At 43.9% G+C, this 57,671-nt stretch carries 41 protein-coding genes (1 of these 41 running past the window's edge); 35 read left to right on the top strand and 6 right to left on the bottom strand.

Annotated elements, in window-relative coordinates; genetic code table 11:
- Positions 1-129, bottom strand: partial view of a CoA pyrophosphatase gene (locus WA381_RS15520; protein WP_014949526.1) — the 5' portion only. It extends 444 nt beyond the left edge of the window; only the first 129 of its 573 coding nucleotides appear in the window; it begins with the start codon at positions 127-129; the stop codon falls past the left edge of the window.
- Between the two features lie 62 nt (positions 130-191).
- Entirely contained in the window at positions 192-1,631 is a 1,440-nt protein-coding gene (pabB, locus tag WA381_RS15515) for an aminodeoxychorismate synthase component I (RefSeq protein WP_156086442.1), read from the bottom strand.
- Between the two features lie 268 nt (positions 1,632-1,899).
- Between pabB and WA381_RS15510 the strand changes: the two genes are divergently transcribed.
- Positions 1,900-3,429, top strand: a complete 1,530-nt coding sequence (locus tag WA381_RS15510; RefSeq protein WP_014949528.1) for a fumarate hydratase — start codon at positions 1,900-1,902, stop codon at positions 3,427-3,429.
- 233 nt (positions 3,430-3,662) lie between these two features.
- Positions 3,663-4,952 carry a DNA recombination protein RmuC gene (gene rmuC, locus WA381_RS15505; protein WP_156078364.1) on the top strand — a complete coding sequence of 430 codons (1,290 nt, stop codon included), beginning with the start codon at positions 3,663-3,665 and terminating at the stop codon, positions 4,950-4,952.
- A gap of 42 nt (positions 4,953-4,994) precedes the next feature.
- Here rmuC and WA381_RS15500 read toward each other — a convergent pair whose 3' ends face one another.
- Positions 4,995-8,963, bottom strand: coding sequence for a S8 family serine peptidase (locus WA381_RS15500; RefSeq protein ID WP_061485897.1), 3,969 nt, complete (start codon positions 8,961-8,963; stop codon positions 4,995-4,997).
- A 501-nt stretch (positions 8,964-9,464) separates the two neighbouring features.
- Here WA381_RS15500 and WA381_RS15495 point away from each other — a divergent pair.
- From WA381_RS15495 to rmf, 28 genes are all read left to right on the top strand, one after another.
- Positions 9,465-10,652, top strand: coding sequence for a thiamine pyrophosphate-dependent dehydrogenase E1 component subunit alpha (locus tag WA381_RS15495; RefSeq protein ID WP_014976583.1), 1,188 nt, complete (start codon positions 9,465-9,467; stop codon positions 10,650-10,652).
- On the top strand, positions 10,652-11,629 hold the full coding sequence (locus WA381_RS15490) for an alpha-ketoacid dehydrogenase subunit beta (protein ID WP_061485898.1): 978 nt from the start codon (positions 10,652-10,654) through the stop codon (positions 11,627-11,629). The genes WA381_RS15495 and WA381_RS15490 overlap by 1 nt, the downstream gene beginning before the upstream one ends.
- A gap of 16 nt (positions 11,630-11,645) precedes the next feature.
- Complete coding sequence (locus WA381_RS15485; RefSeq protein WP_156086443.1) at positions 11,646-13,346, top strand: dihydrolipoyllysine-residue acetyltransferase; 1,701 nt, start codon at positions 11,646-11,648, stop codon at positions 13,344-13,346.
- Between the two features lie 147 nt (positions 13,347-13,493).
- Positions 13,494-14,372: a 23S rRNA (adenine(2030)-N(6))-methyltransferase RlmJ gene (locus WA381_RS15480; RefSeq protein ID WP_156086444.1), complete on the top strand. Its 879-nt coding sequence runs from the start codon at positions 13,494-13,496 to the stop codon at positions 14,370-14,372.
- A gap of 83 nt (positions 14,373-14,455) precedes the next feature.
- Entirely contained in the window at positions 14,456-16,336 is a 1,881-nt protein-coding gene (locus WA381_RS15475) for a protein kinase domain-containing protein (RefSeq protein ID WP_014979333.1), read from the top strand.
- Positions 16,329-17,189, top strand: a complete 861-nt coding sequence (gene tesB, locus WA381_RS15470; RefSeq protein WP_014949536.1) for an acyl-CoA thioesterase II — start codon at positions 16,329-16,331, stop codon at positions 17,187-17,189. Before WA381_RS15475 ends, tesB begins: the two co-directional genes overlap by 8 nt.
- Before the next feature lie 10 nt (positions 17,190-17,199).
- Positions 17,200-17,724: a gamma carbonic anhydrase family protein gene (locus WA381_RS15465; RefSeq protein ID WP_156086445.1), complete on the top strand. Its 525-nt coding sequence runs from the start codon at positions 17,200-17,202 to the stop codon at positions 17,722-17,724.
- 517 nt (positions 17,725-18,241) lie between these two features.
- Entirely contained in the window at positions 18,242-19,363 is a 1,122-nt protein-coding gene (locus WA381_RS15460) for a pyridoxal-phosphate-dependent aminotransferase family protein (RefSeq protein ID WP_041449846.1), read from the top strand.
- A 391-nt stretch (positions 19,364-19,754) separates the two neighbouring features.
- Positions 19,755-20,486, top strand: a complete 732-nt coding sequence (locus WA381_RS15455) for an SIMPL domain-containing protein (RefSeq protein ID WP_014979336.1) — start codon at positions 19,755-19,757, stop codon at positions 20,484-20,486.
- Between the two features lie 12 nt (positions 20,487-20,498).
- On the top strand, positions 20,499-20,954 hold the full coding sequence (locus tag WA381_RS15450) for a GAF domain-containing protein (RefSeq protein WP_014949540.1): 456 nt from the start codon (positions 20,499-20,501) through the stop codon (positions 20,952-20,954).
- A 2-nt stretch (positions 20,955-20,956) separates the two neighbouring features.
- A complete protein-coding gene (locus WA381_RS15445) occupies positions 20,957-21,247 on the top strand; it encodes a hypothetical protein (RefSeq protein WP_014949541.1) in 291 nt (96 codons plus the stop codon).
- A gap of 16 nt (positions 21,248-21,263) precedes the next feature.
- Complete coding sequence (proQ, locus tag WA381_RS15440; RefSeq protein WP_014949542.1) at positions 21,264-21,932, top strand: RNA chaperone ProQ; 669 nt, start codon at positions 21,264-21,266, stop codon at positions 21,930-21,932.
- A gap of 3 nt (positions 21,933-21,935) precedes the next feature.
- Positions 21,936-23,978 carry a carboxy terminal-processing peptidase gene (gene prc, locus WA381_RS15435; protein WP_014949543.1) on the top strand — a complete coding sequence of 681 codons (2,043 nt, stop codon included), beginning with the start codon at positions 21,936-21,938 and terminating at the stop codon, positions 23,976-23,978.
- Between the two features lie 82 nt (positions 23,979-24,060).
- Positions 24,061-25,395 carry a sodium-dependent transporter gene (locus WA381_RS15430; RefSeq protein WP_014949544.1) on the top strand — a complete coding sequence of 445 codons (1,335 nt, stop codon included), beginning with the start codon at positions 24,061-24,063 and terminating at the stop codon, positions 25,393-25,395.
- Between the two features lie 72 nt (positions 25,396-25,467).
- On the top strand, positions 25,468-26,943 hold the full coding sequence (gene nhaC, locus WA381_RS15425) for a Na+/H+ antiporter NhaC (RefSeq protein WP_014979337.1): 1,476 nt from the start codon (positions 25,468-25,470) through the stop codon (positions 26,941-26,943).
- A 47-nt stretch (positions 26,944-26,990) separates the two neighbouring features.
- Entirely contained in the window at positions 26,991-29,600 is a 2,610-nt protein-coding gene (gene pepN / locus WA381_RS15420) for an aminopeptidase N (RefSeq protein ID WP_156086446.1), read from the top strand.
- Positions 29,587-29,829: a DUF2835 family protein gene (locus tag WA381_RS15415; protein WP_044556800.1), complete on the top strand. Its 243-nt coding sequence runs from the start codon at positions 29,587-29,589 to the stop codon at positions 29,827-29,829. Before pepN ends, WA381_RS15415 begins: the two co-directional genes overlap by 14 nt.
- 336 nt (positions 29,830-30,165) lie before the next feature.
- On the top strand, positions 30,166-32,226 hold the full coding sequence (locus WA381_RS15410; protein ID WP_156086447.1) for a DUF1302 domain-containing protein: 2,061 nt from the start codon (positions 30,166-30,168) through the stop codon (positions 32,224-32,226).
- An 11-nt stretch (positions 32,227-32,237) separates the two neighbouring features.
- Complete coding sequence (locus WA381_RS15405; protein ID WP_014949549.1) at positions 32,238-33,605, top strand: DUF1329 domain-containing protein; 1,368 nt, start codon at positions 32,238-32,240, stop codon at positions 33,603-33,605.
- A 79-nt stretch (positions 33,606-33,684) separates the two neighbouring features.
- Positions 33,685-34,731: a WD40/YVTN/BNR-like repeat-containing protein gene (locus tag WA381_RS15400; protein WP_014976597.1), complete on the top strand. Its 1,047-nt coding sequence runs from the start codon at positions 33,685-33,687 to the stop codon at positions 34,729-34,731.
- Positions 34,732-34,746: 15 nt separating this feature from the next.
- The gene (locus WA381_RS15395; protein WP_061485905.1) at positions 34,747-37,065 is read left to right on the top strand and encodes an efflux RND transporter permease subunit; all 2,319 of its coding nucleotides are present in this window, start codon (positions 34,747-34,749) and stop codon (positions 37,063-37,065) included.
- Positions 37,066-37,261: 196 nt separating this feature from the next.
- Positions 37,262-42,100, top strand: coding sequence for an NAD-glutamate dehydrogenase (locus WA381_RS15390; protein ID WP_014979341.1), 4,839 nt, complete (start codon positions 37,262-37,264; stop codon positions 42,098-42,100).
- A gap of 166 nt (positions 42,101-42,266) precedes the next feature.
- A complete protein-coding gene (pyrD, locus tag WA381_RS15385; RefSeq protein WP_014949553.1) occupies positions 42,267-43,274 on the top strand; it encodes a quinone-dependent dihydroorotate dehydrogenase in 1,008 nt (335 codons plus the stop codon).
- Between the two features lie 67 nt (positions 43,275-43,341).
- Positions 43,342-45,438, top strand: coding sequence for a bifunctional 23S rRNA (guanine(2069)-N(7))-methyltransferase RlmK/23S rRNA (guanine(2445)-N(2))-methyltransferase RlmL (rlmKL, locus tag WA381_RS15380; RefSeq protein WP_156078374.1), 2,097 nt, complete (start codon positions 43,342-43,344; stop codon positions 45,436-45,438).
- A complete protein-coding gene (locus WA381_RS15375; RefSeq protein WP_061485908.1) occupies positions 45,435-45,668 on the top strand; it encodes a glutaredoxin family protein in 234 nt (77 codons plus the stop codon). The genes rlmKL and WA381_RS15375 overlap by 4 nt, the downstream gene beginning before the upstream one ends.
- Positions 45,665-47,605: an ATP-binding cassette ATPase Uup gene (uup, locus tag WA381_RS15370; protein WP_014949556.1), complete on the top strand. Its 1,941-nt coding sequence runs from the start codon at positions 45,665-45,667 to the stop codon at positions 47,603-47,605. The genes WA381_RS15375 and uup overlap by 4 nt, the downstream gene beginning before the upstream one ends.
- A 12-nt stretch (positions 47,606-47,617) precedes the next feature.
- On the top strand, positions 47,618-49,375 hold the full coding sequence (locus WA381_RS15365; RefSeq protein WP_156078375.1) for a DUF3466 family protein: 1,758 nt from the start codon (positions 47,618-47,620) through the stop codon (positions 49,373-49,375).
- Between the two features lie 302 nt (positions 49,376-49,677).
- Positions 49,678-49,854, top strand: coding sequence for a ribosome modulation factor (gene rmf, locus WA381_RS15360; RefSeq protein WP_014949558.1), 177 nt, complete (start codon positions 49,678-49,680; stop codon positions 49,852-49,854).
- A 101-nt stretch (positions 49,855-49,955) separates the two neighbouring features.
- Here rmf and fabA read toward each other — a convergent pair whose 3' ends face one another.
- Positions 49,956-50,474, bottom strand: coding sequence for a bifunctional 3-hydroxydecanoyl-ACP dehydratase/trans-2-decenoyl-ACP isomerase (gene fabA, locus WA381_RS15355; protein WP_014998413.1), 519 nt, complete (start codon positions 50,472-50,474; stop codon positions 49,956-49,958).
- Positions 50,475-50,684: 210 nt separating this feature from the next.
- On the opposite strand from fabA, the gene WA381_RS15350 reads away from it, so the two are divergent.
- Positions 50,685-50,972: a hypothetical protein gene (locus tag WA381_RS15350; protein WP_014998414.1), complete on the top strand. Its 288-nt coding sequence runs from the start codon at positions 50,685-50,687 to the stop codon at positions 50,970-50,972.
- Between the two features lie 2 nt (positions 50,973-50,974).
- On the opposite strand, the gene WA381_RS15345 is transcribed toward WA381_RS15350, so the two are convergent.
- Positions 50,975-52,609 carry a cryptochrome/deoxyribodipyrimidine photo-lyase family protein gene (locus WA381_RS15345; RefSeq protein WP_156086448.1) on the bottom strand — a complete coding sequence of 545 codons (1,635 nt, stop codon included), beginning with the start codon at positions 52,607-52,609 and terminating at the stop codon, positions 50,975-50,977.
- A 12-nt stretch (positions 52,610-52,621) separates the two neighbouring features.
- The gene (locus WA381_RS15340; protein WP_156078377.1) at positions 52,622-53,929 is read right to left on the bottom strand and encodes a DASH family cryptochrome; all 1,308 of its coding nucleotides are present in this window, start codon (positions 53,927-53,929) and stop codon (positions 52,622-52,624) included.
- A 111-nt stretch (positions 53,930-54,040) separates the two neighbouring features.
- Here WA381_RS15340 and WA381_RS15335 point away from each other — a divergent pair, with 111 nt between their 5' ends.
- The 4 genes from WA381_RS15335 (at position 54,041) to WA381_RS15320 (ending at position 57,633) form a co-directional block, all read left to right on the top strand.
- Positions 54,041-55,465 carry a cryptochrome/photolyase family protein gene (locus WA381_RS15335; protein ID WP_156086449.1) on the top strand — a complete coding sequence of 475 codons (1,425 nt, stop codon included), beginning with the start codon at positions 54,041-54,043 and terminating at the stop codon, positions 55,463-55,465.
- Positions 55,466-55,468: 3 nt separating this feature from the next.
- Positions 55,469-57,007 carry a cryptochrome/photolyase family protein gene (locus tag WA381_RS15330; protein WP_156078379.1) on the top strand — a complete coding sequence of 513 codons (1,539 nt, stop codon included), beginning with the start codon at positions 55,469-55,471 and terminating at the stop codon, positions 57,005-57,007.
- Positions 56,994-57,140, top strand: coding sequence for a DUF2256 domain-containing protein (locus WA381_RS15325; RefSeq protein ID WP_014998419.1), 147 nt, complete (start codon positions 56,994-56,996; stop codon positions 57,138-57,140). The genes WA381_RS15330 and WA381_RS15325 overlap by 14 nt, the downstream gene beginning before the upstream one ends.
- A 133-nt stretch (positions 57,141-57,273) precedes the next feature.
- Complete coding sequence (locus WA381_RS15320; RefSeq protein WP_231506478.1) at positions 57,274-57,633, top strand: DUF2254 family protein; 360 nt, start codon at positions 57,274-57,276, stop codon at positions 57,631-57,633.
- The last annotated feature ends 38 nt before the right edge of the window (positions 57,634-57,671 follow it).

The following is a 57,671-nucleotide window of genomic DNA, read 5'->3' as shown; positions in this document are numbered from 1 at the left end:
CGAATTGCCATAATCTATCAGGGGGATAAGTACAGCCGCAGGGCGTCCTGTTTTTCGCAACGGAAAATCTGGCTCGGTGTGAGGCTGCCTTAAGTGGTGAAACTGTGATAGAAATTCGTTCTTTGTCATAGATATTTGTTTACAACCTATATGCTTACCTTTGTGCTAGCACATTACATACAAATACTGTGCTATTGGTTAATTGATTCAAGTACTGGCAGTATTCTAGACACTTTATCTAGGGTTTCTTGATATTCTTCGCTAGAAACAGAATCTAGCACAATACCACCACCGGCCCAGCAATGTAATCGACGGTTCTCTGCCAATACGGTTCTAATACAAATACTTGAATCCATGTCTTCACGAAAACCCATATAGAACACGCTGCCACAGTAGATATTCCGGCGGTGTGGCTCTAGCTCATCGATAACTTCCATCGCACGGATTTTCGGTGCTCCAGTTATTGACCCCCCAGGAAATGCTGATGCCAGAAGCGATAAAGGCGAAGAAGATTCATTTAATTCACCAGTTACCGTACTTACTAAATGGTGCACAGCCTGATAACTTTCAAGAGCAAAGAGTGCAGGTACGTTCACCGAGTGAGGTTTGCAGTGCTTTGAAATATCGTTGCGCAGCAGATCTACAATCATGAGATTTTCTGCACGGTCTTTTTCTGCTGAGAGCAAGCTCTGAGCACTAGCGGCATCTTCTTCTTTGTCTTCAAATCGCGGGCGTGTACCCTTTATCGGTTTTGTTTCTACAACCCCATCTTTAACGCGTAGAAAGCGTTCTGGTGAAATGGAAGCAATACAGCCTTGGGGAAGGTTATAAAAAGCTGAAAATGGCGCTTGATTTTGATTGCGTAGCTCACAATATGCTTGCCACATATTCCCTTCAAACGCCGCGCTAAAACGTTGCGCCATATTTACTTGGTAGCAATCACCGGCACGCAAATAGGCGTGTATTTTATCCAAACAAGCTTCGTATTCCGTTTTAGACAAATTTGATTCGAACCGCGACGTTAACTTGAAATTTGGCTCAGGTGTTTCGTCGTTGAACGAAGAAAAAAACTGAGTCAGCGGTTGACTGTCAACGGAGCAATAATAGATATAACCTGTTTTTGTATCTTCAATAAGTGAACGAAGATAAAGGCCAACCGCGAAATCAGGGGTTTCGTAGTCATCTTTGGCGATGCTTGGCATGGTTTCATAAAAGCGCCCAGTATCATAGCCTGCCATACCAGCCACACCGATAATAAAAGGGAGGTGCGCTGTATTTACACTGGCATGTATCTCCACATTTGAAACGCGCGCATGTAAGTGTGATTGCACCGCTTCAAAGGGGGTCAATGTCAATTGCTGACGCTTTGAAGTGTTTAGTTCGATGAGTTGAACCTTATCACCTTTTGCTTCGATAACTGCGGAAGGTGAAAATGCCATAATATTGAAGCGTCCTTCACTTTTCGACGAACCGGAAGTATCTAGTAAAAGGGAATATGGGTGTGTAGAGACTCGCTTAAAAAGTGCATTGAAAACGGCTGTGATCTCGTCACAATTTAGCGCTAATTTATCGGCTAATTCCTCTGCAGTGAAACGGGAAACATGAACGTGAATAGTATCTGCGTGTGACATAGGTGTTTTCTGTACTTCTTTTTATCGTGGGCGTTTGGTGCTTGAATTAAGCACAAACTTCCTTCTATTTTTAACTGGCGTTAACAAATAAGGGCTAATAACCGATCACATTAGGCTGCTTTTTCAGATATCCCTTCAGCATAGTTTTTAAAAATGACTGGAATTAGCCACAAGCACATGGTTTTACATGGTGCGTTGTCTTCAGATGCGCTAGTATACGCTTTTTTAGCTAGCTAAGACCACGAAAGCCAAATAAAAAGAGGATGTCATGACCGTTATCCGTCAACAAGACTTCATTGACAGCATTGAAGATGCCCTGCAATTTATTTCTTATTATCACCCGCTCGATTACGTTAAAGCCGTAGAAGAAGCCTATAAAAAGGAAAAGAGCCAAGCCGCGAAAGACGCGATGGCGCAAATTCTTATCAACTCACGCATGTCTGCAGAGGGTAAACGCCCTTTGTGTCAAGACACGGGGATCGTAACCTGTTTTGTTAAAGTTGGTATGGGTGTGACATGGGATAAAACTGACATGACCGTTCAAGAAATGGTTGATGAAGGTACACGTCGTGCATACCTTAATCCAGACAATCCACTTCGCGCCTCTATCGTTGCTGACCCTGCCGGTGCGCGCAAAAACACCAAAGACAATACGCCATCTGTTGTGCATATCGACATGGTAGCGGGTGAAAAGATCGAAGTGATGATCGCGGCTAAAGGCGGCGGTTCTGAAAACAAGTCTAAAATGGTAATGCTTAACCCAAGCGATGATATTGCTGACTGGGTAGTAAAAACTTTGCCGACGATGGGGGCAGGCTGGTGCCCTCCAGGAATGCTGGGAATAGGTATTGGCGGTACGGCTGAAAAAGCAGCGGTACTTGCAAAAGAAAGCCTTATGGACCCAGTAGACATCCAAGAGCTTATAGAGCGCGGCCCGCAAACTACCGATGAAAAACTTCGCTTAGAAATTTTTGACCGCGTAAATAAGTTGGGTATCGGTGCACAAGGCCTAGGTGGTTTAACGACCGTTGTTGACGTTAAGATTAAGTCGCTACCTACTCACGCTGCGTCAAAACCTGTAGCAATGATCCCTAACTGTGCGGCGACTCGTCACGCACATTTTTATCTAGATGGTTCGGGTCCAGCGGAGCTTACGCCACCTAAATTAGAAGATTGGCCAGAAGTAACTTGGGAAGTGAGCGAAAACACTCGCCGCGTTAACCTTGATGAAGTAACAAAAGAAGATATCCAAGAGTGGAAAGTAGGCGAAACGGTACTGCTGTCAGGTAAGATGCTTACCGGTCGTGATGCTGCTCACAAGCGCATTCAAACCATGATGGAAAATGGTGAAGGTTTACCAGAGGGCGTTGATCTAACTAACCGCTTTATCTATTACGTTGGTCCTGTTGACGCTGTAGGTGACGAAGTGGTTGGTCCGGCTGGCCCGACAACGGCTACCCGTATGGATAAGTTCACTGACATGATGCTAGAGAAAACAGGCCTTATTGGCATGATTGGAAAGGCAGAGCGTGGTCCAGCAACCGTTGATTCAATTGCTAAACACAAAGCGGTTTATCTAATGGCAGTTGGAGGTGCAGCGTACCTTGTATCTAAAGCCATTAAGAAATCTCGTGTCGTAGCATTCGAGGACTTAGGTATGGAAGCAATTTACGAGTTCGACGTAGAAGACATGCCAGTAACCGTTGCAGTAGACAGTACGGGGGCCAATGCTCACAAAAATGGTCCGGCCATTTGGAAAGCAAAAATTGAAGAGCTTGATGCCTCGCTATCTAAATAGAGAGGAAGACAAAACTTAAGGTGAGCCGTTCTGCTTAAGAAAGCTAATTAGGTTTTTCATCACAGTATAAAAAACGGGTGCAATAGCACCCGTTTTGATTTGTGTAGTTTCATTTTTTCAAAGGATTACGTGCTAGACGTTTTGCCCCAATTTCATTTTAAATTTATACCAGTTGGTATATTTATCTGATTTTGTTTATAGTGCTGTACAAAATAACAGTATGAACGTGCACTATGTTAATTAACCTTATTTCTAGCGAGCCCATTTCCTTTCTTATAGCCTTCGTAAGTGTGTGTGCTTTTTCACTTTATTCATTTATTCGAGGCCAGGCGAATGCCACCAAGATAGCGCAGCTTTCGCAAATCAATGAGCAGCTACAAAATGATTTGAATAGCGAGCGTATTGCTATTGCCAAGCTTCAAGCACAAAACGAAGCGCACCAAGCAAGAATTCAGGCGCTTCATGCTGCGCATGAAGATAAGCTTGCGTCTATGAATGCATCTGAACAACGTCTGCATACGCAATTCGAAAATCTAGCAAATCGCATATTCGAAGAAAAGCAACAGCGTTACACGCAACAAACAAAACACAATATAGAAGCTGTTTTGGCGCCATTCAAAAACGAGTTAGATGGTTTTAAACGTCAAATCTCAGAACAACACATACGTGAGGGGCAGGAGCGAGCCTCACTTAAAACAGAGATTCTAAGTTTAAAGGCTCTCAACCAGAAAATTACGGAAGAAGCTGCAGCGCTGACCAATGCACTAAAAGGTGACAATAAAAAGCAAGGAAACTGGGGCGAAGTAGTGCTTGAGCGGATACTCAAAGAATCTGGTTTACGCGAGGGTCATGAATTTGAAACACAAATGTCAGCAACATCAGAGAACGGCAAGCGATTTCAACCAGATGTCGTGGTGCATTTGCCAAATGATAAAGATGTGATCATAGATTCAAAAGTAAGTTTGGCGGCCTATGAAAGGTATTACAACTGTGATGATGAAGCTGAGAAAGCGCAATTTTTAAGTCAACATGTGGCTTCTATAAAAGGGCACATCAAAGGCTTAGGCGCGAAGGACTACCAAACGCTGAAAGGCATAAAGACACTGGATTATGTGTTACTTTTCATTCCCATTGAGCCTGCATTTCTGATTGCTGTCGAAGAAGAACCAGATTTAGTCACAATGGCACTTAATCACAATATCATGTTGGTTAGCCCAACTAATTTACTGGTTGCACTGCGTACTATTAATAACATTTGGCAGTATGAGTACCAAAATCAAAACGCACAGCTTATTGCGGAACAAGCAGCAAAGCTTTATGACAAGTTCGTTGGGTTTGTGACGGATATGGAAAAAGTAGGTAAGTCGATGGATACCGCTCACGCAAACTACGAACAAGCAATGAATAAGTTAACCAGTGGAAGAGGGAACTTGGTAAGGCAAATAGAAAAGTTTAGAGAACTTGGCGTACAACCCAGTAAGCGAATGTCTCAGCACTTACAGCAACTTTCTCAAGACGATTAAAAAAGGCCGCAATTGCGGCCTTTTTTCTCTTATCAAAAAACGTTATGAACGTTTCATGCGTCTACGTAGGTAAACTGCTGGAGCAAGAAGCAATGCAATCCAGCCCATTGAACCACCAGACTTATCGTTAACGCGAATAGTCACGCTTTCTGTAGTAGTTTCAATACCATCTGAAGCCGTTACTTGAACCGTTACACGGTTAGACTGTTCGTTACTAGGCGCTGTATCAGTGAACGAAGTGCGCTCTACACCGTTAATGGTGATAGTCACGTCGTCTCCGTCTGCGTCAGTTGCAGAAGCAGTTACAGTGTAAGACTGACCTTCATCAACGCTAGTTGGAGCAGATATTGAAATAACTGGAGCATCTTGCACACCTGCAACCGCTACAGTTACTGTGCCTTCACCAACAATTTCACCTTCAACTGGCTCTTCGTTTTCATCAATTGTACCTTCAACACGAACGGTGTATGTAAATGAATCTTCACCGAAGAAGTCAGTATTTGGTGCATACGTTACTGTTCCATCATCATTTACAGTTACTGTGCCATTTGCTGGCTCACCAGAAATTACAACTGTTGATGGATCAAGAGGCGCTTTATCAATAGTGATAGGCGTAAACGTACGGAACTCACCAGACAGAGAGTCCATGGTGAATTTATTGATGATTGTGCTGTCCATTTCGTTAGCAAGAATGTTAGCCGTTACCGACGCATCTTCGTTAACTGACAACATGTCGTCCATATACTCACTAGATGGAACAACAGTACCTGCGTAACTGATAGTAACTTCGTCACCCGCATTAGCAGTTAGTACAAATTCGTCACCTTCAACTGGAAGGGTACCTTGAAGGCCCGCAGATGTTAGTGCAGCGTATGTTGTACCAACGCTACCTGAAATGTTTTCGGCACCAACTACCGTTGCGTAAACAGGTGAGTCCATTGGACCATATACAAAGTTTACGTTGCCTGTTTCGTACTCAAACCACAACTGGAAGTTAAAGCTTGTGCCATCTTCATTCCAAATTTGAGCGTTTTCCCACTCAACAACAAAGTGACCTGTTGTAAGGCTTACTGCGTAGATATTACCAGCGCCTGCACCGCCACCCGCAAGGTCAAAATCAGTCCAATAAGGTGCGACAATATTGTTTGGCTCACTTAGGCTTGGCAATACTTCTGCAAACGGTGTAGTAATGTTGCCAGAGCTTGTACCTAAAGATACAAAACCATTAGATGAAATCTGCATGGTTGTGTATTCGCTACCTAAGTAAGTGATAGTGCGAGGTAGGCTTACTTCAATTGAAGCGTCATCACACGAACCAGAGCACTCTAGCGGCGCAACACCAATAGATGCCATTGGTACGTAACGGTCAAGTCCAAAACCTTCAAGTATGTCACCAATAGTAGTATCTGCGTTCATCGAGAAAGAAGCAGTGTTAAGTGCGCCTTCCCAATATACGGTACCTGAGTCAGCGTCATAGCTTACTGGCTCTTGGTTTCCGTTTTTAACAGCAGAAATTGTAGAAGGGTTAATCGCATATTTGTGGTCAATTTCACCCGTGATGCTGATCATACCAGTTACGTCAGTGTTAGTAGCAAACGCTTCGGTTACTACCAATTCACCTTCAGCTGCTACTTGCGTGCTTACATCGCTATCAAACAATGATGGTTCATCACTGCTAATAGGATAGATAGCTACTGGGATGAAGTAATCGGTTGTTGTGTCGTCAGTGTCTGCCCAATTAATACCACCGAAAGACCATGACCCTGTAGACGCTGTTGTTACATCTACTGCTACCATAATTTCAGCTGAAGCACCTGCTGCAAGGGTTGCCATTTGAGGTGTAACGGTTGCAGAAATAGCTGAGTCATTAAACATTGCTGTAGCATCGACTGTAACTTCTTCATCGCTGGTGTTTGTTACAGTGATAGACATTTCGCAGTTCAGGTAGCAGTTACCGTCTACTAAGCTTAAATCGCTATAAGTTAGCTCTACCGTTGTTGCACGAGGAAGATCTAAACGACCTGCACCCATGTCAAAGTTGTCTGCTGCGGTAGACGCATCTTCTTTCAAAATATCGCGAATTGAAGAAGTAACAAGCGCACTCTTTATCTGCTGTGCAGTCCAATCAGGATGCATTTGCTTAAGAAGTGCAGCTGCACCAGCTACGTGTGGCGATGCCATTGAAGTACCGTTCTTGAACGAGAAGTTCTGGTCTTCGTGTCCTGGTGCATCCGGTGATTCGCCAGAGAAGATGCGAGTACCAGGAGCAGCAATATTAGGCTTAAGGAACGTCGGGTCGCCGTTAGGACCGCGAGAGCTGCTTTCATTCATGATGTCAGCAAGGCTGTCTGAAACAACGCGAACAATATCGCTACCGATAGTTACATTTAGCGACTCTTCAGTAGTTTCAGCTAGGTTAGCAAGCGCTAAACCTGGTGTAGCAGGAAGCATAAGTGATGGAATTGTTTGAGCTTCACTTAAGCCGCCCATTAATATTGGCGCTTCACCGCGTCCATCAACGTTATGAATAAGAACAGCAGTTGCTCCCGCTGCCTCTGCGTTCTCAATTTTAGTCACGAAACCACACGTACCACGGCTGATAAGCGCAATTGCACCATCGAACGCGCCCGCAGCAAATGCATCACAACCTTCAACGTTTGCCGCATCTACTTCGCCTGCATAAACAACAGGTGCAGTAATTGGGCTATCAAATACAATGGCAGGGTTGCCGACTGAGTAAAGTGCCGGAATAGAACCTAAAGTGGTATCGCCTTCAACGGTCACCTCGTTTGCGAACAAACGACCTGTTGTTGTATTTGCGACCGTTATTACGTCTTCTGAACAACCAGGACAGCCAATAGTGCCAGCACCCGGACCATCGTTACCCGCTGCAAAAACGGTAACAACGCCCGCATCGTGCATGGCTTCAAGTACGTCTTCATATACTGAGCCGTTAGGGTTTCCACCTGCACCGCCACCCCACGAGTTATTTACAATGTCAGCACCATCTGTAAGCGCAGCTTCAAGCATAGAAAGCAGCATTGAAGAAGCACCGCTAGAAGAAGCAGGGTTAGCTGGTGTGGCATACAAACCTTTGTAAACCATTAGATAAGCAGCTGGCGCAACACCAGAGATTTCAGCTTCTGCGCCATCGCGCTCTGCCATTACCCCGTAATTACCTACTGCTGTACCTGCTACGTGCGTACCGTGTCCATTGAATCCTAGCGGGCTCTCGTATTCTTCTTCAACAACAGAGAAGCCTTCTACGATGTCTGCTGCGCGAGCAACAATCAGTTTATTGTTACAAAAATCAGGAACTTCTGAACAGTAGTCGTCAGTAGGAAGTGTCGCAGCATCAGGTGCTGTAAAATTTTCACCACTGAATAAAGGGTTTTCTGGACGAATACCACTATCGATGATCGCTACTTTCACGCCTGCACCGGCGCTTTCCTTGCCGCCGAACTGTTCCCACGTTTGAACTGCACCGATCAGATCCAAACTAGCGTCCATTTGGGCATGGTGTACTAAGTCTGGGTATACCGCTTTTACCGTTGAAAGGCTGGAAAGCTTATCAAGTGCACTCTTTGAAACGATACCCGCAAAACCATTAAATGCTGCTGTGTAAGACATGTCAGCTTTGAATGACTTATCGAATGACTTGATAGACTGGATAACCGATTGCTGTTGAGCTTCAAGGAAAGATTGATATTCCTTCGCTGCATTTGACTTGAAATTTACCTTTTGACCTTTGTGGGCAGCCATGCTGCTTACACTTGGATTTACTGCGCTGAATTGCGCCATAGGCACGTCAGTAAGTTGTACGATAACACGTACGCTATCACTATCCGCTTGGATTGCATTTGCAAGAATATTCTTTTTGTCGAAGGATGCTTCGATGGCGTTACGTTGTTCAACGCTGTGGCCAGATAATTGATTTGATATTGCTAGTGCACCAAAGGCTGAGCCTGTTAATGCGGTAGCAATAACCGTACTAAGGATTGTTTTTTTCATAATTATTCTCGTGTGAATAGTTCCCTGGAGCCCAACGATTTTTTTGTTTGCTTAAAAGGTCATTCGCCTTTTTTAAAACGCAACTTATCGCTGTGACTATCTATTACTAGCACACTTTTTTTCTTTTTGTAACGTGTGTTTCTGCAATACACAATTTACACATTTTGTTACATTTAACGACGATTAGTCGTTGCATAGATAACTTCCTTTTTTCATTGAAGTTCTAAGCAGTAGATTATTGGATATATAAGCGTTTGAAACGTTAGAAACTCTATTACTGGATGTGAATGAGAAATGATTGTCCTACTCGGTTTTCATATTTTTTACATGGGGTTTACGTTTTTAGGACGAATATCCTTTTCATTTAGACTAATTGAGTATGTCTATTTCACCCATTTGAAAAAATGCCAATGAATAAGTAGGACGCTCCTGCATTTTCTCAACTAGCATATTGTTATCACTATAAGTCGCTATTAACCCTCATATTTAAGGGGAACAAACGTGAAAGACAGAAATCATTTGGCCGAAGTAAAAACAACAAATAAGGTCGAAATTATTACTAAAGGGGTTGTTGATATCCCAATGCTGCAAATCCTTTCTGCCGAAGGTGAACTCATTGAAAAAGCAGTTGAACCTGACCTCAGCAAAGAAGAAGCATTAAAAATATTTAATACCATGCATTACATTCGAGTATTGGATGAACGTATGGTGGGTGCACAGCGCCAAGGTCGTATTAGTTTTTACTTGGCAAGCACGGGTGAAGAAGCGGCGTCAGTTGCAAGTGCAGCAGCACTCTCAGACGACGACATGATCATGTCTCAGTACCGTGAGCAAGGCGCATTAGCCTACCGCGGATACACCACAGAACAATTCATGAACCAAATGTTTAGCAATAAAGACGATCCTAACAAAGGACGTCAAATGCCTATCCATTATGGTGACAAGCCACTTAACTTCATGACGATATCTTCACCACTAGGCACACAGATCCCTCAAGCATCTGGTTACGCCTATGGTCAAAAAATGTCGGGTAAAGATGTGGTTACTATCTGTTACTTCGGGGAAGGTGCAGCGTCTGAAGGAGACTTCCACGCAGGGTTAAATATGGCCGCTGTTTTAAACTGCCCAGTTATCTTCTTTTGCCGAAATAATGGCTACGCCATTTCAACACCAGCAGAAGAGCAATTCGCGGGTGACGGCATTGCTTCGCGTGGCTTAGGTTACGGTATTAAAACTATCCGTGTTGATGGTAACGATGTGTTAGCCATTTATGCAGCTACTAAAGAAGCCCGTCGTATCGCCATTGAAGAAAAGTGTCCTGTACTTATTGAAGCCATGACTTATCGCTTAGCGGCGCACTCCACGTCAGACGACCCAACAGGCTATCGCTCTCGTGAAGAAGAAGATAAGTGGCGTGCAAAAGACCCTATCGCTCGTATGGCGAAATGGTTAGAAAGCAAAGGCTGGTTTGACGAGGCTGAGAACCAAAAGCGCGTCGATAAAGCAAGACAAGACGTTTTAGCAGCAATGAAGAGTTGTGAAAAGACTGACGTATGTGCCATTGAAGACATTGTCGAAGATGTATACGACACAGCACCTTGGCACTTAAAAGAACAACTCAGTGAATTGAAAGCGCATATTAAGAAGTACCCTAAGATGTACCCTAAAACAGCAGGGAGAGTAAAATAATGGCTAAGATGAATCTACTTCAAGCAATTAATAATGCACTCATCACAGCCATGACCGAAGATGAGAAAGTAATGGTCTTTGGTGAAGACGTGGGCCATTTTGGTGGCGTGTTCCGTGCAACCAGTCACCTTCAAGAAAAATTTGGTAAGGCGCGTTGCTTTAACACGCCGCTTACTGAACAAGGCATTATTGGCTTCGCGAACGGCTTGGCCTCACAAGGCTCTGTACCTATTGCTGAAATTCAATTTGGTGATTACATTTTCCCTGCATTCGATCAAATTGTGAATGAGACGGCTAAATGGCGCTACCGTTCAGGCGGTCAGTTCGATGTGGGTACGCTAACAATTCGTACACCTTATGGTGGCGGTATCGCAGGCGGCCACTACCACAGTCAATCACCAGAGGCATTCTTCGCTCACTGCCCAGGGTTAAAGATTGTTATCCCTCGTGACCCTTATCAGGCAAAAGGTTTGTTGCTTGCGTCAATTCGCGATAAAAACCCTGTATTGTTTATGGAGCCTAAACGCCTTTACCGCGCTTCGGTATCGGAAGTGCCTGAAGAAGATTACGAACTGCCATTAGGTAAGGCAGATATTGTTCAAGAAGGTACCGATATCACGTTACTAGGGTGGGGCGCGCAAATAGAAATTCTGCAAAAAGCCGCAGAAATGGCTCTTGAAGATGGTGTGTCGTGTGAAATTATCGATTTACGCAGCATATTACCGTGGGACGTTGAAACGGTTATGCAATCTGTAATGAAAACAGGTCGCTTATTGATAAACCACGAAGCACCGCTAACGGGTGGCTTTGCGAGTGAAATCGCAGCGAGCATTCAGGAACGTTGTTTCTTATATCTTGAAGCGCCTATTGCGAGAGTGTGTGGTTTAGACACGCCGTATCCTTTGGCGCACGAAAAAGAATATATGCCAGATGAAACAAAGACGTACGAAGCCATAAAACGTACGCTTCACTACTAAGCCGGGGGACGATGAAATGACAATTGAATTTATCTTACCGGACATTGGTGAAGGTATAGTTGAATGCGAACTTCTGGAATGGTTAGTTTCTGAAGGTGAGCATATAGAAGAAGATCAACCTGTCGCGGAAGTAATGACCGACAAGGCTACCGTGCAAATTCCTGCAATGCATGCGGGTGTGGTTAATAAACTGCATTACGCGGTAGGCGATATTGCTAAAGTGCACGCACCGTTATTCTCTATGACGCCAGATGATGCCGACGCTAACTCAGATACACAAGAAGACGCGCAAGCGGAAGTAAAAGACAATGCGTCTGAAACAGCGACAGCGAATGACAGTGCTTCTTCAAGCGCTTCAAACGGCAAACACATTGAAGACTTTATTCTACCAGATATTGGTGAGGGTATAGTTGAATGTGAGATTGTGAAATGGAATGTAGCTGAAGGCGATGAAATAGAAGAAGACCAAGCCGTTGTAGAAGTGATGACCGATAAAGCAGTGGTAGAAATACCTGCTAAAAACGCGGGCACAGTGCATCGTCTTTATTACGCGCAAGGTGATATAGCGAAAGTGCATAGTGCATTGTTTGCGCTAGAAGTTGCCGGTGAAGTCACAACCACTAGCGGTACTAATGACGATTCACCATCGGCAAACAACAATGCTTCAAGCGTTGCATCTCAAAGTTCAGTGAACACGCAAACAAACGGTTCAAGTCAGCAATCAGCGCAAGTTGCTCCTTCAAAGTTCAGCGACGGCGAATACGAGCCACCTATTGCTATAGAAGGTAAGGTGTTGGCTAGCCCCGCGGTAAGACGTGTTGCAAGAGAAAAGAATATCGACCTTTCTTCTGTGGAAGGTTCGGGTAAAAAGGGGCGGATCCTTAAGTCTGACGTGTTGAATCTACAACATTCGAATGTTGACACGTCGTCTCAAAATTCGACATCTTCTGCGCCAAGCTCATCTAACGCAGAAAAAGGTGATTCGAATAGCACAAGCACTGTGCTTAAAGGCAGCGTTAGAACAGAAAAAGTACGCGGTATTCAGGCAGCGATGGCGAAGCAAATGTCGGCTTCGGTCTATACTATCCCGCACTTCACAGTCAGTGACGAGTTGGTAATGGACAACCTGATGTCGCTTCGCAAGCTGCTTAAACCTGAATTTGAAGCGAAGAACGTAAAACTCAGCTTTATGCCGTTTTTCGTTAAAGCAATGTCGTTGGCACTTAATGAGTTCCCTGTCATTAACAGTCAGCTTAACGAAGACGCCACTGAGATAAGCTACTTCGCAGATCACAATATTGGTTTTGCAGTAGACTCTAAAATTGGTTTGCTTGTACCCAATATTAAGCGTGTTCAAGACCTATCTCTGTTAGATATTGCTGTTCAAATGCAGGATATTATCGAACAAGCCAGAGCGGGCCGCGTGGCTGGCGAGCACCTTAAAGGCGGTACGATTAGTATCTCTAATATCGGTGCGATAGGCGGTATTACCGCAACGCCAGTAATCAATAAGCCAGAGGCTGCTATTGTTGCTCTTGGTAAAACGCAGAAACTTCCACGCTTTGACGATGAAGGGAATGTTAGCGCGCAAAATATCATGGCGGTTAATTGGTCTGGTGACCACCGTATTATTGATGGTGCGACGATGGTGCGATTCAATAATCTATGGATGAGTTACCTAACTCAGCCAGAAAAAATGTTGATGCACCTTAAGTGATATCATTCAAAGCAATTTGATTTGCAGTAACAATATTTTAAAAGGGCCAATAGCAAAACTATTGGCCCTTTTTTGATTTGTATACCTCAAAGCGCGTTAACGTTATTATAGAGCACTATAAACAAACGAAAATTTTACTGAGGTTTTGTGCTTAGTTATCAACATGCCTTTCATGCGGGCAACCACGCTGATGTCATCAAACATCTTTGTTGGATTGGCGTTATCAACGCATTAAAGAAAAAAGATAAACCTTTTACGCTTTTCGACACCCACGCAGGCGCGGGTGCGTACGATCTAACCGATGCCATGTCGTCAAAAAATAAAGAGTACGAGACAGGTATATCTCGTTTGCTTATAGATGATAAAGGCGTTCAGGACTTGCCAAATTTGTTGGCCGACTATTTATCGTTGTGTGAACCGTTTTTAGCAAAACAACAATATCCGGGCTCACCGGCAATAAGCGCAAAAGCGAAAAGGGATGGTGATAATTTACACCTAATGGAACTTCATCCGGCGGAATTCGATAAACTAGACAACAACGTATCCCGTTTACGTACCCTTAATAGCCACGTACACAAACGAGACGGATATGAAGGGCTTCGTGCACTCACGCCACCTAAACCCAATCGCGGTGCTATTTTAATCGACCCTCCTTATGAGCGCGTGAATGAATATAGCGACCTTGTTAAGGGTGTGGAACAGGTATTTAAACGCTGGCAGCAGGCACAAATCGTAGTGTGGTATCCACTACTTTCAGAGAGGGCTGGCGCCAAAAGTGGTGCAAGTGAAACTATGAGCGAGAAGCTTGCAGCATTAGGTAAACCCTGTTTTAAAGCAGAAATATGCGTGGAAGAAAATACCGCTGATGCCGGAATGTATGGTTCTGGCGTATTCGTTTTGAACCCGCCTTGGCAGCTAGATACTAATTTAAAAAGCGCGTTAGAAAGCGTTGTTGGTATGCTAGGTGAAAATGAAGCAGGTTATCACGCTACAGCGCATGTTACCTGGATAAACGAAGATAATTGATTGCTGTGCAGTTTAACAATGGTAGTCGTATTGTTGCTGATTAATCTGTTTCAAAAAGTCACTAAAAGTGTGAAGTAAAAAATATGTCGCAACTCAAAGGCCTAAAACATTTCTATATACCTGATGAGCAGTCGATATATTTGCTATCCCATGCGGATGCGAAAAAACTAAAAGACTGGGTAAACCTTTGCATTTCACAGTTAGAAGGGTTGGGTTACAGTGACATCGAACTTTTAGGTAAAGGGGCCTTTGGTTTTGCGTTTGCAGGGAACGCGCCAAGCGGTGAATCACGGGTATTTAAGTTTTCGCGAATAACGTTGCCGCAGCATGTGCAAGATAGACTAGAGGAGGAAGCATTTATGCTTTCTCACGTTAATCATGAGTTTGTGCCACGGTTTATTGAATATCAACAAATACGCAAACAATCCATCTTAGTTATGGGGCGCGCACCTGGCGAAGACCTAGAAAAGGTCAGCTTGAAAACAGGCCCACTTTCGCCCCGTATTATCGTCAAAATTGCAGTGCAGGTCGGCGAACTTTTATCCAGTTTTCGCCAATACAGTGAAAATGGAGAAATTAAACCCATTGTGCACGGAGACATAAAGCCCTCGAATCTGGTTTGGGATGCCGAAAATGAATCGGTTGGATTGATTGATTGGGGCTCTTCAGTGTTCGCACAGACTGACATCACTGGGCAATATGTGGGTAACAATGTAATGGATTTAATGTCGGGTGAACTGCATCAAACTAATGCTCGACTTGGCGATGTTTATTTTATTGGCGAGGAGCAGCTTAATGGCGCACTCTCCAGCCCCCGCTTCGATGAACAAGGCTTGGCCAGTACATTATATGCATTGGCATCAGGGCAATCGTGTCGTTACGGAAGCAAGGTTATTACACCTTCATCCCTTGGTCTTCCTAAAATGCTTGCTAATATCCTTGAGCACATGCTCAGTGAAGATCCAGAAAAGAGAAGACAAGGCGGAGATTACCTGTTTAATCATCTCCACGTTTTGAAGAATATGGTTTTCACTCAAGACAAGCCAACACAATATACTCCGTTAATCCCTACATGGCTGGCCCACACTCAGAACCGTGCTGATATTGAAACCGTTGTTTACAGCTCTCGAAAATCTTACCTACGCCAACAGGCAAGACTGTCTGACTCGTTAGATGAAAAAGACGTAGAGGAACTTCGTTATATAGACGATGCGCAATTTGACCGCTACTACAAAAACTATTTACAGGGCATGGGGGATACCGAAAAAGCATTTGTTTCTGCAATAAGCAGACTAGGCCGTTACCCTGTAGTTGGCGGTATGGCTGTGCGCTGGGAGCCAGAAGGTATATATGTCGATTCAAGCTTGAATTTATATGATGAATCAATGAAAGCAGCGTTTGATTTAGCAGTGAATAATGTCATTAATTTAGCAAGGGCTATTCACAAGCCCGCGGTGTTCAAATGTTGTATGTTCAACGCCAAAAACACGCTACACATTGAACGCGAAAGTGAAGATGAAGACTTTAAACCAGCAGGCGGTATGTTTATTCCCTACGAACTATCACGGGTTTCTGCACAAAAAGATGAAAGCCGTACTCACTCATATTTCGAAGATGGCGATGATCCGGACGAACTATTAAAGCTGCCTCAGGAGATTATCGATACCATCGTTCAACTTAATACAATACATCACACGGGTTGTATTATATTTGAAGCATTACCGCGGCATTTGAAAATTCACAACTATTACACGTTGCTTGATCACAGCCAAGAAGAGCGCTTCCACGCATTATTAGCGCAACTCGTTCAGCAAATTCCCAAAATAAAAGGGCTAGGCATTTCAGGGTTTATGAAGTTACCCTATAAAGATACGCGCTTTTTCGAGCATAAAGCAAAATTGCCTGAAAAGTACTACCCGCGAAACCCAAAAGCAGTAATTGAAGAGAAAGTACAACATGTCTGAGATTAAACTATCGTCACTTTTTGAACTCGAAACAGTGGAAGCTGGCATCTATCGAGGTCAAAGCTGGGATTTAGGCTTCCGCGCCTTGTTTGGTGGACAAGTTTTGGGGCAAGCGTTAGCAGCTGCATACGAAACAGTGGAGGCTGGTAGAGTCGCACACTCATTCCACACTTATTTTTTACTACCAGGCGATGCTAAAAAGCCTGTAGTTTACGATGTTGAAGTAGTGCGAGACGGCAGAAGTTTCTCTGCTAGACGGGTTAAAGCCATTCAGGATGGTAGAAATATTTTCTACATGACAGCGTCTTTTCAGGTTCCTCAAGATGGCATGGAGCATCAAAACCCAACAATGCCAGATGTGCCTGCGCCGGAAGATGTGCAGTCTGACATTGAATTCTATGAAGCTAACTTCAATAAAATTGCACGGCCTATGCAAGAAGCGTTGAGCTATCATAAACCTGTAGATATCCGCACGGTAGATGCAGCTAACTCTTACCAGTCAGCGAAACGCGAACCGACGCGTTATATTTGGTTAAAAGCAAGAGACACAATGAATGCATCACTGACTGTTCATCAAGCTGCGCTTGCTTACGCGTCAGATTATCACTTTCTCAGTACGTCGCTTCAACCACACGGTGTTGCGGTAACCGATAAATCACTTCGAATCGCAACTATAGACCATGCTATGTGGTTCCACCGCCCAATCAATATGAACGAATGGTTATTGTATGCAATGGAGAGTCCTTTTAGCGGAGGCTCTAGAGGTTTGGTACGCGGACAAATATTTAACCAAAATGGTGAACTTGTTGCGTCAACCATGCAAGAAGGATTAATGAGAAAAGTAGACGAATAGGGAGAGGGTAATGCGCTACAAATTAGGTTCTACATCACCGCTTGTTGATGAAAGTACGTTTATAGCGCCAGGCGCACATGTTATTGGTAATGTTGAACTCAAAGTGGGTTCAAGCGTTTGGTTCAATGCGGTTATACGCGGCGATATGGACAAGATAACCGTTGGTGAAAATACGAATATCCAAGATGGCAGCGTATTACACACCGATGCAGGTATTCCTTTAGTGCTAGGTGAAGGGGTAACAGTAGGACATAAAGTCATGCTTCACGGCTGTGAGATTGGTGACTATTCCTTGATAGGAATTAACGCTGTCGTATTAAACGGTGCAAAAATTGGAAAGTACTGCATCATTGGCGCAAACGCTTTGATAACGGAAAACATGGAAATTCCAGATTACAGTTTAGTAGTTGGAGCGCCTGGTAAAGTCATTAGAACATTTGATGAGAAGATCGAACCCAAACTAAAAGCGTCCGCTGAACATTACGTAGATAACGCCAAAACATATAGGTCATCATTACAGCCAGTTGATAGCTGAAACTAAGACTGGGCTGTTCGTGATATTTTAAATCCCCATAAAAAATGCCCAGAACAAACGTTCCGGGCCTAGGGGAATGGCTCATTGCTGAGCCGTGCGCTAACTTTTACAGGGAGAGTTTAAATAAAATCTTTTAAACGGACAATGAGTATAGAATACATTTGTTTAAATTATAAACAATTTTTGTGTGAATTTTATCTTACACTCTCTACGTCGATTAAATTGTAGAACTTATACGTTAGTAATCAATGGACTAAATACTGGTCGGATGTGATGCTTTTTGAGCAAAAAGTGTACAGTTTATATCCACATGTTGCACACATTTTATCCACGTGATGAAGCGTTGTTAATGTATACCCTTGTTAAATATATAGACATACTTTCATTCATGTAAGTTATGTTGAAAACAGACGGTTGTACCATGCCATTATCCTTGTAGTATGACGTCAACGTTCATGCTAAATATGCGTGATACTGACTCTAAAAACAGGCTCTTACATTAATACGAGGATGGATTATGCAATCATTTTCTACTTTTATTCCCCCTGAACGGACTTTGATGGGTCCAGGACCATCCGATGTTAACCCCAGAATTTTAAACGCCATGGCGAGACCCACCCTGGGCCATCTCGATCCATTATTCATTGAGTTAATGGACCAAACCAAGCAGCTTTTACAGTATGCGTTTAAAACTGAGAATGCACTTACTATGCCTATTTCTGCTCCGGGCTCAGCAGGAATGGAGGCATGTTTTGTTAATCTTGTAGAACCAGGCGATAAGGTACTCGTGTGTATTAACGGCGTATTTGGCAATCGAATGGTCGAAAACGTAGAGCGTTGTGGTGGTGAGGCTATTACCGTCAACAATACATGGGGCGAGCAAACTGACCTTAATGTGGTAGAAGACACCCTTAAAGCCAATCCGGATATTAAGATCCTTGCCTTTGTTCACGCAGAAACATCTACGGGCGTACGCAATGAAGCCAAAGCGCTTTGCGAGCTGGCTAAAAAGTATGATTGTCTTAGCATTGTTGATGCAGTTACCTCTCTTGGAGGTATCGAGTTAGATGTTGACGGTTGGAGCATTGACGCTATTTATTCAGGTTCACAGAAGTGTTTGAGTTGCGTGCCGGGTATCTCTCCTGTTTCATTTAGTGAAAGAGCAGTTAACGTTATTCAAAACCGAGAAACGAAAGTGCAAAGCTGGTTTCTAGACATGAACTTGATTGTTGGTTATTGGGGGCAGGGCGCCAAGCGTGCCTACCACCATACCGCACCTGTCAACAGTATGTACGCTATGTACGAAGCACTTCTGATTTTAAAAGAAGAAGGCTTAGAAAATGCGTGGCAGCGTCATGCTTTGGGTCATGAAAAACTTGCGCAGGGTCTAAGTGAACTTGGGTTAGAGCTAACGGTAGACAGTGCTTATCGTTTGCCTCAATTAAATGTAGTTAAAATTCCAGACGGCGTAGACGATGCTGCCGTTCGCAAGCAATTGCTTGAAGATTTTAATTTAGAAATCGGCGCCGGTTTAGGCGATCATGCCGGTAAAGTATGGCGAATTGGTCTTATGGGATATGCATGTAAACCCCGTAATATCGATCACTGCCTTGCTGCGTTGCGCACTGTGCTTAAGTAAAACGCTTAGCGCCTTTTAATCTTTTCGGTCAACACGTTCAGCGAGATGCTTAGCTGAACGGTTGGCTTTTAATCATTTAGCATATAAAACCCATCTAACATCGCGCTTTGATATCAGTTTGCATAGATCATTACCCACTCAGTGAGATTTAAAATCTTCGTAATCACGCCGTGTTACCGCAGGTATAGTGGCACTACATCAAGTTGACTGGTATTACTTATCCATTTTTTGGTCTTGCCTCATAAAAAGTACATCTCGGCGAAGTTATATCTCTTCTCGTCTCAGTTCAGTGCTAAGATTTCGTTTATTGCGTATATTCATAAACTATTCAGTTTTAAATATTTATCCTTTAGGTAACGTAATTAAAAGGCACCATAAAAAAGGAATCTCTATGAAAATGATCACGCGTACTAATACTTATTCGACAGCTAAAAGTGTAGTTAAAAAAGCATTGTTAGCATCATCATTTATTGCCTTATCTGCACCTATGGTTTCCGCACAGGCCGCACAAGAAGCGGTTATAAATGTGCAAGGCGTAGGAGCGGTAGAAGTGACACCAAACGCTTATTCAGTCACACTCGTTGTTGAAGAAGAAGGTAATACAGTAGGTAAACTGAACACTCAGCTTGATTCGGACCTCCGCTCTATTGTTAAGTTCTTGCTTAATCAAGGTATAGATGAAAAGCACATTCAGAGTATGCAAGTACGCTTACAACCTCGCTATATCAATACGCCTCAAGGCCGTCAGCAAGAAGGTTTCACGTTGTCACGAGATATCACCGTCACATCTACTGACCTTGAAACTTATGACAAAGTATTAGATGGCGTGCTTAAACGAGGTGTTGATCGCATACAACAATTCAACTTTATTTCAGTTGGTGAAGGCGATGCCTATCAAAAAGCACTTATCTCTGCGGTAAAAGACGCAAAGCAACGTGCACAGTTATTAGCAAAAGAATTAGAGATTGAAGTAGGTGAAGTTGTTGCAATCTCAGAATCTGGTGGCAATATGCCGATTCCAGTAATGCGCGCAGAAGCTTTTGCCAAAGACATGTCTATGTCTTTACCTGGCCAAGAGCGCATAGAAGCGCGTGTTAATGTGTCTTTTAACATTGTTCAATAGCAGGAAATTCGTTTGAAAGAACAACAGTACGGTCAGTTAATAAACCAAGCAAAAAGCTTGGTTTCTGGCGAGCACGATCTTATCGCTAACATGGCAAATATAAGTGCGCTGCTTTTCAATAGCCTCGAAGAGGTGAATTGGGCAGGTTTTTACCTTTATAAAGAAGAGCAGTTAGTACTCGGTCCATTTCAGGGGCAACCAGCATGTATTCGCATTCCACTTGGAAAAGGCGTTTGCGGAACGAGTGCAAGTACCAGAACTGTTCAGCGTATAGCAGACGTTCATCAGTTCGAAGGACACATTGCCTGTGATGCTGCGTCAAACTCTGAGATTGTTGTTCCACTAGTGCTAAACGATGTGCTGGTTGGCGTACTTGATATCGACAGCCCTGTTTTTGAACGCTTTACCGAAGAAGACGAAAAAGGGCTCGTTGAAATTGCTCAAATTCTTATGGATTCGCAGAAATAATTATGAAATCCAGTGTTGATATTCACGTTGTTTTATCCACGTATGAGGATATGGAAGACTTTCATGATGACCCAGATGAGGCATCTGAACGTTTAAATTTCATCTTACATGCGGTGTACGACAATGCAGAAGAAGATATTGAAACACAGCGTTTAGAGCAAATTTTGCACTACGCATGGGAATCTTGGCAACAAGATAAGCATTTATTAGAAATAGATGACGACGAATTGCTTGATTGGGTTGACCACACGCTGGCAACTTGGGATGATGCAAGTAACGATGAAATCTCCTGAATAATTTAGAAAGTTAATGGAATCACCAGAGAAGTTTACCAACAGTAAGGAAGTGATAGCTTTCCTTGCAGAGACCTTTCCGAAATGTTTTAGCATTGAAGGCGAGGCCCGCCCACTTAAGATCGGTATTTTTCAAGATCTTGCCACACGTTTAGAAGAAGAGGAACGCGTTAGCAAAACCTTACTTCGTTCTACACTACGACATTACACCAACAGCTGGCGCTATCTTCATAGCATCAAAGAAGGTGCAAACCGTGTAGATTTAGACGGCGTTGAAGGCGATGCAATTGAAAAAGAACACGCTGATCATGCGCAGCAGCAGTTAGAAGAAAGCAAAGCAAAAGCAGCTGAAAAGCGCAAAGCTAAGCTAGCTCAGCAGCCTAAGCGAAAAGATAAACGTCAATTTAATCGTCCAAAAGGTGAAAAATCTGCAAATTCGGACCATGCTGATACTAAGCGCGGAACTAAACCGAAAAATAACAGACCAAACAATACACCACCTGCGAAATTGACAGATAGCGATTTACAGCAAGGTACGCAAGTTACCGTTAAATTAGGTAAAGCACCTATGCCTGCAGTAATTACCGAAGTAGCTAAAGATGGCATTCACGTTCAATTAGACTCAGGCATGGTAGTTAAAGTAAACGCAGACGCTTTACGTTTGGCACGCTCCAAGAGGTCGTAAAATATGAGAGACATCCTTCGAATTTCCATCGCCAGTGCTTTTCTTACCGTTGGGGTAGGAGCAGGCGCAGTCACGTCAACACCAGAGGTAGACGAGCTTCCCATTTTACAACAGGAATCTCAACACAGTGTTGCAGCTAAGCGAGTAAGCGCACTCTTTACCAGGGCGCACTACAAGGAAATTTCGTTGGATGATGCACTCTCAGCTAGAGTTTACCAGCGCTTCATCGATTCATTAGATCACAATAAACAAGTGTTATTGCTGTCTGATGTTGTGGGTTTTGAGAAATACCGCACATTGTTTGATGATGCGCTGAGTAAAGGCAACCTCTCTGTTGCCTATGATATGTATAACGTAAGCGCAAAACGACGTATTGAGCGTTATGAATTTGCACTTGCGCTGTTAGAGAAAGGCCCGTTCGACTTTGAAAAAGAAGGCGATAAGTTCTTTTACGACAGAGAAGATGCTGAATGGCCAGCTAATAAAGCTGAGCTGGATGAAATTTGGCGTCAACGCGTTAAATACGACGCGTTGAATCTAATACTTGCAGACAAAACGTGGGAAGAGGCGAAAGAGCTTCTTACCAAACGCTATACACGAGCGATTAAGCGCACTAAGCAAGCAAAGAGCGAAGACGTTTTTCAAACTGCAATGAATGCATTTGCACGTACAATTGAAGCTCACACCAGTTACTTATCTCCACGTAACGCTGAACGTTTTCAAATGGACATGAACTTGTCGTTCGAAGGTATTGGTGCAGTATTGCAAAGCGAAGATGATTACACGGTAATCAAAAGCGTTGTACCTGGCGGTCCTGCAGACGAGTCTGGCGCAATAAAACCAGAGGATAAAATTGTTGGCGTAGCACAAGACGACGAAGAGTTTGTTGATGTGATTGGTTGGCGATTGGACGAAGTGGTTGAGTTAATTAAAGGCCCGAAAGGAAGTACTGTTCGTCTACAGGTTGAAAAAGGAGCCACGGACGCGAAAACCACGTCGGTTGTTAGCCTTACTCGCGATAAAATTAAGTTAGAAGATCGCGCAGCCAAATCGGAAGTATATGTGCCAGAGACTGGTCCTCACGCGGGTGAACCTCTAGGTGTAATCACCATTCCAAGTTTTTACAACAACCTTAGTATGGATGTTGCTAAAGAAATAGAAAGCTTGAAAGCGCAAAACGTTAAAGGCGTTATCGTAGACTTGCGCGGTAATGGCGGTGGTTCTCTAACCGAAGCAACGTTACTTACTGGCCTATTTATCGAAAAAGGTCCAGTGGTTCAAATTCGATACGGTCAAAGCAAAGTTAGCGTTAACCGTGATACAGATGGCGAAGTGGCTTATGATGGCCCGTTAACCGTATTAGTTGACAGATATAGCGCGTCTGCGTCAGAGATTTTTGCGGCAGCGATGCAAGACTACAACCGTGCTCTCATCGTAGGTGAACAAACCTTCGGGAAAGGGACAGTGCAGCAGCATCGCGGTTTAGGTAAAATTTACGACCTTTACGACAACCCATTAGGTAGTGTTCAGTTTACTATCGCCAAGTTCTATCGCATTGACGGCGGCAGCACACAGCATAAAGGCGTTATTCCTGACATTCTTTATCCATCGGCGGTTGAACCAGCTGAATGGGGAGAAAGCCAAGCGGAAAATGCGTTGCCATGGGACAGTATCAATCGCGCTAACTATACGACGTTTGCAGACGGTACTGCTGCGCTTGATGTTTTAACAGCGAAGCACAACAAACGTATTTTACAAGATCCTGAGTTTTCTTATATCCAAGACGACATAAAGGAATATAAGGAAAATAAAGACAAGAACTTCATCTCATTAGTTAAATCTGTACGTGAAGGCGAGAAGAAAGAGGCGGAAGAGAAGTCGCTTGCTCGTGCTAACGAACGTTTACAGCGATTGGGAATGGAAACTGTCACAACATTGGACGACCTACCTGAAGATATGGAAGAATTAGATCCATTCTTGGACGAGGCAGCCAATATTACATTCGATATGATCGAAACAGGCCGTTACGCTATCACAAGAAATTAAGTGATTAGAAAAAAGGGCTGGTCTAGGGCCAGCCCTTTTTTTGTGTCTATAAATTATTAAAACAATAATAAAGGGAAATAACATGGCTATCAGAGGCGAATTTTCCTCTCGAATAGGGTTCGTGCTAGCAGCGGCAGGCTCGGCAGTAGGACTAGGTAATATTTGGGGCTTTCCTACAAAGGTAGCAAGTAACGGTGGCGCAGCATTTGTTCTCGTATACTTACTGCTGGCTTTTGTACTCGCTTATCCCGTACTTATGGCAGAACTTATAATCGGACGTAGTTCACGTTCAAATATGGTTGACGCTTTAGGTAAAATATCGGGCAATTTCGTCGGAAGGCTAACGGGCATTTGGGGCTGTGTTACCGTGTCACTTATCCTTGCATTCTACGCTATTGTAGGCGGATGGATGTTGGTTTATTTCGCCGATGCTGCCGTTAGCATGGTGGGATTTACGAGCGCTAGCGACTGGCTACTCACTTCATCAGTTACGCGTAACATTATTTTCTGCTTCTTATTCATGGGTTTAACTGCATTTATCGTTGTCGGGGGTGTAAAGTCCGGCATTGAGAAGTGGTCAGTGCGTTTGATGCCTACATTGGTTATTCTCATTCTTGCATTGATTGTTTATGTGAGCCTACAGCCTGGTGCCGTAGAAGGTTGGTCAGCATATTTAGTACCTGACTTCTCTCGCGTTCTTGACCCAGACTTATTAATTAACGCCATGGGACAAGCCTTTTTCTCAATGTCGCTAGGTGTGGGTACCATGCTGGTTTATGGTTCATACCTAAGTAAAAATGAAAATCTACCTAGCATTGGTGCGTCGGTAGCGCTTGTCGATATCGGTGTTGCGGTTATTGCGGGTATGCTTATTATCCCGGCCATGTACGTTGCATTAAACAACGGCGTTGAAATCTTCACACCGGAAGGCGCGTTAATCCAAGGTGACACGCTGATTTTCAAAGTACTACCAGCACTGTTTGATACCATTGGTAGCGTAGGTCTTTTCGTTGCTTTTACCTTTTTCGCGCTAATGGCGATTGCTGCCGTCACGTCTTCAATTTCAATGTTGGAAGTTCCCGTTGCGTTTATGGTAGAAAGTAAAGGTCTTCAACGTAAAAAGGCCGTGTTATTAATGGCATCGGTCATCTTTGTATTAAGCTGCATCATCATTTTAAATTTTGAAACCTTGTTCGGCTTTGTTATCGCATTAACTACCGAGTATAGCCAACCGTTACTAGGACTCGCCTTGTGTATTTTCGCAGGTTGGGTGTGGCGCAGAGATGCAATACTCGATGAACTTAAACAAGGTGATCAGTTTGCTGAACACAGCATTTTCTGGAAGATTTGGCCTTGGTACGTTCGCTTTGTGTGTCCCGTTATCATTGCGCTTATGTTCTACCGCTCAGTCTTCTAAAGCATTCTGGTAAAAAGCGGACAGCACGCTTAACGCGTTACAAATACAATAATAAGGTTTTAAAAAACGACAATGACGAATAAAGAAATAAAAACGCCGTCACTTCTCGATGCAATGCTTCCTATTCTTGCGTTAGTCATAATGATGGGAAGCGCAGTTTATTTGTTTGCCGATAACTCTTCTTACGGTCCAAACCAAATTGCACTTCTTTTAGCGATGGGCTTAGCTGCTATCATTGGAATGAAAAATGGCTACAGCTGGAAAACTATCGAAAAGGGCATTGTAGACGGTATCTCAATGTCTTTAGGTGCCTGCTTGATTCTGTTAGCGGTAGGTTCTCTTATTGGCACATGGATGCTAGCTGGAACCGTGCCTACGCTTATCTATTTCGGTTTAGAGTTGCTTAACCCCTCGTTTTTCTATGCTGCCGCTTGTCTGATTTGTGCGGTTGTTGCAATGAGTATAGGTAGTTCTTGGACTACCGCGGCGACTGTGGGTGTTGCGCTAATGGGGGTTTCTGCAGGTATGGAAATGTCGGCAGCCATAACAGCCGGCGCAGTAGTTTCAGGTGCATACTTTGGCGATAAAATTTCGCCCTTATCTGAAACAACAAACTTAGCGCCTGCCGTTGCGGGCACGGATTTATTTGAGCACATTCGTTACATGCTTTGGACGACGATTCCGAGCTTTGTTATTGCGCTTATTCTATTTACGGTACTAGGCTTTAGTGAAGTGGGTGAAGCCAAAGCAGAACGCATTGAGCAGATGCAACTTTTGTTAAATGAGTCCTTTGACTTAGGTTGGCATTTGTTAATCCCCCTTGTCGTTTTGCTCACCTTAGCGATTAAAAAGATGCCTGCGTTTCCAGCTGTTTTTATCGGCGCTTTGTTAGGTGGCGTTTGGGCAGTTGTATTCCAGTGGGATGTGGTTACTTCTATGGCAAGTGGTGACGACTCGGTGAATGTAGGTGCGTTGAAGGTAGTTTGGACTGCGCTTTTCGATGGCGTGAGCTTCTCAACACCTGACGAGAACTTAAATAGCTTGCTTTCTCGTGGTGGCATGTCTTCTATGTTAAATACCATTTGGTTGATCATCTGTGCAATGTCGTTTGGTGCCGTATTAGAGCGTGTTGGCCTATTAAAGCGTGCAGTTTCTGCCATATTAATTGGTGCAAAATCCGCAGGGGATATGGTGAGCCGAACCATTCTTACTTGTTTTGGTACCAACCTGGTTACTGCGGATCAGTATATTTCAATCGTGATGCCAGGCCGTATGTACAAAGAAGAATTCAAAAAGCGTGGTTTAGATCAATTGAATCTTTCTCGAAGCCTTGAAGACGGCGGCACACTTACGTCTCCACTTATTCCTTGGAACACCTGTGGTGCTTACATGCACAGTGTTTTATTAGTCAATCCATTTGATTACGTATTCTATGCATTCTTCAACGTAATCAACCCGATCCTTGCTGTTATTTATGCGTATTTAGGTATTAAGATTTTACGTATTACGCCACCGCATGTTGAAGTAAACAGCAAAGATACGGTTTAACACAGAGTTCCAATTAAACCCACGTAGGCTTTCTTCCAGGAGGATCTATGTCAGTTCAAGCTAAACGCCGGGCGGATTACCAGCCGCCCGCTTTTTCAATAGCGACAGTTGACCTACATATAACGCTACACCCAACGCAAACCAAAGTTATCAGCACGTTGTCCGTCACTCGTAATGGCGCGCACGATAGTCCTTTAGTACTTGATGGCGATAATTTATCGCTAGATTCTATTTCTATTAACGGTACGCATCTATCTGATAATGAATACACAGTAACAGATAGCGCTTTAAGCGTAGTTACTGAACTTGATGAGTTCGTCATAGAAATTACCAATACCATTGCCCCTGAGCACAACAAAGCGCTGGAAGGCTTGTATTTATCAGGTGGTGCCTATTGTACGCAGTGTGAAGCGGAAGGGTTTCGTCGCATTACGTACTTCATGGACCGCCCGGATGTTTTGTCGGTCTACACAGTGACGGTAGTTGCCGACAAATCAGTACCGATGCTTTTGGCCAATGGCAACCCAGTGGACAAGGGCGAAGTTGACGAAAATGCGCATTTTGTTAAATGGCACGATCCACATCCAAAACCTTGCTACCTTTTTGCTCTAGTTGCCGGTGACTTCGATTTACTTACCGATAGCTACACCACCACTAGCGGTAAAGAGGTTGCGCTAGAGCTTTATGTTGATAAAGGCAAAAAATCTCAAGGTATTTTCGCATTAGAATCTCTCAAACGGGCGATGAAGTGGGACGAAGATGTGTTCGGGTTAGAGTACGACTTAGATATCTACATGATTGTTGCCGTCGATTTCTTCAATATGGGAGCGATGGAAAACAAGGGCTTAAATGTATTTAACAGTAAGTTTGTATTAGCCGATCAAAAAAGTGCCACCGACGATGACTTTTTCAATGTTGAGTCGGTTATCGCGCACGAGTACTTCCACAACTGGACCGGCAACCGTGTTACTTGTCGCGATTGGTTCCAGCTAAGCCTTAAAGAGGGGCTTACTGTATTTAGAGACCAACAGTTCAGCGCTGATATGACTTCGGCGTTAAGTAATCGTATAAAGCACGTTCGTGTTATGCGAGAACACCAGTTTGCAGAAGATGCGAGTGCAATGAGTCATCCAATTCGTCCAGAAGAAGTCATTGAAATGAACAACTTCTACACGGTGACGGTTTATGACAAAGGCGCTGAAGTTATTCGCATGTTCCACACATTGTTAGGGGCTGATGGCTTCAGACGCGGAATGGATGAATACTTTAGACGGCACGATGGTCAGGCAGTAACGTGTGACGATTTCATTTCAGCCATGCAGTCAGCCACTGATTTAGATTTAACCCAATTTGCGCGCTGGTACAGTCAATCGGGTACGCCGGTAATTTCAGTTGAGCATAGTACTGAAGATGCTGAAAATGGCGCAGTGAAGCATACTTTCACACTGTCACAGCACACGCCGGCCACCTCTGATCAAAGTGAAAAGCTTCCGCTGTACATACCAGTAAACATCGAAATTATCGACGAGAAGGGTCATACCTATACAGATAATGAGTCGGTCATTCAAAACGGAATGGTTATTCTCAAAGACGCCTCCATGCGCTTCACTGTCAACGCAGAGACTGACCAATTGACGCCCGTAGTATTGGGTAATTTTTCTGCTCCAGCAAAGGTAGAAAATCCGCTGGGAATAGGTTCGCTACTTACTATCTTTAAATATGCTCAAGACCCGTTTAATCGATGGGACGCAATGCAAACTTTGTATGACCGCTGCGTTAAACAACTAGAAGAGTCACCTGGTTCTGCCATTAGTAATGACATCTGGGACGGTATCAAGCACGCGATAGCACAAGAGCAAAACAATCTTGAGTTACTAGGTGAGTGTTTAGTTATCCCTTCATTTGAAACCTTATGTCAAAGCCGCAGCAATATTAACGTTTCTGCACTTTCGAAAGCGAGAAAGGCATTTTGCGACCAGTTTGCTCGTGCACTAGAGCAAGAATTATTACAAGTTTTCAACAACATCGAGAAAACGGCTTATCAATATAACCAAGAAGCTGTCAATCAACGACGTTGTAAAAATGTGGTGCTCGCTCACTTGGCGAGATTGTCACAGCATGAAAACCTCGTTGTGTCTCAGTTCGACACCGCCGATAACATGACTGACACACTAGGTGCGTTGCGAAGTGCCCAGCACTGTAGTGCATCCACCTTTGATAGGTTAATGGAAAGATTCGAAGAAACATGGAATCATGATCCTCTTGTGTTGGACAAATGGTTCGCGCTTCATGCGACACAAAATCGCGACGATATTTTCGCAACAATCACTATGTTGTGCGAACACCCACAGTTCGCGATGAGTAACCCTAACCGCGTTCGTTCTGTCATAGGTAGTTTTGCATTCTATAATAGTGAAAGGTTCCACGCGCTCGATGGCAGCGGATACAAATTCGTTACCGACTATTTACTTAAGCTAGACGCAGTAAATCCACAGGTAGCGGCGCGTATTGTGACACCTTTAACCCAATGGCAAGGCTTTGCAAGCGAACACCAGGTTCACATGAAGCAGCAACTTGGGCGCTTGCTTAATCACAAAGGCCTAAGTAAAGACGTGTTTGAAAAAGTAAGTAAAAGCCTTGCTTATGACAAGCATTAGACCGTCTGACTCCGTCTTTTATTTTTCTATAAACGCACCTTATCAGCAATGTGAGGTGCTCTATGTTCCGTCAATGCCGGACGTGGTAATGGTTAGTGAGTCAGGGATTAGCGTTCAGGTTCCTACTAATCGGTTGCGCCAGTTTGTGACATCGGATGGCATCAAAGGTCGTTTTAGGATGATTGTCGATGCGAACAAAAAAATTAAATCTTTCGAAAGGCTCGCCTAGGGCCTTTCTATTCCAAGCTCACCCTCCACATAGTTTTGGTTCTGAAATTCTCTTTAAAAATGCTTTAGTCAGTTAACGCTTCGAATCCCTTCGCTAATACGTAATTTGCCTCAACATTCCTTTACAACAGATTTGTACAATTTTCCTGCAAGTTTATAAATGCCTTTTATACTGACAATAAAGCAATAACTATTTGATACGACTAATGTTGTAAATTTTGTTAACTGGTAGGATTAGTTCTTGCGGTTATGGCAAAATGATGTAATGATTTTGTTAATCGTTATGGTTGGTCATGATGTCACGTATTAAGTCACATCGACTTGGGAGTATAAAAATATGAAAAACGGGCCTAGCGCTTTTAAGATATCACCGGTAGCAGCGGGAGTTCTCTCACTGCTAGGTGCTGCTGCAGTACCAGCACACGCTGCAAATTGGCAAGTAGGTGATGTAAGTATTTCTTTAGATTCAACATTTACATTAGCTACAAGTATTCGAACAGAGGCAAGAGATTACAGCCTTATTGGTAACAGTAACCAGCCTCAATTCGACTGGAGCGGTTATCACGCAGCTTTCAACCCTATATACCCAAGTGCCGACGTGTGGGCGCTGGCAGATGGCGGTTACTCAACTAACGGTGATTTGGGTAACCTTGCGCACGATCCAGGTGACGCATTTGCAACGCAAATTTCAGGAAGCCATGAATTAGACGTTAATTTTGGTGACTATGGTTTCTTCGCCCGTGGCTTCTGGTTCTACGACTTCGAGCAAATGGACGGCGATCGCCCATATTCTAACCCGATTACGGGCAACCAATACGACCTGTGCCAAGATCCTGAAGCAGAAGACCTACTTTGTACCGATGTACGTTTATACGATGCATTTTTCTACGGCGATTGGTGGATTGGTGACAAGCCGCTTACACTTCGCGTAGGTCGTCAGGTAATCAGCTGGGGTGAAAGTACTTTCATTCAGCATGGTATTAACACTACTAACCCTGTAGACGTTACCCGTGCACGCGCACCAGGCGCAGAACTGAAAGAAGTATTCCTTCCTGTAGGTATGGTATACGCGTCATTAGGTTTAACAGATACTGTTAGTATTTCTGGTTACTATCAATACGAGTGGGAACGCAGCTGGCTTCCAGTTTCTGGCAGCTACTTCGCGGGCAACGACTTTGCAGGTGAGGGCGGTCAACGCCAAAATATCCAGCTTGGTTTCAGTGGTAACCCAGACATCGACTTAGATCACCTTCTCACTGCGTTAAACGGATATGGCGATTTGCTTCGCTCTGGCGCTAATCCAGCTGACATTTCGCAAGCCTACCTTGCTTATCCAACCAAAGTGGCTATCCGCGGTTTTTCTGACGAAGCGCACAATGACGCGGACGATCAGGGTCAATACGGTTTACGCTTGACGTGGTTTGCTGAAAATTTGAATGAAACAGAGTTTAGTTTCTATCACATCAATTACCACAGCCAACGCCCGCTTATTTCAGGTAAGACATCCGATTTTACTGCTGAAGGAATTGGCGCGGATCTCGCGTTCCTAGCGTCTAATACCGTTACTCGCGACAACATCACTGAACTGGGTGCATTTACACAGTCAGAGTTCTTCTACCCAGAAGATATCAAACTTTATGGTATGAGCTTTAACACTAACATCGGTACTACGGCTCTTGCGGGTGAATTTGCTTACCGTGTAGATGAGCCGCTTCAAATCGATGATGTTGAATTGCTTTACATGGGTATGCCAGAGCAGCTAGCGAATGCTGGGCTACGTCCAGATTTAGAAGGTATTTCACAGCTAAACAATATCGGAAGAGCAGTAGGCCCAGGCGAAACAGCGGAAGGTTATCTATTCTCTGATACATGGCAAATGCAGTTTACTGCCTCACACGTGTTTGGCCCTAAATTTGGCTCTGACAACTTCGTACTATTAGGCGAAGTAGGTTATGTGAACGTTGTAGATATGCCAGATCCGAACGTAATTCGCTTAAATGCGCCTGGTACAGCACGTACGCCGTCACTAGAGCCTATCAATGGCAATAGTCGTGAAGGTTTACACCAAGCGCTATCAGACGGACCAGAGACTAACCCGTTTGCTACAGACGATGCGTGGGGTTACCGCTTACTTGCTGTCGCTGATTACAACGACGTCATGGCCGGAATTAACTTACGTGCTCGTGCAACATTCTCTCACGATGTAGAGGGTACAACACCAGACCCTCTATTCCTTTTCACAGAAGATGTTAAGTCTGCTGCAATTTCATTGACGTTCGACTACCTAAGCAAGTGGTCAGCAACAGCGTCGTACAGCGCTTTCTGGGGCGGTATTGGTACTACTAATGCGCTATCAGACAGAGACTTCGTTTCATTTAACATCAAATATGCAATCTAAGAGTGGTATTTATGATTAGAAAAGTAGGAATTATCGCTGCGGCTTTGTCACTTGCTCTGTCAGGTGCAAGCGCGATGGCAAAGGTGTCTGACGCAGATGCCAATAAACTAGGTAACGAATTGACGCCACTGGGCGCTATGAAAGCAGGTAATGCAGACGGCAGTATCCCAGCGTGGACTGGCGGTATAACTTCAGCACCAGCGGGCTACACAGTGGGTGATCACCATCCAGACCCGTACCCTGAAGATAAAGTGCTATTTGAAATCACGGCACAAAACTATAAAGAATATGCGGACTTTCTATCTGAAGGTCAGAAAAAGCTTTTCGAAGCTTACCCTGAAACCTTCCGTATGCCGGTTTACCCAACGCGTCGTTCTGCGTCTAATCCCCAGGCTATCTACGATGCAACTAAGGTAAATGCAACTAGCGCTGAGCTATTAGACGGCGGTAACGGAATTAAAGGGGCTGTTCTTGGTATTCCGTTCCCAATCCCACAAAATGGTCTTGAAGCAATTTGGAACCATATACTTCGCTATCGCGGTGAAGCGGTTCAGCGTAATGGTGGTCAAGCTGCAGTAACAACTGGCGGTGATTACAACGTAATTGGTTTTGACGAGCAGTTATTAATTAAGTACGCAGAGGAAGGTGCTACACCAGAAAAGCTTACTGACGAAAACGTTCTTTTCATGTTTAAACAAAAAGTAACAAAGCCAGCTCGTTTGGCGGGTACAGCGCTGCTTGTACATGAAACAGTTGACCAAGTAAAAGAGCCGCGTAAAGCATGGACCTACAACACGGGTCAGCGCCGTGTACGTCTAGCACCAAACATTGCTTATGATACACCTGGAACTGCAGCTGATGGCCTTCGTACTACCGATGACTTTGATATGTTTAACGGCTCACCAAACCGTTACAACTGGAAGTTAGTGGGTAAGAAAGAAATGTTCGTTGCATACAACAACTATGCACTTCATTCAGATAATGCGAAGTACGATGACATCTTAAAGCCAAATCACGTTAATCCAGACCTAACACGTTGGGAAAAACACCGCGTTTGGGAAGTAGAAGCCACATTGAAAGACGGTTTCCGTCATATTTATCAAAAGCGTGTATTCTTCATTGATGAAGATAGCTGGCAAATTCAAGTTGCTGATATGTATGATAATCGTGGCGAACTTTATCGTGTTGGTGTAGCGTATGGTGTGAACTATTATGAAGTACCTACCCAGTGGTCTACGCTGGATGTGTACCATGACTTGAACTCTCGTCGTTACCTGGCCATTGGCCTCGATAACGAAGAAGAGATGTACGACTTCACCGTACGCCCACGAGATGTGGAATTCACACCTCAGGCGTTACGACGAGAAGGTATGCGCTAATCGCCTTAAACAACAAACGGTTGGCAATTGCCAGCCGTTTTTGTATGCAGACAATTATAAATAGGGGGAATGGTTAATTATGAAAAAAACCATTGCAGCGTGCATTGCCGCCACTTTCGCAGTTAATTACTCTACAACTGCAATCGCCGAAGAAGCATTCATGGCACCATTGGTTGAGCAATCGGTTCTTTTGGACATAGACGCTGATACATTTGTCGTTATTGTCGGTGAACGCGGTCACGTGTTAGTTTCAGAGGATGGTGAGGCATTTACTCAAAAAGCCGTACCAACACAATCAACGCTTACAGCGACAACTGTTGTAGGCGATAATATTTGGGCAGTGGGCCACGACGCTGTCATTCTTCATTCTTCAGATAAAGGCGAAACGTGGGAGATACAAAATTTCCAACCTGACCTTCAGCGCCCATTTCTAGACGTATTATTCTTCAATGAAAAGCAGGGGATTGCTACAGGTGCCTATGGCTTGTTCTATCGAACCTTAGACGGTGGAAAAACGTGGACGGCAGAACGTCATGCCAGTCTGCTTGACCCAATGGATCAAGAATACCTTGAAGATATTCGAAAAGAAGATGAAGACTTCTATCAGCAAGAACTTGAATCTATTTTACCCCACTTAAACAGAATTACCCTTGATGGTGATACGCTTTACCTAGCTGGCGAAGCCGGGTTGCTAGCCAAAAGTACCAATATGGGAGAATCGTGGGAACGGTATTACGTCGACTATACAGGATCGTTTTTCGATATTAAGCCGCTTGATGAAAATACCGTTCTAGCGGTTGGCCTTCGCGGAAATATATTTGTTAACAGAAACGAAGGTGAGTGGGAATACGTACAAACTTGCTCAACCAGCACACTAAATTCAATTCTAATTGGCTCTGAATCGAAGGTTTATGCTTTGGGTAACAACGGGATGATGGTAAGCGCACAGCGACCTTTACCCACCAGTATGCGAGACCCCTATGCAAACCTTTCAGATTGCGAAGCTGATGAAGGCATTGTCGTTTCACAAATTAAAGACAAAGCCGCGCTTCTTAATGCAACACAGTTTAAAGGTAAGAATATTGCCGTTACTGCGAATGGCATTAAAACGTTGAATTTAAAATAGGGCAGTATAAAAACAATGACCCATTTTCTTGAAAAATTAGTATTCGGAAACCGTAAAATTGTCGTAGCCTTGTTTGCTATAGCCACAGTTTTCCTTGGTTACCAAGCTTCACAAATGCGCTTAGACGCAGGTTTTGAAAAGAACATACCGCTAAATCATGAATACATGAAAACGTACATTGAGCATCGCCAAGATTTTGGTGGCGCTAACAATATATTAGTTTCTGTGTGTGATAAAAACGATAACATCTACAATCAAAACTTCTTCGATACCTTAAAGAATGTTCACGACCAACTCTTCTTTATTAATGGGGTGAACCGTTCGTTAGTTATTTCGCTTTTCTCTCCTTCAACCCGCTTTACTGAAATTGTAGAAGGCGGCTTTGCAGGCGGGCCGGTCATTCCTGCCGACTTTAATTCTGCAAGCCCAGAAGCATTAGAGTTGGTTGCTGCCAACGTAGAAAAGGCAAACATCGTCGGAAGACAGGTATCCAGTGATTACAGCTGCGCAATGGTAACAGCGCAATTGCTCGATATAGACCCGCAAACGGGCGAACCTCTCAATACATTGGCATTAGCAGCAGAACTTGAAGAGCAGCTTCGCGGTCAATATGAAAACGAAAATACGTCTATTCATATAATTGGCTTTGCGAAAATGATTGGCGATGTGGCCGACGGTGCAAAAGACGTGTTGATCTTTTTCGCCATTGCTATCGCGATTACTGCCGTAATGGTGTATTTCTTCTCGCGCAGCATCATGCTTACGTTATTGCCGTTAGTATGCTCAATCATTGCCGTTATCTGGCAGCTAGGACTGCTTACTTCAATTGGCTTTGGTATGGACCCTATGTCAATACTGGTGCCATTTTTGGTATTTGCCATTGGTGTGAGCCACGGCGTACAAATGATTAACGCGGTAGAAAAACAAGCAGTAACCGGTATTGGTGCTAAACGGGCATCTATGGCGGCATTCAGAAACTTGCTGGTTCCAGGCGGAATTGCATTGTTATCTGATACGGTTGGCTTTATGACGTTATTGGTAATCGATATCGGCATTATTCGCGAGTTGGCGATTACGGCAAGTATGGGTGTAGCGGTAATCATTCTTACCAACTTGTTGCTGCTGCCTGTGCTGATGAGCTTCTTAAAACTTGACCAGAAATATGTCGAAAAATTCGCGGGTAAAGAAAACGCTAATTCGAAATTCTGGGAAGTCATTGCAGCTTGTTCACGTAAAAAGCCTGCGGCAATAATTCTTATCGTTACTGCTATCCTATTCGTGTTTGGTCATTTCCAAGCTCAGAATATGAAGATAGGGGACTTACATGCGGGTGCACCTGCGCTTCATGAAACGTCACGCTACAATCAGGACACTTTTCTGATTACCGATAAGTACGAAGTAACGGTAGATTACATTTCTATTTTGGTTGAAACCACACCAGAAGCTTGTACGTCACACAGCGTGATGAAGGCCATGGACGATTTCCAGTGGAAAATGGAAAATGTTCAAGGCGTTCAATCGGCGGTTTCGTTGGCATCTGTAGCAAAAATTGTTAACGCAGGTTACAACGAAGGCAACGTTAAGTGGCAGGTACTCCCTCGTAACCAGCAAACATTGGTGCAGGCAATTTCTCGCGTTCCAACGTCGTCAGGTTTACTTAACGGCGACTGCTCGGTCATGCCAATTATTCTGTTTATGGAAGACCACAAAGCAGAAACGATCTCTCGTGTCGTTGAAGCGGTAAAAGCGTATCGCGATGAATATCAAACCGATGATATGAAGTTCAGTCTTGCTTCTGGGCCTGTTGGCGTGATGGCCGCAACTAATGAAGCAGTTAGTGCAGCGCAAGACCCTATGATGCTTTATGTATTTGGCGCCGTTATTGCGTTGTGTCTAGTTAGCTTCCGCTCGCTGCGTGCTACGTTAGTTGTTGTTATTCCGCTGTATGTGGTGTCTGTACTGGCGCAAGCCCTAATGACATACCTTCAAATTGGCCTCACCGTTTCTACATTACCAGTTATCGCACTTGGCGTGGGTATAGGTGTGGACTATGGTATTTATATACTCTCTACCAAGAGCTTAATGCTGAAGAAAGGCGCTACCGTTCAAGAAGCGTATTTCGCTGCCTTAAAAGAACGTGGAAGTGCTGTGCTATTTACCGGTATTACGCTGGCAATAGGCGTGAGCACATGGGTGTTCTCTTCGCTTAAGTTCCAAATGGATATGGGCATTTTGCTTACATTTATGTTCGTCGTGAACATGCTTGGAGCAATAATTGTACTGCCTGCACTAGCAAGATTCCTATGGTGGAACAAGAATGACCCTGATGCATAAAATATTTTTGCATAGCTAAGCATTAAAAAGGGCCTTTAGGCCCTTTTTTTTGGGTGTTTTCTGCATACTTATCTATGCTGTTAATATAAGGTTAAAAATGGGCTTTCATTAGCGTCATTTATTAGAGAAAATAGTTAGGTACTCGGCACTTATACCAAGCTGGATTGGTATTACGACATTCAAAAAAGGTTAACAAATGACAGTCACCTCACAGCGACACTCAGTACTGCTAGACAATGTATTTGCACTTATCGACAAAAAAGTAGATACCAAGCAGAAGTCTCTTGTGCAGCAATTCGGACGTCTGTTGTATAAAAATATTTCAAGCGATGACCTAGAAAATCGCAACGACAGCGACCTTTATGGTGCAACACTTAGTTTATGGAATGGCTTGGCGAAGTTTGAACATACGTCGCCATACATACGCGTATTTAACCCGGAAATTGCCAAACACGGCTGGCACTCAAGCCACACAATTGTTGAGATTATTGTGTCGGATATGCCATTCTTGGTTGACTCGGTGCGCATGTTGCTAAATCGTTTGAACATCACCGCACATTTATTCCTTCACAGCCCAATTGGCATTAAGCGCGACAAAGCGAACAAAGTTGAAGCGTTTGCTGAGCCAGGTCAATCGCTTGAAGGTGCGAAAAAAGAAACGGTCATCTTTATCGAAATCGATAGACAAACATCGAAAAAAGACATCGATGCTCTAACACAAGAACTACACTCTGTCGTTGATGAAGTTTCTTTGGCAGTTCAAGACTGGCAAGGCATGACAAATACCTTGCAAGACGTAATTAAAAACAATGCTAAATTTAACTGGCCTGTATCTACAGAAGCCAAAAAGCAAACTAAGGCTTACTTAGAATGGTTAGGCGATCACAACTTCACAATGATGGGTTACCGTTATTATGACGTTAAAGCCATTGAAGGGGACCATAGATGGATCCCTCAAAACGACACCAGTTTGGGTTTGCTTAAAAACTCAGTAAACGACCGTGAGCGTTTGTTGTCTCGCTTACCTGCGTCGGCCCGTGCCGAAGCGCTTAGCAAAAACCCATTGATTCTGACCAAAACAAATTCACGCGCGCGAGTACACCGTCCTGCATATATGGACTATGTAGGCGTGAAGGTATTTAACAAAGAAGGTCAGGTTGTTGGTGAGCACCGCTTTTTAGGTTTGTATTCTGCCTCTTTCTATAACAACAGCGTAACTCAGCTTCCGATTTTACGTGAAAAAATCAAACGTATTTGTGAGCTATCTGGTTTCGAGCCTGGAACTCACGCATACAAAGCGTTTGCAAATATTATAGAAACCTACCCACGAGATGAGTTGCTACAAACGCCAGCAGAAGAACTAGCGCAAATTGTGATGGGTATTTTTCAAATGCAAGAGCGTGGAATTTCACGTTTATTCATTCGAAAAGACATTTTTGGCCGCTTTTTCTCGTGCATGGTGTTTGTGCCAAGAGAGCGCTATAACACCCAGTTACGCAAAGAAACCCAAGCGCTACTTAAAGCGTCATTGGGCGCAACAGAAGAAGTGGAATTTACTACGTTCTTCTCAGAGTCTGTATATGCTCGTACGCATTACATTGCTAGAGTCAACGACAACAACGCGGAATTCGATGTGAAGGAAATAGAGCAAAACATTATTGAGTTGACCAAAACCTGGAATGACAGACTCGCGTCAGCTATTTCAGCGGCACACGGTGAGGCCTCGGGTAAAGCGTTGGAACGCAAATACAACAATGCTTTCTCTCGCAGCTATATGGAGCATAACCTACCGTCAGCAGCGCTTGTAGATATTGGCAAATTAGAGATGTTAGACGACAACCACACACTGGATATGTTGTTCTATCGTCCACAAGAAGAAGACGCTGACAGCCAAGTAGTTAAGCTTAAGCTTTTCCACCGTGCCGAGCCCATCCATTTGTCTGACGTGTTGCCGATGCTTGAGAATTTTGGGTTACGCGTAATTGATGAAAGCCCTTATAAAGTCACGTGTTCAGAAGGTGAACGTAACTGGGTCATGGACTTCACCATGTTACATAAAAGTGGTCAGCACTTTGACATGGAAAACGCCCAGATTCTCTTTCAAGATGCCTTCGCCAAAGTATGGTATAAGACACTAGAAGACGACGCGTTTAACCGTCTTATCCTTGGCGCGAATATGACTGGCCGTAAAGTTACGGTACTCCGTGCTTATGCTAAATACATGCGCCAGACCGGCAGTTCTTTCAGCCGTGACTACATCGCAAACACACTAGCTAACTATCCAGACATTGCTCGTTTACTCGTAGACTTTTTCGACCAGCGTTTTAATCCTAAGAAAAAGCGCAATGAGAAAAAAGAGGAAGGTATTCTTGAGACTATTAAGGAACAGTTAGACAACGTTAGTAACTTGGATGACGACCGAATTATTCGTCGTTATCTGGATATGATGTCTGCAACGTTACGTACAAACTTCTATCAGGCAGACGATGCCGGCAATGAGAAATCATATGTATCATTTAAGATGATGCCGGAACTCATTCCTGACATGCCATTACCACTGCCTAAATTTGAAATTTTTGTTTACAGTCCTCGCGTTGAAGGTGTGCACTTGCGTGGCGGCAAAGTTGCCCGCGGCGGTCTTCGTTGGTCTGATAGACAAGAAGACTTCAGAACAGAAGTACTCGGCCTAGTAAAAGCGCAACAAGTTAAAAACACGGTGATCGTTCCGGTTGGTGCAAAAGGTGGTTTCGTTTGTAAGAACCTACCTGTAGGCGAAGGTCGCGCAGCTATTCAGGCTGAAGGCCAAGCATGCTATCGCACTTTCATCACCAGCTTGTTAGATATTACTGACAACATTGTAAATGGTGAAATTGTTCCTCCTAAGGATGTTGTTCGCCTTGATGATGACGACCCTTATTTGGTTGTTGCTGCAGATAAAGGCACCGCCACGTTCTCTGATATCGCAAACGGTATTGCGGAAGAGTTTGGGTTTTGGCTGGGCGATGCATTTGCATCTGGCGGTAGTATTGGATATGACCATAAGAAAATGGGTATTACTGCACGCGGCGGATGGGAGTCGGTTAAACGTCATTTCAGAGAAATTGGTATTGACTGTCAGACCACTGACTTTACCGCTGTTGGTGTGGGCGACATGGCAGGTGACGTATTCGGTAACGGTATGTTGCTATCAGAGCATACGCGACTAATCGCTGCGTTTAACCATTTACATATTTTCTTCGATCCAAGCCCTGATGCAGCAGCAAGTTATAAAGAGCGTCAACGCCTGTTTGAGAACCCAAGCCTAAGCTGGGAAGACTATGACAGTAAGCTGATTTCAAAAGGTGGTGGCGTATTTAGCCGCGCGTCTAAATCTATCAAGCTTACACCTGAAATGAAAAAGTGGTTAGGTACGCGTCAGCTAACGATGACGCCTAATGAGCTAATTCACAATATATTGAAAATGCCAGTCGACCTACTGTGGAACGGTGGAATCGGTACGTACATTAAGAGCAAGAAAGAGTCTCACTCAGACGTAGGTGACCGTGCTAATGACGACTTACGCGTCAATGGTCGTGATGTACAAGCTAAAATTGTGGGCGAGGGCGGTAATTTAGGTCTAACGCAGTTAGGTCGTATTGAGTATGCGTCTAACGGTGGCCGAGTTAACACTGACTTCATCGATAACGTAGGTGGGGTTGATTGCTCGGATAACGAAGTAAACATCAAAATCTTGCTTAACAGCCTAGTTAACGACGGTGAACTTACGCTTAAACAGCGTAATAAGTTGCTTTACGATATGACCGACGATGTAAGTCGAATTGTACTGAAAGACTGCTACCGTCAAACTCAGTCTATCTCTATTACTGAGTTAGCTGGCGTTAAGCAACTTAAAGAACAGCTTCGCTTTATCCACGGTCTTGAGCGTGAAGGTCAGCTAAACCGTGAGTTGGAATTTATTCCAAGTGACGATGAGATTTCTGATCGCGTAGCCACGGATCAAGGTTTAACTCGCCCAGAGTTAAGCGTATTGATTGCGTACGGCAAAATGGTACTTAAAGATGCGCTTAATATTCCGGAAATTACTGACAATCCTTACCACGGTAAGTTGTTAGTAGAAGCCTTCCCTAAAGTGCTCCGCGAAAAATTCGCAACACACATGCAACAGCATCCGCTTAGAAGCGAAATTATTGCGACTAAGTTAACCAACAACATGGTTAACGACATGGGCCTTAACTTCGTGTTTAGAATGCAGGAAGAAACTGGCGCAAGTGTGAGCGAAATTGCTGACGCATACGCAATTGTTCACGGTATCTTTAACATGAAGACGCTGTGGGAGCGCATCGAACAACTGGATAACGTTATTCCAGCTCAGCTACAGCTTAAAATGTTAGATGAAGCACGTAGAATTATGCGTCGCGCTTCGCGCTGGTATATTCGCCACGGTAATAAGACGCAATCCATTGAAGAAGCCATCGCGAGCTACCGTGGTACCTTCGATATATTATCGAAGAACCTGCAAAACTACTTGGTTAAAAGCGAATTTACTCAGCTTGAAAACGCTACGCAGAAATACATTGATAAGGGTGTACCAGAAGACATCGCTTATCAGGTTGCAAGCTTCTCTAACATGTTCTCTAGCTTTGACCTTGCGCAAATCGTTGAAGCAGATAAGCATGATACCGATGTAGTCGCTAAGCTTTACTATCAGCTAGGTTCTCGTTTAGAACTTCACTGGTTCTTAGATCAGATAAACAACCAGGCGGTAAGCAACCACTGGCAAGCGTTAGCTCGCGCCTCGTATCGTGAAGAGTTAGATTGGCAGCAGCGTTCCATTGCAGCTAACCTGCTAGCTTCTCGCGAAGACGTAAGTAGTGCAGATCAAATTCTTGATGAGTGGATTGAAAGCAATCAAGTCCTACTTAAGCGCTGGTATCACATGATGTCTGAGTTTAAGACCAGTACAACGCACGAATTTGCGAAATTTTCTGTCGCTTTACGTGAATTGATGCTTTTAAGCGTGAAGTCTAACCATTAGAATACACGCACCTTAATGATTTAAGCCCTGTTTATCAGGGCTTTTTATTGGCCGACTGAACATTGCTGTACATTTTTGAAGCATCGTTTGTAAAAGCAAACCTCATACAAGCGCAATATACGTTGATGATCAACAGGCCCTTAATTAGCGAGCGGTAATAATAACCATGCAATCTCTAGTGCAAAAATTCTTGCTTCAGTGTGAACCTGAAAAAAGTCACGATTTCACCATTAACTGGTTAAACAAGACCCAACATACACCGCTGAAATGGATGTACAGCACACCGACGATAAAAAAGCCCGTTACCGTTGCCGGCATGACCTTCGATAATCCGGTAGGACTTGCCGCCGGTCTTGATAAGAACGGCGATTGTATTGATGCATTTGCGAGCATGGGATTTGGTTTTGTTGAGATAGGCACGGTAACGCCTCGTCCGCAGCCAGGAAACCCAAAACCTCGTTTATTCAGAATTCCGGAAAAGCACGCCATTATTAATCGCATGGGATTTAATAATAAAGGTGTTGATCATCTTGTCGAACAAGTGAAAAAGGCTCAGTTTAAAGGGCCTATTGGTATTAATATTGGTAAAAATAAAGATACCGAAGAAGCGAATGCGCTCGACGATTACCTGATTTGTTTAAACAAAGTTTATCCTTACGCAAGCTACGTCACTATTAACATTTCGTCACCGAACACACCTGGCCTAAGAAACCTCCAATACGGTGAAGCGCTCGATAAGCTGTTAGTTGGCCTAAAAGCAGCACAGGAAACGCTAACGCAAACCCACGGTAAATATGTGCCGCTGTTCATTAAAATAGCGCCAGATTTGAGCGATGTGGAAATTGACAGTATTGCTGCTTCGCTAATTAATAGCAAAATGGATGGTGTAATTGCTACTAATACGACACTTTCACGTGATGCCGTTGCCGGATTACAGCACGCTGAGGAAATGGGCGGTTTAAGTGGCTCAGTTATGACAGATATGAGCTTAGAAGTAACACGCAAGCTAAACAAAGCACTTGACCGCGCTATTCCTATTATTGGCGTTGGTGGTATTGACTCACCCGAAGCGGCACAAGCACGCTTGGACGCTGGCGCATCACTGGTGCAGGTCTACTCGGCTTTTATTTATCAAGGCCCATCGCTCGTTAAACGCATCGTAAACGCGTTATAATATACCCAAACCAATCTCTCGTGTACGTGCTTTTTCTTAAGCACGTACATCAAAAACAGGTACATGAATGAATACTATTCTGGTTACGACCAGTCGCGGTCTTGACGAACTATTAAAACAAGAAGTGCTACGCCTTTGCCCTGATGCGCAAGTTAAGCAAGGGCCTGGCACTATTCAGTTTGAAGGCTCAAAAGAGGATGCGTATAAACTTTGCTTATGGTCACGCTTAGCTAACCGCGTAGTTTGGGTGTTGGCATCAGGCAAAGCAGGCGATGCAGATGCACTGTATAATACGGCTATGGGTATTGACTGGCAAATGCAGATGGATTCACGTCATACCTTATCTGTACAGTTTATCGGCACAAACTTTGCCATAAAAAACACTCAATTTGGTGCGGTTCGTGTTAAGGACGCCATAGTAGATTCATTTGTAGAGCAAGGCTTACCGCGCCCATCAGTAGAACGAAAGAGCCCTGATATTTCTGTGTATGCAAGACTACATCGCGATAATGTAATTTTAGGCATAGATTTAGCGGGGGCAAGTCTGCACCAACGCGCATACCGACAAGAAACCGGTGACGCGCCGCTTAAAGAGCATATCGCAAGCGCAATGCTAATGCGTAGTGGATGGACAGAGAATACCGATGCGCCATTGGTCGATTTGATGTGTGGCTCGGGCACCATCGCGATTGAGGCAGCCTACATCGCTCGCAATATTGCGCCAGGTATAAAGCGTAAGTATTGGGGCTTTACTAAGTGGCTCGGCCACGAAGAGAAGCTTTGGGATGATTTGGTAGAACAAGCTATTTCCGCGCAAAAGCCTAGCTGCAGTGGTATTTACGCGGGTGATTTCAGCCGTAAAATGGTAGCAATTGCAAAAGCAAACGCTGATTTTGCTGGCGTATTTAACGATATTTCGTTCTCACAGCAAGACGCAACAAAATCTTCTCCGCCCGTTGCCACACCAGGCTACGTCGTTTCAAACCCTCCTTACGGAGAACGTTTGGGCGAGCTAACATCGTTAATACCGCTATTTAGTGATTGGGGTAAGCGTTTTAAAGAAGCCTGGAAGGGATGGCATGTGTCGCTTCTTAGCAGCAATCGTGATTTGCTTCGGGTTTTAAAGCTTCGCGCCACCAAAGACTATGCCATGAATAACGGTAAGCTGGAATGTCGTTTAGCGAATTATGTGTTGGATGAAGAAAACACGGTACAGTTTAGCGAGGACGCTAGCAACCACGAGTTTGCTAATCGTTTGAAGAAAAACCTCAAACGCATGAAAGGCTGGATCAAGAACGCTAACACTAACTGTTACCGCATATACGATGCTGACCTGCCAGATTATAACGTTGCCGTAGATAGATATGGTGACTGGCTGGTCGTTCAAGAATACGCGCCGCCAAAAACGGTTTCTGAAGATAAAGCACGCAAGCGTCTGCAGGAAGTCTTGCTTCATTTGCCAGCAGTAACAGGTGTTTCACCAAGACAGATAGCGCTTAAAGTGCGTAGCCAACAAAAAGGTACAAAACAGTACGAGAAAATTAATCAGACTGGCGACATGATGGAAGTGTTTGAAAATGGCGCTCGTTTCCTGGTTAACCTTACTGACTACTTGGACACAGGCCTTTTCTTAGATCACCGTAATACCCGCCAAAAAGTGCAGGCGTTGTCCCAAGGTAAAGACGTTCTTAACTTGTTTTCATATACGGGTAGTGTGTCGGTATTCGCCGCTAAAGGTGGCGCAAAGTCTGTAACGACAGTGGATATGTCTAATACTTATTTAGAGTGGGCAAAGAAGAACGTAGCGCTGAACAAACTCACTGCGCCTCATGCTTTTATTCAAGCTGACTGCACCACTTGGTTAGGCACGCATAAAGGCAAATACGACTTAATTTTTATCGACCCACCGTCATTTTCGAATTCAAAGCGTATGCAAAATACGTGGGATGTGCAGCGCGACCACGTAAAAATGCTTACCGATGCTAAAGCGTGCTTAAAAGAGCAGGGGATCATCATCTTCTCTAACAACAAGCGTGGCTTTAAGCTAGACGAATCAGCCATCAGTGAACTGGGCTTGTCAGTAGACAATATTACCAAAGACACAATTCCAGAAGATTTTGCACGTAAAGGCAACATCCATCAGTGCTGGGTACTAGCTTCATGAAAATTTATTTTTACACCGGGCCCCAATGTAGCCTGTGCGACTTAGCCGATGTTGAGCTTCAGCAAACGTCTATGTTTTCATCGCTTAATATAGAGAAGGTTAACATTCGCACTAGCACTGAGCTTTATCATTTGTACGGTGCAAGGATCCCCGTTTTGAAACGGGTAGATAACGAAAAAGAAATCGGCTGGCCTTTTAATACCGCCGATTTAGAGGAGTTTCTTCAGTGAGCATTTTGCAGTTAAAAAACATCACTGTTATTTATGGGAATCCGCCGCTGTTAGACGGTGTCGAACTGGTTGTACAGCCTAAAGAGCGCGTCTGCTTAGTAGGTCGCAACGGTAGCGGTAAATCAACACTGATGAAAGTTATTGCTGGCGATATTATTGCCGACGATGGGCAGCGTATAATTGAAAATAATACGGTCATTGCGCGCCTAGAGCAGGACCCGCCCCAAACTACCGATGTGACGCTTTTTGACTATGTTGCCGAAGGCTTATCTGACGTAGGTGAAACACTGAAAGCCTACTTTCATCAAACCCGTATCGTTGGTGAAGATCCAAGCGAATCGAATTTAAATAAATTACAGCGACTACAAGAACAGTTAGAAGCCAGAGACGCGTGGCAGTTTGAACAGCAAATTGAACAGACGCTAACCATGCTAAAGCTAGACCCTGAGATATCGCTATCTACTCTTTCTGGGGGATGGCGCAGAAAAGCAGCGCTAGCTCGTGCGCTTGTTCGACAGCCGGATTTGCTCCTGTTAGACGAACCAACTAACCACCTTGATATTGAAATGATCCGCTGGCTTGAATCCAGCTTGAGTAATTACCAAGGCGCAATTGTGTTTGTGAGCCACGACCGTGCATTTATACGTGCCATGGCTACGCGAATTATTGATCTAGACCGCGGCTCGGTTACGAGCTATCCGGGTAACTACGAAACTTATTTAGAAAAGAAGCAGCACGATTTAGAGGTTGAAGCTTCACAAAACGCTGAGTTTGATAAAAAACTAGCGCAAGAAGAGGTATGGATTCGTCAGGGCATCAAAGCCCGCCGTACCCGCAACGAAGGCCGAGTAAGAGCGCTGAAAAAACTACGCGAGGAGCGTAAAGCGCGAAGAGCGGTTCAGGGCAATGCGGTAGTCAATCAACACCAAGGCGCGCGCTCTGGAAAGATGGTGTTTGAAGTAAAAGACTTAAGCTATAGCATTGAAGGCAAGCCTATTGTTAAAGGGTTAAACCTGAATGTTTTGCGTGGTGACAAGCTTGCTCTCATTGGTCCTAATGGTAGCGGTAAAAGTACGCTTATCAAGCTTCTACTCGGCGAACTCCAGCCCGATAGCGGCAACTGCAAACAAGGCACTAACCTTGAAGTTGCTTACTTTGACCAGCACCGCCACGGGTTGGATTTAGAAAAGTCTGTGATAGACGCGGTAGGTGACGGTAAACGCGATCTGATGGTAAATGGTCACCCACGCCATGTGATCAGCTATTTGCAAGATTACTTGTTTACGCCTGAACGCGTTAATGCACCGGTTAAGTCGCTATCAGGTGGAGAAAAAAACCGCCTTATGCTAGCAAAACTGATGCTTAAACCGAGCAACGTTTTGGTGCTGGATGAGCCTACCAATGACTTAGACGTTGAAACCTTGGAAATGCTCGAAACCTTACTCAACGAATATACCGGCACCGTGCTTTTAGTCAGTCACGATAGGGAATTTGTTGATAACGTAGCAAATAGTAGCGTGGTATTCGAGGGTAATGGAATGCTTCGCGAATTTATTGGGGGTTTCACTGACGTAGAAAACTGGTATAAAGAGCAACAGGAAAAACGTCAGCAAATCGAAAAGGAAGAAAAAGCCAAGGTAAAGAATGAAACTAATTCAGCTTCAGACAGTCCTAGTGCTAAGTCTTCTCCCCGTAAGACGAAAAAGCTATCATACAAAGACCAGCGTGAACTTGAGTCCTTGCCGAAAGAACTAGAGACACTTGAGGAAGAGCTTGAGGCTATGCAAGAAAAAGTGAACGACCCGGACTTTTTCAAACAAGACAGTGACATTACTGCCAAGGCGTTAGCCGAGTTGGCAGATAAAGAAGAATTACTTTCCCAGAAATATGCGCGCTGGGATGAACTAGAAAGTATGCTGGAAGATAATCAGCAGTAAATAGGATTTTAAATGAAACGAACTCAGCTTGCCGCCGCCGTTCTGTTGGCAACAGGAAGTGTTTCGGCATTCGCCGCGACCTATTCAGTGACGCCTCTTCCTTTACAGGATACCGCTAGAAACAATTTTGCTCGTTCGATTGATAACTCAGGCAAAATGTTGTCTGTCGTTCAACTGGAGTTCAATCCACCAATCGACGCAGAGCAGCTTGAAGAAGACACGACTTTTTTTGACCAGTTCGGTGAGAGTCTAGAAAACGAAGATGACGCACGCCAGGGTGTTTTTACAGACATAGACTATACCACGGTAGTAAATTATCTTCTATCGAACCCAAATCTTACAACGGGACAGAAGCTAGCGTCGTATAGAACCTATGCAACCGACACTCAAGATATATCATTAGTACCAGGTCTTGATGAAGTTACAGACAAATTTGATGACTATACGCGATCTGTTGAATCGACTGGTCGTGACAGCTTGAACGGTAACTTTATTGTCGGTGATTCTTCGGGACTGGTTGTTCTAGACCCATATGAGAACGAAGATGGCGATACATTAAACTACACGTATCCAGAGTCAGCACAACAAGCCTTTGTTCAAGCATCTGGAGAGACTAAAGTACTTCCAGCTGTTGATGACACTGTAGGAGGGTTCTCTTCAGCTCGAGCAATAAACGCAAACTTACAGGTTGCAGGTTTCAGTACTGTTAGTTTCCGCGATGATGTTGCCGATGCTGTTGAAACGTGTACAGACGATGAGTCTCGTGGTGACACATCTGAAGGTCGCTGCCTGTTTACTATTTATAATGGCGATTTTGCTGTTCCACGTATTTCTAGCTACTTCATTAATTCATCTACAAATTACTTACCGAGCTTCGTATTGCTGTCTGAGGTTAACGCTACCATTTGGCAGATCGATGTCAACGGCGATGTAATCAGCACCGATACCTACCCGTTATTATTTGAACCTGATGAAGACGATACACGCCACTATTTCACGTATGCCTATGACATAAATAACCAAGGTATCGCAGTCGGTGAAGGCCTTACTGGAGATCGCATTACGATAACGCGCCCAAATACATCAGGCAGGACTGAAAGTGAACGAGTTGCAACGGTTTTCAGAGACGGTGAAACCATTGAACTTCTTCCACGCGAAGAAAATATCATTAGCCAGGCTATCGCAATTAATGATGAAAATTGGGTGACGGGTGCAGTGCTTCGTTCACAAAGCGATATCGCACGCTCTCGTTTGTTTGTATACAACCTTGATACCCAAGAACAGCATTACCCTGATGGCTTCTTCGTGAGTGCTGGTGTGACTGCGAATGCCATTAACAATAATAATATCGTAGTGGGTAAGGCAGACGTGGATGCAACGAGTGATACGCTTCGCGATACAGCGGCATTTATGTACAACATTGATACTGAAGAGTTTACTAACTTAAATGATTTAGTTTCTTGTGATAACCCATATGAGCTAATTGAAGCAGTAGACATCAACGATGATAATGAGATCATTGCGAATGCGAGAATTAAAGCTACGAACAAGTATGTAACGGGTAACGATATAATTAATTCAGACGGTGAAACAGAAGAAATCGACTCCGTAGTGGCGGTTAAACTGTCTCCGTTATCGAATGGTTCCATAGATGAATGTGAAATTCCTGAGGACGAACAGCCCTATGAGCGAAAAGGAGCTGCAACAGGTTTACTCGCATTTTTTGGTCTATTTGCTGCAGTATTTGTGCGTAGACGTTTAAAGAAATAGCTGACCATTTGGACAATATGCAATCAATATTAAAAGAGCCACCTATGCGTGGCTTTTTTTATGCCTAAAAAACGTAAAAAAAGACATATTTATGCATAAAAAATGTAACATAAATTTCATAGAAACTTCATTTATTTAAATTTTGTCAAGCCCTTTTATTTTTTATTTTTCTTGAACCATTTAGTTAATTGCACTATCACAGTATTGTACGCAATCACTTTTCCGGCACTATCAACCGAAATGATGTAGAGCGCTCGAGAAAATGATTTGTTGTACTTTCAACAAACAAAAGAGGCTAATCAATGAAAAGACAAAAAAGAGATAAACTGACACGCGCCCATTCGAAAGGCTATCAAGCTGGCATTAGCGGTCGTTCAAAGGAAAATTGTCCATTTCAGCAAAACGATGCACGTTCACAGTGGTTAGGTGGATGGCGCGAGGCAGTAGAAGACAGACACTTAGGTTTAAGTGTTAAATAACACTTCTCTTTTATGAACTGATTATGCAAAAAGGAAAGCCCCTGAAAAGGGGCTTTTTTGTAGGTCGAGATTATTTGACCTTAAAGCTCAATAAAGACAGCTTAGAAGTTTGACGTATCTTGGAACAAGCCAACTTTCAAATCTTTCGCTACATAAATCTCACGGCCATCAACTTCTACAGTACCATCAGCCATGCCCATGAACAGTTTGCGCTTAATCACGCGCTTCATAGTGATTTTGTACGTAACTTTTTTAGCTGTTGGCAGTATTTGCCCGGTAAATTTAACTTCACCTACGCCCAGTGCACGACCTTTACCTGGGCCGCCACTCCAACCTAAGAAGAAGCCAACCAGTTGCCACATCGCGTCTAGGCCTAAGCAGCCTGGCATTACCGGGTCGCCCGGAAAGTGACAGTCAAAGAACCATAAATCCGGGGTAATATCCAATTCTGCGATGATTTCGCCTTTGCCATGTTCGCCGCCATCTTCTGTAATTGAAACTACACGGTCCATCATAAGCATGTTAGGGGCGGGAAGTTGACTATTACCTGGTCCAAACATTTCACCACGGCTACACGCCAATAAATCTTCTCTATTAAAACTGTTTTTCTTCTCTGACATTCCCAACTCGTTGCTGTTATTTAAGTGACGGTGCTAATTTAGCGAACAGTTGTACGCCAAACAACTCTGAACAGTCATTTTTCTGAAGAAAAACGCGTGCTAATATAGCTTTAGTTACTTGGGCCTGTATAAATATCACGCTAGGCGTATGAAATATGTGCAGACCCTAACTTTTTAGGCTCTACCATAACGTAACTTTATGTGAAAACTATGACAGAACAAACGACGAAAAAGATCATTAAGAAAAGTGCAGCAGATAGAGCTAAAGCCAATGCAGATAAACAGCGACGTTTCAGAGAAAGACAAAAAGACGCGGGTAAAAAGCTAGTAAGAGGCTATGTAAGCCCAGAAGCAAAAGCGTGTTATGACGAAATACGCGACAAGACGGGTTGGACAGATAGTGAAGCAATGTCGAACGCCATGAGACTTATGTACGCGGCATACAAGTGCGGACAAATTAAACTTTTAAACGAGTGGCTTCGAAAAAATAACCGCTAGGCCTAATGGTCTAGCTTAGTTTTAAGCCATGCTCGACTGGGGCTATTTTGCATGGTGTGACGTTTCACTATGCGCTGCGCTTCTTTAACCACATCATCTCTGTCTCGAAAGTCCCATAGTCGCTTAGCCGTGCTCTGGCTATGAATAGCAATATTAATAATGGGCGCGACATAGTCTCGCTCTAGGTCAAAGTCGAGCATTTGAGCCTCTAGAGGAGGCAATAGATACGGCGCGTGTATTGCGTCGCCAGGCAATGATTTAAGCTCTGGCACCCACTTTCTTATGAATAGACCCTCTGGATCTAATTTTTTTGATTGTGTAGCAGGATTGTACAACCTCACGGTGTGGATACCTGTTACGCTGGCTTGCATTTGAATTTGTGGATAGTGAATACCTGGCTCGAAATCTAAAAACTGCGTAGCTAGTAGGTAATGCGCAGCTTTTAGCCAATGAACATTTAAGTGATGGCACAGAAAACTAGTGATCATAGCGCGCATGCGAAAATTTAGATAACCGGTATACTTCAACGCTCGCATACAGGCGTCAACCAGTGGATAGCCAGTTAGGCCGGTTTTCCAACGATAAAAACGACGCTCAGCTTCAGGGCCGTCAATAAAAGGGTAGTTCTCATAGGCACGGTTCATTGGGCGCCATTCTATACTGTGTTCGCTTTCAAATTTTTGGATGAAGTGGCAATGCCAGTGAAGTCTGGAAGTTAATGCAGAAAGGGCACGCCCCCATTGTTTTCCTTCGTCGGCCGTTAACGTCTTCTTCACTTGTTTTTGCTGCAAAACACTTTGGTAAACTTGCTTGATTGATATATTGCCCCAAGCCAAATATGGACTCAATCGAGAGCATGCTCGCCTCGCATTCTCTGGCATCGATATATGCTGATGGTAAAACTTCCCCCGACGTTTAAAAAAGTCTTTCAGCACATGCCATGCACGTTTTTCACCGCCAGGTTGCATAGCTTCAAGTTCACTTAGGTGCGCGATGACCTCGGGACGAAGGTTGGTTTCGTAGACTGAGTTAGGGTCAAATTGGCGGCTAATAGACGCTCTATCACCGGCGATGTCGTCGAAATTCTTTTCAGCATCTTTTATCGCGGCATGCTGCGTCCAAGCGACCCAGTTGGCACTGTTTATATCAAAATCGTAAGTGCTTGTTGTAAAATGGTGCTCCCAATTCGACTGCCATTGAGCTCGATGGGGCAAACCTCGAATTACTGCTCCAAACTGGCTTTCTTTCAAAGCAATATTTCTATTATTCAGATAGTTAGCCACTTTCACATCACGGTTATGCGTAACCTTTAGGCCTATTTCCTGGTAACTCCTAACCGCAGAAATGGTGTAATACCGAGCAATAAATTTAAATGCATCTATCACTTCACAGTGCAACGTCAAAATACGGGCAGGTGCAGGAAGCTGGTTGTTAATATCGTCGATACTTTGCTGAACAAATCGCCAATGGCGAACGTCCATATGTGGGTCTTCAATAAGCGATGGTTCCCAGCAAAAAAGCGGCAATATATTTTCTTTCGCTTCTACAGCTCGAAAAAGTGGCTCATGATCACGCAGGCGAAAATCTCGCTTAAACCATATAATCGTAATGGACGGTTTAGGGTTATCTGGCACCATAGAACATATAACCTATAACCACTTTTTACGGAATTGGCCCTTGGGGTCGTAAATCTCTGTTTGCTTTATCAAGTTGAATTGTCTGTGTCCGCGAGGGTCACTGCCAACACCAGCAAGGTAGAGCCAATTTCCCCAATTACTTCCCACTTCGTAATCAATGAGTTGATGCTCAAACCACGCTGAGCCATATCGCCAGTCTTGACGAAGTTCGTGCACAAAACAACTTGCTACTAGTTGTCTACCGCGGTTAGACATGTATCCCGTTTCAGCAAGCTGTCGCATACACGCATCTACAATTGGATAGCCTGTTTTACCTTCACACCAAAGTCTAAACGTTTCTGGACAATGTTGTGTAGATGGCGTTTTCCCCTGAATCCCACTGAAGTGAAACCATTTTGCTCCATATTTATACTGCAACCAGTGAAAGAATTCTCGCCACAGTAGCTCAAAGTAAATCCAATAAGTGGAATCGTTTTTCTCGACTGTTGCTTCAAAAAGCTGTACTTGCCTAACGACTTCTCGCGCAGAAAGTGAACCGTTAGCTAACCAGGCCGAGAACTTAGTACTGTCTTGCCAAGAATCAAGCGCATTTCGCGTTTCTTTATATGAAGACGCCGACTGCCAGTCGAAGAGGTAAGTGCCTAAGTGGGATAGCGCCGCTGTTTCACCTCCTACAAATGATGTTTCTGATGGCGCGGGTAAATCAATATCAAGGGTTAAATGAAATGACTCATCCAACGGGGGCGTAAATGCGTCGGGTAAAGACGCTAGCGCATCGTGAACCGGTAAAGGTTCACTATGCTTCTCTATTTTTCTGCGGAACGGACTGAAAACATCAGGCATATCTTCAATGCTGAATGGTAATGTCGAAACATCAAACAACCCGAACGTTGGGGTTTCAACCACAGTCAATGAATTAGAGAAACGCTTTACTGCGTTTAATTGAGCAGTTTCATCATAACCGCAATGTTGACTAACACCTATATGGGTATATTGGCCCGCCTGAAAAAGATTCGCCAGGCACTCTGCCGTCTTGCCTTTTAGTACGAGTAGCTCATGACCTAAGCCAGCCAACTGGCGTTTTAAATCTTCTAAAGTCTGCAACAAGAATGTATGCCTGTGTTGTCCCATTGGAGACAATCCGAACTCATTTGGGCTGAAATTCTTATCATCTAAGATGTAGACAAAAGTAATTTGAGCAACTTTTTTACAAAGCGCGGCGATGGCGGCTTGATCATGAAGTCTTAGGTCATGTCGAAACCAGAACAAACCTCGTTGATTAAGGTTTGAACACTGTTGTTGAGTGTGATTGTTTATCATACTAATTTAGAGCACTTTTTTACTGTTTATACGGATCCTGAACCCGTTTATTACCGTAATACATGCAATACGAATAATATAAAAATTTGGCGCAACGCCTGAGGAAAAAAAGTGACCGTTCCTGTTAGTATCATGTGGTTTAGACAAGACCTTCGTGTAAAAGACAATCCGGCATTAAACGCTGCTTGCGACATGGGAAAAATAGTTCCCATCTACATCTACGATGACACAACGCCTAACGGAAGAGAACCAGGAGGCGCCAGCAAATGGTGGCTTCATCATTCGCTAGTGTCGTTGAATAAACGCCTGAACGGGCATCTACAAATATTTAAGGGTGATCCTCAGAAGCTTATTCCCAAGTTAATGGCGTCATTTGATGCCAAGGGTATTTTCTGGAATCGGTGCTACGAACCGTGGCAAATAAATCGGGATAAAGGGATTAAGAAAACACTTATCGATAGTGATTACGAAGCTCACAGTTTTAACGGTAGTTTATTGTGGGAACCCATGAAGGTTCTAAAGAAAGACGGTACACCGTACCGAGTCTTTACCCCATACTACAAAAAAGGCTGTTTACAGATTGAAGAGCCTCGTTACCCCAAAGCACCGCCAGCACGTATTACTTATGCCGATGTAAGTAATGAAGGTGATGATTTAGCATCTTTACGTTTGTTACCCACTATCAAGTGGGATGAGACCATCGCCAAAACGTGGGATCCAGGTGAAGACGGCGCCGCTGATAACCTAGCTGACTTTATTCAAAATTCAGCGCGAAAGTATAAAGATGGAAGAGATATACCATCTGCAAAAGGTACATCTCGCTTATCTCCCCACCTACATTTCGGGGAAGTGTCGCCAAATCAAGTTTGGTATGCGATTAAAGACAAATTCGGAAATAGCGAAGACAAGAGCATTGAAACTTATTTAAGTGAGCTTGGTTGGCGGGAGTTTAGCTATTACTTATTGTTCCATTTTCCGACCCTGCCTAATAAAAACTTTAACGATAAATTTGACAAGTTTCCCTGGCGTACTGACGCTAAGGCACTTAAAGCATGGCAAACAGGCAGAACTGGCATTCCTATCGTCGACGCGGGTATGCGCGAACTGTGGCAAACAGGCTACATGCATAACAGAGTACGTATGATTGTGGGCTCGTTTTTGGTCAAAAACTTACTGCTCAGTTGGCACGAAGGCGAGCGATGGTTTTGGGACACATTGCTAGATGCCGACCTTGCCAGCAATAGCGCCAGCTGGCAATGGGTAGCGGGCTCAGGTGCCGATGCAGCACCTTACTTCAGGATATTTAACCCAATTCTGCAAGGTGAGAAATTTGATAGCAAAGGGCAATACGTTCGCAAGTACTGCCCCGAGTTGAATAAGTTATCAGACAAATACATTCATAAGCCTTGGGAAGCTCCAAACGCCATATTGAAAGAGGCAGGCATTGAGCTTGGCAAGGAATACCCAAAGCCTATTGTTGATTTGAAAGCGTCGCGTCAGCGTGCACTTGACGCTTTTCAACAAATAAAAGAGTAGGGTATGGCGGCACTTATCTTAGTTTTAGGCGACCAGCTTACCGAAACATTACCGGCAATAGCTAATGCAGTAAAAAGTAAAGACACCATATTAATGGCGGAAGTGCGTGAGGAAGCCACGTACGTAAAACACCATAAAAAGAAGATAGCGTTTTTGTTTAGTGCTATGCGTCATTTTGCCAAAGCGTTGCGCGACGACAATTTTAACGTTAACTACGTTCATTATAACGACGAAAACAATCAAGGCGGTTTACTCGCCCAGGTAAAATACGCGCTTAACGAAAACACGTTTGATGAAGTAAGAGTGACCATGCCCGGTGAATACCGCCTGCTTAAAAGCATGGAGCAATGGGAAAATACCCTTGGGGTTCCTGTTACGATTTGCGATGACAATCGTTTTTTATCCACCCCTCAGGAATTTACCGATTGGGCAAACGGCAAAAAACAACTTCGTATGGAGTTTTTTTACCGTGAGATGCGCCGCAAGCACAACATACTAATGGAAGGTAAGAACCCCATCGGGGGTAAGTGGAATTATGACGCGCAAAATCGTGAATCTATGCCTGAAACTCATAAGGTTCCTAAACACTCGACGTTTGAAATTGACGACATAACAGCAGATGTTATCGGCCTTGTGAAAGAGGAGTTCGACGATCACTTTGGCGATATAGATAACTTCCACTTTGCGGTAACTCGAAAAGGCGCACTCAGCGTCTTAAATACTTTTATAGAAGAAAGATTACCTAATTTTGGTCAGTATCAAGACGCCATGGTGGAAGGTAAGCCTTGGCTTTACCACTCTCATATAGCCTTTTATCTGAACTGCGGTTTGTTAACACCTAGCGAGGCTATCCACGCTGCTGAGCGAGCCTACCACGCAGGACAAGTACCTCTAAATTCTGCCGAGGGATTTATACGTCAGATCCTAGGCTGGCGCGAGTATGTTAGAGGTTTCTATTGGCACTTTATGCCAAATTTGAAAACTGATAATTACTTTAATAACAGCCGCTCACTACCTTCGTTCTTCTGGAACGCACAAACGAATATGAATTGCATGCGGCAATGCATTAAAGAAACGCAACAAAACGCTTACGCCCATCACATACAGCGTTTGATGGTAATTGGTAACTTCAGCTTGTTGACCGAACTTAACCCAGAAGAGGTTCAAGCATGGTATTTGTTGGTATACGCCGATGCCTACGAGTGGGTTGAGCTTCCTAACGTAGCAGGCATGATTCTGTATAGCGATGGCGGCAACTTAGCGAGTAAGCCTTATGTCGCGAGCGGTAGTTATATCAACAAAATGAGCAACTATTGCAAGAACTGTGGATACCAGGTTTCGAAAAAAACGGGGCCGAAAGCCTGTCCATTCAACTATTTGTATTGGCACTTTATTGATAAGCACAAAGAAAAACTGAGTAACAATCATCGAATGGCCATGATTTACAAAACCTATGGACGAATGAAGGAAGAAAACATCGAGACCATGAAGCAAGATGCTGCAATATTTCTATCAAAGCTAACCAAAAATGAAGAAGTCTGATTTACCCACAAAGATATGTCCGGTTTGCCAACGACCATTTACGTGGCGCAAAAAATGGGAAAAGAATTGGGAAAATGTACGTTATTGCTCCAAGCGTTGCGCCGGAAATAGAAAAAGCGCTACCGATGAGTAAAGCGCGATATGGCGTGTGGGCAAAACTAGAAACATAGATCGCTAAGGCATCATTACCGCTAAATAAAAACTATAGTTAATCATTCGCCGCTACTGTTGCGTATGAAATAAAGTGAAAATACAAGGAGTGTGTTGTGGAAGCACCGATAACCGTAGATAGGCTACGTTTTCTTTTATACAGTCTAAAAGAGAAGCTTTGGGTGAAGCCTCTTGGCTTTTGTTTGCTTTCTATCTTCGCGGTTTTTATAGCTAAAGTTGCTGACGGTACATCACTTGCCGAACATATCCCTGAGATAAAGCCCGATTCTGTTGAAACGCTACTCTCAATAATGGCATCAAGTATGATGGTTATAGCTACGTTTTCCGCAGGCACTATGGTCAATGCTTACGCGTCAGCGAGCCAATCATCTACACCTCGTTCTTTAAGCCTTATAATATCAGACGACGTCTCACAAAATGGGGTTCTAGGGATTTTCCCCTCTAAAAAGACATAATCCTCTGTAGACCACACCAATAAATGGCTGCGGAGGTG

This window comes from Alteromonas sp. CH_MED4-4 (genome assembly GCF_037029575.1).
In the GTDB taxonomy this organism is placed as follows: Bacteria; Pseudomonadota; Gammaproteobacteria; order Enterobacterales; family Alteromonadaceae; genus Alteromonas; species Alteromonas macleodii.
Note: the sequence above shows the minus strand (reverse complement) of the source record. Positions and strands in the feature narration are given on the sequence as shown.

Bases quoted from the DNA above. Each gene is read 5' to 3' on its own strand.
- rmuC (WP_156078364.1), top strand. From the start codon at position 3,663: ATGTTAATTAACCTTATTTCTAGCGAGCCCATTTCCTTTCTTATAGCC.
- WA381_RS15430 (WP_014949544.1), top strand. From the start codon at position 24,061: ATGGCTATCAGAGGCGAATTTTCCTCTCGAATAGGGTTCGTGCTAGCA.
- WA381_RS15365 (WP_156078375.1), top strand. From the start codon at position 47,618: ATGAAACGAACTCAGCTTGCCGCCGCCGTTCTGTTGGCAACAGGAAGT.
- proQ (WP_014949542.1), top strand. From the start codon at position 21,264: ATGGAATCACCAGAGAAGTTTACCAACAGTAAGGAAGTGATAGCTTTC.
- rmf (WP_014949558.1), top strand. From the start codon at position 49,678: ATGAAAAGACAAAAAAGAGATAAACTGACACGCGCCCATTCGAAAGGC.
- WA381_RS15460 (WP_041449846.1), top strand. From the start codon at position 18,242: ATGCAATCATTTTCTACTTTTATTCCCCCTGAACGGACTTTGATGGGT.
- WA381_RS15465 (WP_156086445.1), top strand. From the start codon at position 17,200: ATGCGCTACAAATTAGGTTCTACATCACCGCTTGTTGATGAAAGTACG.
- WA381_RS15475 (WP_014979333.1), top strand. From the start codon at position 14,456: ATGTCGCAACTCAAAGGCCTAAAACATTTCTATATACCTGATGAGCAG.
- WA381_RS15510 (WP_014949528.1), top strand. From the start codon at position 1,900: ATGACCGTTATCCGTCAACAAGACTTCATTGACAGCATTGAAGATGCC.
- WA381_RS15330 (WP_156078379.1), top strand. From the start codon at position 55,469: ATGGCGGCACTTATCTTAGTTTTAGGCGACCAGCTTACCGAAACATTA.
- WA381_RS15400 (WP_014976597.1), top strand. From the start codon at position 33,685: ATGAAAAAAACCATTGCAGCGTGCATTGCCGCCACTTTCGCAGTTAAT.
- tesB (WP_014949536.1), top strand. From the start codon at position 16,329: ATGTCTGAGATTAAACTATCGTCACTTTTTGAACTCGAAACAGTGGAA.
- WA381_RS15500 (WP_061485897.1), bottom strand. From the start codon at position 8,963: ATGAAAAAAACAATCCTTAGTACGGTTATTGCTACCGCATTAACAGGC.
- WA381_RS15390 (WP_014979341.1), top strand. From the start codon at position 37,262: ATGACAGTCACCTCACAGCGACACTCAGTACTGCTAGACAATGTATTT.
- WA381_RS15395 (WP_061485905.1), top strand. From the start codon at position 34,747: ATGACCCATTTTCTTGAAAAATTAGTATTCGGAAACCGTAAAATTGTC.
- nhaC (WP_014979337.1), top strand. From the start codon at position 25,468: ATGACGAATAAAGAAATAAAAACGCCGTCACTTCTCGATGCAATGCTT.
- WA381_RS15415 (WP_044556800.1), top strand. From the start codon at position 29,587: ATGACAAGCATTAGACCGTCTGACTCCGTCTTTTATTTTTCTATAAAC.
- prc (WP_014949543.1), top strand. From the start codon at position 21,936: ATGAGAGACATCCTTCGAATTTCCATCGCCAGTGCTTTTCTTACCGTT.
- WA381_RS15485 (WP_156086443.1), top strand. From the start codon at position 11,646: ATGACAATTGAATTTATCTTACCGGACATTGGTGAAGGTATAGTTGAA.
- WA381_RS15345 (WP_156086448.1), bottom strand. From the start codon at position 52,609: ATGGTGCCAGATAACCCTAAACCGTCCATTACGATTATATGGTTTAAG.
- pepN (WP_156086446.1), top strand. From the start codon at position 26,991: ATGTCAGTTCAAGCTAAACGCCGGGCGGATTACCAGCCGCCCGCTTTT.
- pabB (WP_156086442.1), bottom strand. From the start codon at position 1,631: ATGTCACACGCAGATACTATTCACGTTCATGTTTCCCGTTTCACTGCA.
- WA381_RS15410 (WP_156086447.1), top strand. From the start codon at position 30,166: ATGAAAAACGGGCCTAGCGCTTTTAAGATATCACCGGTAGCAGCGGGA.
- WA381_RS15340 (WP_156078377.1), bottom strand. From the start codon at position 53,929: ATGATAAACAATCACACTCAACAACAGTGTTCAAACCTTAATCAACGA.
- WA381_RS15375 (WP_061485908.1), top strand. From the start codon at position 45,435: ATGAAAATTTATTTTTACACCGGGCCCCAATGTAGCCTGTGCGACTTA.
- WA381_RS15350 (WP_014998414.1), top strand. From the start codon at position 50,685: ATGACAGAACAAACGACGAAAAAGATCATTAAGAAAAGTGCAGCAGAT.
- WA381_RS15405 (WP_014949549.1), top strand. From the start codon at position 32,238: ATGATTAGAAAAGTAGGAATTATCGCTGCGGCTTTGTCACTTGCTCTG.
- pyrD (WP_014949553.1), top strand. From the start codon at position 42,267: ATGCAATCTCTAGTGCAAAAATTCTTGCTTCAGTGTGAACCTGAAAAA.
- rlmKL (WP_156078374.1), top strand. From the start codon at position 43,342: ATGAATACTATTCTGGTTACGACCAGTCGCGGTCTTGACGAACTATTA.
- fabA (WP_014998413.1), bottom strand. From the start codon at position 50,474: ATGTCAGAGAAGAAAAACAGTTTTAATAGAGAAGATTTATTGGCGTGT.
- WA381_RS15455 (WP_014979336.1), top strand. From the start codon at position 19,755: ATGAAAATGATCACGCGTACTAATACTTATTCGACAGCTAAAAGTGTA.
- WA381_RS15445 (WP_014949541.1), top strand. From the start codon at position 20,957: ATGAAATCCAGTGTTGATATTCACGTTGTTTTATCCACGTATGAGGAT.
- WA381_RS15325 (WP_014998419.1), top strand. From the start codon at position 56,994: ATGAAGAAGTCTGATTTACCCACAAAGATATGTCCGGTTTGCCAACGA.
- WA381_RS15490 (WP_061485898.1), top strand. From the start codon at position 10,652: ATGGCTAAGATGAATCTACTTCAAGCAATTAATAATGCACTCATCACA.